The sequence below is a fragment of the Streptomyces sp. NPDC001781 genome (genome assembly GCF_053596035.1).
Genome location: NZ_JBSFFI010000003.1, coordinates 224,773 through 280,232, shown reverse-complemented (window position 1 = coordinate 280,232; position 55,460 = coordinate 224,773). Strand labels below are relative to the sequence as shown.

Below are 55,460 nucleotides of genomic sequence, written 5' to 3'. Positions count from 1 at the left end.
CGGGGGCGGTGTTCACGGCGGACCAGGTGTGGTGGCTGGACCGGATGGTGGACGTGATCGCCATGGGTGCAGCGATCGAGCCTGCGGATTTGAAGGACGTACCCTTCATTGAGCGTGGCGGTGTGGATGGGTTCCTTCGGGACTTTGGGGCCGATCGCGGGGCTGAGATTTTGAGTGAGCTGGGACGGGAGTTGGGCGCGTGAGCGAGGGCGGTATTCCTTCGGAGGTTCCGAAGGGGTGGGTCCGGGTTCGGCTCGGCGACATTCTCGCTCGCGTCGAGGCGGGTAAGTCTTACAAGTGTGAGCCGCGTCCGGCTTCAGCTGATGAGTGGGGCGTAATCAAGGTCAGCGCTATGACATGGGGCGGCTTCGATGAAGCCGAGAACAAGGCTGTACCTGCAGGGTTTCCTTACAATCCTGCTTACGAGATCCGGCCAGGGGACATTCTGCTGAGCCGAGCGAACACGGCAGCGTATGTGGGAGCGTCCGTGCTTGTGCGTAGCTGCCGCCCGCAGCTCCTTCTCAGCGACAAGAGCCTTCGCCTTGTCCCGGTCGAGGGGATCGACCGAGAGTGGCTGTCCTATGTACTTTCCTCACCGAGAATCCGGGGGCAGATCTCTGAGCGCGCCACCGGTACGAAGGACTCGATGCGAAACATTTCGCAGGGGGCACTCGCGGACATCGAGTTTCTGCTGCCGCCGGTAGAGGAGCAGAGGCGCGTTGTTGCTGCACTCGAAGAGCAACTGTCGCGCCTCGATGCGGCAACCCGTAACGCAGCTAAGGCCGTGCAGGCGGCAGACGCGTTGATCAATTCTATTAGGGCGCAAGCGGTACGTGATCTGTCAGAGCGATTCTCGGTTACCGTGCTTGGTGAAGAGCTAGCAGAGCCGTTGCGTAACGGGCACTCCACGAGGGCTGCTGTTGACGGTACGGTTCGAACGTTGACCCTCACGGCTGTGACCAAGGGGTTGTTCAATGATGCTCACACAAAGCTGACCGCTCCTGACTTGGCGCGCGTTTCCAAGCTTTGGCTGAAGTCGGGGGACATCTTCATTCAGCGTTCCAATACGCCTGACCTCGTCGGTACATCCGCTCTCTATGAGGGATTGGATGACTGGGCAATTTTCCCTGACTTGTTGATTCGGGTCAGGCCCTCTGAGCGGCTTGACCCTCGATTTTTGCATCTCGTGCTGAGCGCGCCCCAAACGCGCCATTACTACCGTTCTCAGGCCAAGGGGCTGGCCGGATCGATGCCGAAGATCGATCAGGAGACGATTCTCAACACCCGTCTTCCGCTACCTGATCTGGAGGTTCAGCGAGAGACGGTCCAGAATGTTGGCCGAGCGGTTGAGCGCGCAAGGCGCGCTGCCGCTACCGCTGAGGCATACCGCGCGAAGTCCGCAGCTCTTCGTCGCTCCCTGCTCGCCGAGGCTTTCGCTGGTCGCCTAGTCCACCAGGAGTCTACTGACGAGCCTGCCGAGGTGCTCCTCGCGCGTATCCGCGCCGAGCGTGAGGCGGCGGGGCGGCACACCACTCGCCGCGCTCCTGCGCGGCGCAAGCGTCAGTCGACAACAGCCTCGACGCCTGCCGCGCCCCCTCTGCCCTCGGCCGACGCCTCCGCTCTGGCGACCGCCACCCAGCCCACCCTCGACCTGGAGATCCCCTCGTGACCACGACCGAGGCCCGTCGGCTTGTCGACAAGCTCTGGAGTTACTGCCACGTCCTGCGCGACGACGGCGTCTCCACCATCGACTACGTCGAGCAGTTGACGCTTCTCGTGTTCCTGAAGATGGCGCACGAGGCGCAGACCCGCCCTCCGATGTTCCGCGAGCAGATCATGCCCGAGGGGTCGATGTGGGAGAACCGGGGCTGGCAGGAGCTGCTGAAGTACGACGGTGCCGCGCTCGAAACCGCATACACCCAGCTCCTGGAAGATCTCGGAAACCAGCTCAAGGGCACCACGTTCCACCTGATCTTCAACGGGGCCCGTAACCGCATCCACGACCCCGCCAAGCTCAAGCGCCTGGTCAAGGACCTGATCGACAAAGAGAACTGGTCGGGTCAGAAGACCGACATCAAGGGCGACGCCTACGAGGAACTGCTTGCCCGTGGTGCGGAGGACGTCAAGTCGGGCGCGGGGCAGTACTTCACGCCCCGCCCTCTGATCCAGGCCATCGTCGACTGCGTTCACCCGACCCCGGACGACACGATCACCGACCCCGCCTGCGGCACCGGCGGCTTCCTGCTCGCCGCTGCAGAACACCTCCTCCACGAATACGGCAACCAGCTCACCCCCGAGCAGCGCGAGCGCCTCAGCAACGGCGGTATCTGGGGTACCGAGCTGGTCAGGAACACCGCACGCCTCGCCGCGATGAACCTCTTCCTTCACGGCATCGGGCAGCCGCTCGGAAACGCGCTGGTGCACACCACCGACGCCCTCGCCGCGCCGCCCGCCAAGCGCGCGAGCCTGGTCCTGGCCAACCCGCCCTTCGGCAAGAAGTCGTCCATCACCGTCTACGGCGACGACGGTTCCGCCGCCCGAGAGGCGATCGCCTACGAGCGGCGCGACTTCTGGGTCACCACGACCAACAAGCAGCTCAACTTCATGCAGCACATCGCCTCGCTGCTGGAGATCCACGGCCGAGCAGCAGTCGTCGTACCCGACAACGTGCTCTTCGAGGGCGGTGCGGGCGAGACCATCCGTCGGCGCCTGCTCAAGGAGTACGACGTCCACACCATGCTGCGGCTGCCCACCGGCATCTTCTACGCGGGCGGCGTCAAGGCCAACGTCCTGTTCTTCGAGCGCAAGCCGGCCCGGCCCAACCAGCCCTGGACCGAGAAGCTTTGGGTCTACGACTTCCGGACGGCCCAGCACTTCACCCTCAAGCAGAACCCGCTCACCCGAGCCTCTCTTGAGGACTTCGTGCAGTGCTACCGCCCGGACGAGGACCGTTCCAAGCGCGTCGAGACGGAGCGCTTCAAGGCGTTCACGTACGAGGAGCTGGTCGCCCGCGACAAGGCGAACCTCGACATCACCTGGCTCCGTGACCCGAGCCTCGACGACGCGGACAACCTGCCCGCACCCGAGGTGCTGGCCGCCGAGATTGTCGAGGATCTCCAGGCCGCGCTGGAGGAGTTCGCCGCGATCGCTGAGACGCTTCAGCAGGCTCGCGAGCAGAGCACCGATGCGGAGGAAGTCTCTGACGAGGACTGACAAACACGCCTCAGGGCCGCGCCAGTGGACTCGGGCGCGGCCCTTTAGGCGTTCCCCGTGTCAGCGTGGGGAGATGTGCGGCAGGAAGGTGGCCCACGCCGCGGGGGTGAGGGCAAGGCGGGGGCCGTCCGGGTTCTTGGAGTCGCGGACGTGGATGGTGGCGGGAGCGGCTGCGATCTCCACGCAGTCGGGGCCGTCCGCAGTGCTGTAGCTGCTCTTTATCCACCGCGCTTCGGTGTCGGGCATCTCGATGAGGGTCACGTCTCTCCCAGCGCTTTCTCGATGAACGTCATCGACTCCTGCGGGCTGAGGGCCTGCGCCCGGATGACTCCGTAGCGGATGTCGAGGACCGTCGTTTCTTTGGGGTCGGTCATCACTCGGCTGCTGAGAGGCGCTTCGCTGAAGGCCACCGTAGTGCCGTTTTTCAGCTTGAGGAGGCGGAACGAACCATCCGTTCCCGAGTTCTCCTCACGGCCCAGGGGCAGGATCTGGAGGTCCACGTTGCGCCTCCTCCCCGTCTCCAGCAGGTGTTCGAGCTGGTGTCGCATCACCATCTTGCCTCCGATGGGCCTGCGAAGTGTCGACTCGCATTGGACGAAACTGAAGGCCGGGCAGCCCACTTGGGGGTCCAGGATCTCCTGGCGTGCCAGCCGGGCGGTGACGCGCCGCCCCACTTCGTCCTCGCTGAAAGCGGGCCGACGGCTACTGAACACCGCCCGCGCGTATTCCTCCGTCTGCAACAGCCCTTGAATCACCGAGTTGTTGTACGCGCCTAGCTCGACCGCCTCCGCCTCCAGGCGTTTCAAGTCCCGTACCTTCTTCGGGTACCGGGCCTCCGCCACGTCCCGCTGCATGGCGGCGATGCGGCCATCCGCTTCTAGTACTCGGTCGGCCGCGTCCAGGTACTCCGGGCGCGGAATTCGCCGTCCCTGCTCCACGGAGGAGACGAGGTCCTCGCCGTAACCGATGGCCGTGGCGAAGTCGGCCCGGGTGAAGCCGGCTGCCTCGCGCCACAGCTTCAACTGGCGGCCGACCGCCCGGATGACCGCACCGGACTCGTCGTCCTCCAGCTCCGCGTCCCAGTTCCTCACGCTCGCCGTCCCTTCGTGCACTCCCTGTGCCCAACGGGGCTTTTTCACAAGGTACGCAGGGGTGAACACGCTGGGTGACGTGATTCGGTGAAATCGCCTCAGCCGTCGGCCCACCGACGCCAGGGAGTCCGTAGGGCGGTCGAGTGGGAGCCGGGGCCGCGGGACGTAAAAAGACCAAAGAACCCGGGGAAAGAACCTACCTACCGAGCCAAACCCCGAGTCGATCACTCGGCCGGGTGAAATGGCGTGAACGGGCTGGCGTGGCGCAGCCGTTGGGGTGCACTCTCAACCCGAGGCGTTGACGCGCCTGAACAACCCCACACATGCTTCGGCCCCCGCCGGGACGGCAATCCCAGTGCGAGGGCCTGACCAACGAGGAAGAAGAGACCTTCCCTATGGCTGAGGACAAGCCTAACTCTGCCCCGCCCCGGATTCACGAGGTTCGGCACACCGACACCCCGTCCGGTGTCATCCACGTACGGGCCCACCAGCCGGACCGGTTCACGGTCGTCGGAAACCACCTGGTCCAGCACCCCGTGCTGTCGCTGACCGCCATCGGGCTGGCCGCGCACATCCTGTCGCTGCCCGAGGGCGCCCCCGTCGACATCCGCAGCCTCGCCGAGCGGTTCCCCGAGGGGCGTGACCGGATCGCCTTCGCCCTGCGGGAGCTGGAGACGCACGGGTACCTCCGGCGGGTGCGGGAGCGTACGGAGAGCGGGCGGATCGGCACCCGCACCTACGCTCACCACCTTCCGGTCCACGTGCCCGCCGTGCCCGGTCCTGCCGCCGCGCCCCGAGCCCGCAGGCAGGTACCCCGGCCGTCGCGGGACGTCCAGGCCCCGTCGCAGGAGGACGACCGGGGCGCGGGCCGGGCGGAACCGGCGCCCCCGGAGACGACCACTGTTCCCTCGGCGCCCACAACACCCGGGGCACCCGTCGTGGCAGCCACGCCAACCGCTTCCCCAGCGGCAGCGGACCGACTCGACCCACCCGGCGCCGACGCCACACCGCGCTCCCGCCACGACAAGGCCGTCGCCCTTCTCGCGGGCCTGCGCCGCACCGACGCCCGGCTCACCCTGTCCCGCCGGGACGTGCACCGGCTCGCGCCCGCCGTCACCGCCTGGTTCGACGTCGGCGCGGGCGCGTCCACCGTGATCCACACGCTGACGGCGGGTCTGCCCGCGGTCCTGGAGAGTCCGGCGGCGCTGATCGCCTACCGTCTGCGGAACCAGCTCCCGCCGCCCCTGCCGGCGCTCACCGTGCCGCCCGCCCGGTCCGCCACGGCCGCTCACCCCATGCGGAACTGCGACGGCTGCGACCGCGGGTTCCGCGCGCCGGAACCCGGGCGTTGCCGGGACTGCCGGGCCGCTCCCGTGACGATGTACGCGGCCTGAAGCCGCCCCGGGGGCCGACTGCGCGTCGGTAAAGGCACGACGGGAGCGGGCGTAGCGTAGAAGGCATGTCGAAGTACGGTTCCTTTCCCGGTGCGCGGCCGCGGCGGCTGCGGACCTCGCCCGTCATGCGTCGGATGGTCGCGGAGACGCGGCTGCATCCGGCCGACTTCATCCTCCCGGCCTTCGTCCGGGAGGGCGTGAGCGAGCCGGTGCCGATCGCGGCGATGCCCGGCGTGGTGCAGCACACCCGCGACAGCCTGAAGAAGGCCGCGCTGGAGGCCGCCGAGGCGGGTGTCTCCGGGATCATGCTCTTCGGGGTGCCGGAGGAGTCGAAGAAGGACGGGCTCGGCACGCCGGGCACCGACCCGGACGGCATCCTCCAGGTCGCCCTGCGCGACGTGCGCGCCGAGGTCGGCGACGACCTCCTGGTCATGGCCGACCTGTGCCTGGACGAGTTCACCGACCACGGCCACTGCGGGGTGCTGGACGCCGAGGGCCGTGTCGACAACGACGCCACGCTGGAGCGGTACGCCGAGATGGCGCAGGTCCAGGCCGACGCGGGCGCCCATGTGGTCGGCCCGAGCGGCATGATGGACGGCCAGATCGGGGTCGTCCGGGACGCGCTGGACCAGATCGGCCGGGAGGACGTGGCGATCCTCGCGTACACCGCGAAGTACGCCTCCGCCTTCTTCGGGCCCTTCCGCGAGGCCGTGGGTTCCTCCCTGCAGGGTGACCGCAAGACCTACCAGCAGGACCCGGCGAACCTGCGCGAGTCGCTGCGCGAGCTGGAGCTGGACCTCGCCGAGGGCGCGGACATGGTCATGGTCAAGCCGGCCGGGCCGTACCTGGACATCCTGGCGCGGGTCGCCGACGCGGTGGACGTGCCGGTGGCCGCCTACCAGGTGTCCGGCGAGTACTCGATGATCGAGGCCGCCGCCGCGAAGGGCTGGATCGACCGCGACCGGGCCGTCCTGGAGTCCCTGACGGGGATCAAGCGGGCCGGGGCGCGGAACATCCTCACCTACTGGGCCACCGAGGTGGCGCGGAAGCTGCGCTAGCGGGTCGCCGGTCACCGCGTCCGAGGGGGCGCGGTGACCGGGGCCGGCTACTTCGGCCCGTCGCCCTCCTGCGTGCGCGGGCCCTGGATCTCCAGGCGGCCGTTGCTCTGCTGGGGGTTGCCGGACGGCGGGTTGCCGTTCTGGCCGCTGAGGTTGTTGCGCACCGAGTCCAGGATCGTCAGGCCCTGGGCGACCAGGCCGGCCGCTATCTCACCTAGGCCGTCCGCGCCGTTCAGGACGTTGACGTTGGCCCCCTTGAGGCCGCCCGCGGCCTCCTTCACGATCTGCGGGAGCTGGTCGATCAGCATCCGGTCCAGGGCGACCCGGTCGTGCGAGGCCGCCGCCTCCGCCTGGATCTTCATCCGCTCGGCGTCCGCGATGGCCAGCACCCGGACCCGCTCCGCCTCCGCCTCCGCGGGCTTCACGATCTCCGCGACCAGTTCCTGCTGACGCAGCTTCGCCTTGCGCAGCGCCAGTTCGGTCTGCGCGGCGAGCACCTCCTGCTGTGCGTGCGCCTGCGCCAGCGGACCGGCCTGGGCTGCCTCCGCCTGGGCGCGGTCCACCTGCGCCGAGTACTCCGCCTGGACCACCGCGGTCTGCCGGGCGTACTCCGCCTGCTTGCGGGCCGCGACCTGCTCCGCCTCGGCGGCGGCCTGGTTCGCCTGGGCCTGGGCTATCTGGGCCTGCCGCCGGATGGCCGCCTTGTGCGGGGCGGACATCGCGTCGATGTACCCGGTGTTGCCGTCGTCGATCGACTGGATCTGGAGCGAGTCCACGATCAGACCGATCTTCGCCATCTCCGTCTTCGAGGTGTCCAGCACCTCGGCCGCGAGCTTCTGCCGCTCGGTGACGATCTCCTCGACCGTCATGGAACCGATGATCGCGCGCAGGTGGCCCGCGAAGATCCGCCCGGTCAGCACCGACATCTGCTCCTGGTCGGAGAGGAAGCGCTGGCCGGCGTTGATGATGCTCTCCGGGTCGTTGCCGACCTTGAAGGCGATCACGGCGCGGACGTGCAGGGCGATGCCCTGCCTGGTCACACAGGTCTCGGTGACCTCGGCCTCGCACATCGACAGCGTGAGGAAGCGGACCTTGCGGAACACGGGGAGCACGAACTTCCCGTGCCCCGTCACCACCCGGAACGGCGCGCCCCCCAGTCCCCGCCTGCCACCCGAGATCAGCATCGCCTCGTCGGGAGCGGGAACGCGGTAACCGAACATACTGCTCGTCTCCTCAGTCGACGCCGGCGGACAGCCCGCCCAGCGTGTCCAATGGATCGCCCCACGCGATGACATCGACCTCACGCAGCCCCCGAGACTCGATCACGAGTACGGTCGCCCCGCGCGGCAGCGGCTCCTGCGACCAGGCGAGGAAGGTCTCGGAGCTGCCTCTGACCCGCACGAGGATCTCGCCGGGACCGGCGGGACCGCGCGTGCCGATGAGCAGTTCCCCCGTGCAGCCGATCACGGCTTCGTCCTGTGCCATCGCCCGGCTGCCTCCCGTCGTTTCTGGTCCTCGGATCCGACGATAGACCCGCCCCCGAGTGGCGTACACCAATATTCTCCCTGGCTTTCGAAGGGCCCCGGCACGGCGAAACGGCCCGGTCCGCGCAGAGGCGGGCCGGGCCGTTCGGGCCGTGCGGTCAGAGCTTGCCGGGCGTCCGGATGCCCAGCAGCGCCATGCCCTCGTGCAGGGTGCGCGCGGTCAGGTCGACCAGGAAGAGGCGGTTGGCCACCTGTGCGGGGGAGTCGGCCTTCAGCACCGGGCACTGGTCGTAGAACGACGTCAGCAGCGAGGCCAGCTGGTAGAGGTAGGCGGCCATCTTGTGCGGCTCGCGGGCCGCGGCCACCTCCAGGACCGTCTCCGCGAACTGGTCCAGGTGCAGGCCCAGCGCGCGCTCCGCCGGCGCCAGCGCCAGCTCCGGGTGGGCGACGGGGCGGGCCTCGCCGGCCTTGCGGAGGATGGACTGGACACGGGCGTAGGCGTACTGCAGGTACACCGAGGTGTCGCCGTTGAGCGAGACCATCTGGTCCAGGTCGAACTTGTAGTCCCGCACGGCCGAGGTGGAGAGGTCGGCGTACTTCACGGCGCCCACGCCGACGTACCGGCCGTTCTCGACGATCTCGTCCTCGGTCAGGCCCACCTTCTCGGCCTTCTCCCGCACCACTGCGGTGGCCCGCTCGACGGCCTCGTCCAGCAGGCCCTCCAGCTTGACCGTCTCGCCCTCACGGGTCTTGAACGGCTTGCCGTCCTTGCCGAGGACGGTGCCGAAGGCCAGCTGGACGGCGGCCACGTCGTCGTTCAGCCAGCCCGCCCGGCGCGCGGTCTCGAAGACCATCCGGAAGTGCAGGGCCTGCCGGGCGTCGACCACGTACAGCAGGGTGGTCGCCTTGAGGTTGAAGACGCGGTCGCGGATCGCGGAGAGGTCGGTGGCCGCGTAGCCGTAGCCGCCGTCGGACTTCTGGACGATCAGCGGGACCGGGTTGCCCTCCGGGCCCTTGATGTCGTCGAAGAACACGCACAGCGCGCCCTCGGAGCGGACCGCGACGCCGGACTCCTCCAGCATGCGGCAGGTCTCCGCGAGCATGTCGTTGTACCCGGACTCGCCGACGATGTCGGGGTCGCGGACCTCCATGTCCAGCTTGTCGAAGACGGAGAAGAAGTAGATCTTCGACTCGTCCACGAACTTCTGCCAGGTGGCGAGGGTCTTCGGGTCGCCCGCCTGGAGGTCGACCACCCGGCGCCGGGCACGGGTCTTGAACTCCTCGTCGGAGTCGAACAGCCTGCGCGCGGTCTTGTAGAGGCGGTCCAGGTTGGACATCGCCTCCTCGCCCGACACCTCGGACTCCTTGTGGTCCAGCTCGTGCGGGTGCTCGTCCAGGTACTGGATGAGCATGCCGAACTGGGTGCCCCAGTCGCCGATGTGGTGCCGGCGGACCACGTTCTCGCCGGTGAACTCCAGCAGCCGCACCATCGCGTCGCCGATGACCGCCGAGCGCAGGTGGCCGACGTGCATCTCCTTGGCCACGTTCGGCTGCGCGTAGTCGATCACCGTGGTGCCGGGGTGCGCGGCGTACGGCACTCCGAGGCGGCCGGTGTCGTCCGCGTACCGGGCGGCCAGGTTCTCGGTGATCGCCCGATCCGCGACGGTGATGTTGAGGAAGCCGGGGCCGGAGACCTCGACGTCCGCGATCACCTCGCCGGTGACGATTCCCGCGACGACCTGCGTGGCCAGTTCGCGGGGGTTGGCCTTGGCCTTCTTGGCGAGCGCGAGGATGCCGTTGGCCTGGTAGTCGGCCCGGTCGCTTCGTCGCAGCAGCGGGTCCGCACCGGCGGCGTCCGGCAGGGCGGCCGAGAGCGCGGAGGCGAGGTGCTGCTGGACGGAGTCGCTGAGGGACGTGACCGAGGCCATAGGTAAGGGTGCCGTTCTCCTCGTGGGAATGGATGGTCCCGGCCAGTATCCCACGGGGGGTAAAGCGGTTTTTTCGCGCGCGGGGGTGTCTGGGATTATGGGAGGAGGCCGGCGGGGAGCAACCGCCGGACCGGTACCCCGAACCGAAGGAGCACCGATCGTGGCTCAGAGCCCCGACACCGCCGACTGGGTCTCCCGTTTCGCGGACGACGTCATCCAGGAGTCGGAGCGTCGGGCTCCGGGCAAACCGGTCGTCGTCGCCTCCGGGCTGTCCCCGTCCGGCCCGATCCACCTGGGCAACCTGCGCGAGGTCATGACCCCGCACCTGGTCGCCGACGAGATCCGCCGGCGCGGGCACCAGGTCAGGCACCTGATCTCCTGGGACGACTACGACCGCTACCGCAAGGTCCCGGCCGGGATCGCGGGCGTCGACGAGTCCTGGGCCGAGCACATCGGCAGGCCGCTGACCTCGGTCCCGGCGCCGGCGGGCTCCGCGTACCCGAACTGGGCCGAGCACTTCAAGGCCGCCATGACCGAGGCGCTCGCCGAGCTGGGCGTGGAGTTCGACGGGATCAGCCAGACCGCGCAGTACACCTCCGGCGTGTACCGCGAGCAGATCCTGCACGCGATGAAGCACCGCGGGGACATCGACGCGATCCTCGCCCAGTACCGCACCAAGAAGGCGCCGGGGAAGAAGCCGCAGCAGAAGGCGGTCGACGAGGCCGAGCTGGAGGCCGAGGAGGGCTCCGGCGCGGCCGCCGAGGACGACGGCAGCTCCGGCTCCGCCGGGTACTTCCCGTACAAGCCGTACTGCGGCGGCTGCGGCAAGGACCTCACCACCGTCACCTCCTACGACGACGACACCACCGAGCTGGCCTACACCTGCACCGCCTGCGGCTTCGGTGAGACGGTCCGGCTGAGCGAGTTCAACCGGGGCAAGCTGGTCTGGAAGGTCGACTGGCCGATGCGCTGGGCCTTCGAGGGTGTGATCTTCGAGCCCTCCGGCGTCGACCACTCCTCGCCGGGCTCCTCCTTCCAGGTCGGCGGCCAGATCGTCGGGATCTTCGAGGGCGAGCAGCCCATCGGCCCGATGTACGCCTTCGTCGGCATCTCCGGCATGGCCAAGATGTCGTCCTCGCGCGGCGGGGTGCCCACCCCGGCCGACGCGCTGAAGATCATGGAGCCCCAGCTCCTGCGCTGGCTGTACGCCCGCCGCCGCCCCAACCAGTCCTTCAAGATCGCCTTCGACCAGGAGATCCAGCGCCTCTACGACGAGTGGGACAAGCTCGCCGGAAAGGTCGCCGAGGGCTCCGCGCTCCCCGGTGACGTCGCCGCGTACACCCGCGCCGTCGGCACCGCCGCCGGTGAGCTGCCGAAGACCGCGCACCCGCTGCCGTACCGCACGCTGGCCTCGGTCGCGGACATCACCGCCGGCCACGAGGACCAGGCACTGCGCATCCTGTCCGAGCTGGACCCCGCGAACCCGATCACCGATCTCGCCGACGCCCGCCCCCGGTACGACAGGGCCGAGGCGTGGATCAACACCCACGTCCCCGCCGACCAGCGCACCATCGTGCGCGAGGAGCCGGACGCCGAGCTGCTGAAGTCGCTGGACGACGAGGCCCGCCAGTCGCTGCGCCTGCTGCTCGACGGGCTCGCGGACAACTGGTCGCTGGACGGCCTGACCCACCTCGTCTACGGCGTCCCGAAGGTGCGCGCCGGCTTCTCCGCCGACGCCACGCCCAAGGAGCTGCCGCCGGAGATCAAGACGGCCCAGCGGACGTTCTTCGCCCTGCTGTACCACCTGCTCGTCGGCCGGGACACCGGCCCGCGCCTGCCCACGCTGCTGCTGGCGGTCGGTCAGGACCGGGTGCGGACCCTGCTCGGGGAGTAGGGCCGCACACACGAGGAGGGGGCGCCCGGTGTCATCACCGGGCGCCCCCTCCTTCGCGTGTCACGCGATGTGGTCCTCCTCCAGCTCCGCCATGTGGCGCTGCTGGAAGCGCTCCACCAGGGCCTTCAGCCGGCCGGGCTCCGGTGAACTGCCGTAGGTGGCCTCGATGTTGTCGCCGAGCACCAGCGGGGTCGGGTAACTGCCGTCTATCGAGCGGCGGAAGACCTGGTACAGATCCTCCTCGTCCGGCTCCGCCGGCCCCCCGCCCTCGCCCAGCTCGCGCGTGCGACGGGGGCCGACGGGTATCGGGAAGCTGCCGGTCTCCTCAGGGGAGGGCTGCTGGAATCGCTCCGGGGGCTGGTCCTCGTACCAGTCCCCGTACTGCTCCTCGGGGAAGTACTGGGGGTCCGGGCCGGGGTCGAAGGCCGGGTCGTAGCCGCCGTGGTAGTCGATGTCACGCGGGGGCGTGTGGAACCACGGGCTGCTCTCGTCCTCGGTCTCCGGGGGCGGCGGCTGCTCGGCCGGGGCCGGCTGGACCGGGGCGGGCGCGGCCTGGAGCGCGGCCGGGGCCGGCTGGGGGAGTCCGGGCGTCGGCTGCGGCGCCGGGGGCAGCAGGACAGGCTCGATGCCCGCCGCCGCGAGACCCGCCGGCGCGGTCTCCGCGAGCGGGACGCCGTAGCGGGCCAGGCGCAGGGGCATCAGGGACTCCACCGGCGCCTTGCGGCGCCAGGCACGGCCGTAGCGGGAGCGCAGCCGGGCCTGGTAGACGAGACGTTCCTGCTCCAGCTTGATGACCTGCTCGTAGGAGCGCAGCTCCCACAGCTTCATCCGCCGCCACAGCAGGAAGGTGGGCAGCGGGGAGAGCATCCAGCGGGTGAGGCGGACGCCTTCCATGTGCTTGTCGGCGGTGATGTCCGCGATCCGGCCGACGGCGTGCCGGGCCGCCTCCACCGCGACCACGAACAGGATCGGGATCACCGCGTGCATGCCCGTGCCCAGCGGGTCGGGCCAGGCCGCGGCGCCGTTGAAGGCGATCGTCGCTGCCGTGAGCAGCCAGGCCGTCTGGCGCAGCATCGGGAAGGGGATGCGCATCCAGGTCAGCAGCAGGTCGAGCGAGAGCAGAACGCAGATGCCCGCGTCGATGCCGACCGGGAACACGTACGAGAAGTTCCCGAAACCCTTCCGCAGGGCCAGCTCCCGGACGGCCGCGTACGAACCGGCGAAGCCGATACCGGCGATGACCAGCGCGCCGGTGACGACCACGCCGATCAGAACGCGGTGCATCCGAGTCAACTGCATTGGCGCGGCCACTCGTACTCCCCTCCCTTGCATGTTGTTGCGCGCAACAGAGTGGCACAGGTGTGCGCCGAACGTGGTGTCGGTCAGTCCTTCTTGGGGGTGGCCGAGGACGCCGAGCCCTTGGGAGCGGGGGACTTGGAGGCACCCTTGGACGGGCTGGCCGACGGCGAACCGCCCTCCGTGTCACGGCCGTTGGCCTTGGCCACGGCCGCGACCGCCTCCTTGGCCGCCTTCTTGGCGTCCGCCGTGAGGTCGTCCGCGTCCGGGGTCTTGTCGCCCGCGAGACCGGCGCCGTTGTAGTCGAGGGTGATCACGACGTTCTCCACGCGCGCGACGACCGTCTGCTGCTTGAAGGCGCCTTCCTTCTTCTTCAGGTCGTAGTGCACCGCGGTCGCCTCGTCGCCGGTGCCGCCGAGCGCCTCCGTCCTGGTGTTCTTCGCCCCCGAGGCGGCCTTCGCGTCCTGGACCTGGCGCGAGTAGTACGTGTGCGCCTGGTCGTTGCCGCTGCCGCGCGAGGTGTCGGAGTCGAAGCGCAGCAGGGAGACGTTCAGCCAGCGGAACTGCGAGCCCTTGACGCCGTTGTTGTCGAGGCTGGTCCAGGAGCAGGAGGTGCGGTTCGCGGCGTCGTCGCCGGAGCCCTTCCTGCCGTCCGTGTCCGCCTCCGGGACCAGGTCGCCCAGGGTCTTCTCGGGCAGCACCTCGCACGGCTCGGGCAGCTTGCGGAACACCGACGCCTGCACGGTCGGGGAGGGCTTGGCCGAGGGCCGCCCGGAGCCGCCGCCGGCGGACGGCTTGGCGGAGGTGCCCGCCTTGCCCGGCGCATCGCCGGAGTCCGAGGAACAGGCCGCGGTGATCAGTACCGCGGGAACGGCTGCCGCGCACACCAGGGCACGGCTCAGACGCGTGGCACGCGGTCCACGCTGGGCACGGTCGTCTCGCTGGGCTGCTCGCTGCATGGTTCCTTCACTCGTGACGCTCGGTGTTCGTGCGGGTTCCTGCGGGGCCACCGTACGCGGTGCGCCCGGCACGCGGTCGCCGCTCGAGCGTCTTCGGGGAGGTGGCCGGCGGCGGGCGAGGAGGCGTCAGCCGTCCAGCGCGTCGGCCAGTTGAGAGGCCAGATCGCGTGCCCTGTCCTGCATTTCCTTGCTGTCGGGGACCGTGCCGACGGCCATCGGCTGCTCCTCGTAGTCGATGGTGACGACCACGTTGGACGTGCGGAACACCACAGTCACCGTCCGGGGCCCGGCGGCCGAACCGGACGAGCCGAGCTGGTCGTCCAGGTACGCCTCGTCACCGAGGTCGGACAGCACGCGGGGCCTGAGGTCGTCGGGCGCGGCGCTGCCGGAGCCGCCCGCCGCCGGGCCGGTGGAGGCGTCCGGGGAGGAGCTGCCGGAGGGGTCGGCGGACGGCGAGGGGCCGGCGCTCGGGCCGGTGCCGGCGGACGCGGGCGCGGAGAGCGAGGGCACGGGGAGGCCGGCGGCCCTGGCCATGCCCTGGAAGAGCTTCTGCGCCTGCGCGTCGTCGCTGACCGCGCCGTCGTACGACACCACGCGCTCGAAGTCGACCGAGAGGCGGTCGGTGGCGAGGGCGGACTCCACCTTCCAACGGCAGCCCACCTTGCGGTCGGTGTCGTAGGTCAGCGCGGGCACGCCCCGGTACGCCTTGTCGCGCTGGCCGGGGTCCGTGAGCTGCTGGACGCCGGGGAGCAGGGTGTCGAGGGTGTCGTGGCCGACGGCGCCGCAGGGCTCGGGCAGGGTGCGGTACCGGCCGGGCTCCGCGGCGGCCGGGGCGGAGGCGGCGTCGCCGGGGTTGGCGTCGTCGGTGGGGGTGCCGCCGCCGGAGCCCGAGCTGCAGCCTGCCAGCAGGGCCGCGAGGAGGGCGGCGGTGCCGGTGATGTACGCCTTCCGCTGCACGGTCGGGCTCCTTATGACGGTGTGCGACCCGACGGCGGTGCCCGGTCGATGCTCCAGTGTCCCCGCCGGTTAATCGCTTGCCGCGACGGGGCGTCTGCTGGACACAATGTGTATCGCACGCACCGCGGTGGTCGCCGGTCCCCTGTCCCATTTCACCGGCCCTGGCGCCGCTTTTGCGTTCTGCCGGTTCGGGTGACCTCCGTGAGCAATGACCCTTGCCTGGCGTATGAGTTGTCATGCCACCTTTGGGGGATTGATCGGTTATGTCGTACGTGGAGATACCGGGCGCCCGCGTCCCGGTGCGGATGTGGACCGACCCGGCCACCGTGGAGGACGGCGCCCTGCGCCAGCTCCAGAACGTGGCCACGCTGCCCTGGATCGAGGGGCTCGCCGTGATGCCGGACGTGCACTACGGCAAGGGTGCGACGGTCGGCTCGGTCATCGCCATGCGCGACGCGGTCTGTCCGGCGGCGGTGGGCGTCGACATCGGCTGCGGCATGTCCGCGGTGAAGACCTCCCTCACGGCCAACGACCTCCCCGGCGACCTCACCCGCCTCCGCTCCCGCATCGAGCAGGCCATCCCGGTCGGCCGGGGCATGCACACCACCGCCCTGGACCCCTCCCGCTTCCACGCCCTCCCCACCGCGGGCTGGGACAGCTTCTGGTCCCGCTTCGACACGGTGGCCGGACCGGTCCACTTCCGCCGGGAGCGGGCGGCGCTGCAGATGGGGACGCTGGGCGGGGGCAATCACTACATCGAGCTCCTGCTCGACACCGACGACGCGGTCTGGCTGACCCTGCACTCCGGTTCCCGGAACATCGGCAAGGAACTGGCCGAGCACCACATCGGGGTGGCGCAGAAGCTCCCGCACAACCAGGGCCTGGTCGACCGCGACCTCGCCGTCTTCGTCGCGGACACCCCGCAGATGGCGGCCTACCGCAACGACCTGTTCTGGGCGCAGGAGTACGCCAGGTACAACCGCACCCTGATGATGGCGCTGCTGAAGGACGTCGTCCGCAAGGAGTTCAAGAAGGCCCGGCCGGTCTTCGAGCCGGAGATCTCCTGCCACCACAACTACGTGGCGGAGGAGCGGTACGACGGCAAGGACCTGCTGGTGACCCGAAAGGGCGCGATCCGCGCGGGCACCGGTGAGTACGGGATCATCCCCGGCTCCATGGGGACGAGTTCGTACATCGTGAAGGGCCTCGGCAACAGTGCCGCCTTCAACTCCGCCTCTCACGGCGCCGGCCGGCGCATGAGCCGCAGCGCGGCCAAGCGCCGGTTCGGCACGCGGGACCTGGAGGAGCAGACGCGGGGCGTGGAGTGCCGCAAGGACGCCGGGGTGGTGGACGAGATCCCCGGTGCCTACAAGAACATCGACCAGGTGATGGAGCAGCAGCGCGACCTGGTGGAAGTGGTGGCCAAGCTCAAGCAGTTCGTCTGCGTGAAGGGCTGAGGGCCCTCACAGCTCCCGGTGGATCTTGGTGTTGCTGGCCTGGGCGCGGGGGCGGAGGACCATGAGGTCGACGTTGACGTGGCTGGGGCGGGTCACGGCCCAGGTGATGGAGTCGGCGACGTCGTCCGCGGTCAGGGGGGCCGCCACGCCCTCGTAGACCTTGGCGGCCTTCTCCCTGTCGCCGGCGAAGCGGGTGAGGGCGAACTCGTCGGTCTTGACCATGCCGGGGGCGATCTCGAGGACCCGGACCGGCTTGCCGACGATCTCCAGGCGGAGGGTCTCGGCGAGGACGTGTTCGGCGTGCTTGGCGGCGACGTAGCCCGCGCCGCCCTCGTAGGTGGAGAGAGCGGCGGTGGAGGAGACGACGACCACCGTGCCGTCGCCGCTCGCCTCCAGCTTGGGCAGCAGGGCCTGGGTGAGGTTGAGGGTGCCGAGGACGTTCGTCTCGTACATCGTGCGCCACTGCTCCGGGTCGGCGTCGGCCACCGAGTCGGCGCCGAGCGCGCCACCCGCGTTGTTGACGAGGACGCCGATGGTGCGGAACGCGCCGGCGAACTCGTCCACCGCCGCCCGGTCCGTCACGTCCAGCGGGTAGGCGGTGGCCGAGTGGCCCGCCCCGGTCAGTTCCTTCGCCAGCGCCTCGACGCGGTCGGCCCGGCGCGCGGTGAGCACCACCCGGTACCCGGCCTCCGCGAGCCGCCGCGCGGTGGCCGCGCCGATTCCGCTGCTCGCGCCCGTGACGACGGCGATACGGGACGCGGCGGAGGGGGCGCTGGCCATGGGCTGCTCCTCGAAGAGGTGTCGGAGAGATCGGCGTCCAGCCTAAGGGCTGTCCCGTGATCCCCGGCGGGCGCGCGACGACGGCCACGGCGCCTCGCCGCGTTGCCGGATCGCCCGCCTGCGCCCGGTACGAGGGCGACCCTCCGCCTTGCGGCGCCCGCATCCGCCGCCGCGCGCTGATCCACCGGGGATCACGGGACAGCCCTCGGGCGAGCCTCAGCCGCCGTTCCTCGGGGCCCACATGATCACGGCCATGCCCGCCAGGCAGATCAGCGCGCCGGTCAGGTCGAAGCGGTCCGGACGGTAGCCGTCGGCGACCACGCCCCACAGGATCGACCCCGCCACGAAGATGCCGCCGTAGGCCGCGAGGATGCGGCCGAAATGGGCGTCCGGCTGGAAGGTGGCGACGAACCCGTACGCGCCGAGCGCCAGCACGCCGCCGGTCACCCACAGCCAGCCCCGGTGTTCGCGCACACCCTGCCAGACCAGCCACGCGCCGCCGATCTCGAAGAGGGCGGCGACGGCGAACAGGGCGGCGGAGCGCAGGATCAGCATGGGGGAAGCCTGGCACGTGCCCCGTGTTCACCTGTTGGAGGGCGCCTGCGCCCCGGCACGCGTGGCATACATCGGGTGGGCGGAACCGGTGACGGAACGGGAGCGGCGGCGTGCGCGTACGGACGAGGGCGTGGCCGCTGCCGGCCGGCAGCGCGGGCGCGCTCCTGTGGGCCGGGGGTCCGGCCCGTGCTGCGGCAGGGCCCGGCTCCGCCTCCCCGGCGGCCGGTGCCGTCCCGGCCTCCGCTCCGTGCGCCGATCTCGCCTTCCCCGGCCACGCCGTGATCGACGGCGACCGGATGGAGGTGCGGCTCACCCCGCGCGACCACGGCCCGGCCGCCGTGTCCCAGGCGAGTGTGCGGGTGCGGTGGTCGGCGGGGCCCGCCGACCACGGTGACGCTGTCGCCGGGCTGCGCGCGGACCGGGGAGCGGACGGTGGTGTGCGGGACCGGCGCGCTCGTCGCGGGCCGGGCGGGGGAGGAGATCCGGCCGGCGGTCCGGCTGCGGGTGCCCGCGCCGGAGGTGACCCTGGAAGTGGAGACCGCGTGGAACGGCGGGGTCACCGACCCCGACCGCACCAACGACCGGCTGCGCGTGCCGGTCCTGCCCACCGGTGACGAGTACTCGTTCTGACCCGCGGACGCGAGGAGGGCGCCATGGCCGGCAACGACGGCGCGCGGCCGGGGCTGCTCGCGGAGCTGGACGCGGTGTCCCGCCGCTACATCGCCTCCTACGCCCTGTTCAACCAGGCCGTGGCCGACCGCATCGGCCTGCACCCCACCGACCTCCAGTGCCTGAACCTCCTCGCCCTGGAGCCCGAGCCCGTCACCACCGGCCGCGTCGCCGCGCTGACCGGCCTCACCACCGGCTCCGCGACCCGCCTGGTGGACCGTCTGGAGCGCGCCGGCTACGTCGTGCGGCGCCGGGACGCGGGTGACCGGCGCCGGGTGCTGGTCGTACCCGTACCGGAGCGGATCGCCGAGTTCCGGCACGTGTGGGAGGAGCTGTCCGGGGACTGGTCGCGCATCTTCGGGGAGCTGGACGACACCGAACTCGCCGTGATCATCGGGCACATGCGGCGCACGGTGGAGTTCACCGGGGAGCGGATCGCCCGGCTGCGCGCGGCCCGGGACGCCGAGCCGGGGCGTGAGCGCCGGTGAGAGCCGGGTAAAAAGGGCGCCCCCGGGCCCCCGGCCCCGGCCGGAGTGCCGCCGCCCTTGGCAGACTGGGGGCGTGCCCCACACCGTGCCCCACACCACGCCCCCCACCGTGCTCCTCGCCGAGGACGACCGTGCCATCCGCCACGCCCTGGAGCGGGCCCTGACCCTGGAGGGCTACGCGGTGACGGCGGTCGCCGACGGCGTCGAGGCGCTGGCGCAGGCCCACCGCACCCCGCCGGACGTGCTGCTGCTGGACGTGATGATGCCCGGCATCGACGGCCTCCAGGTCTGCCGGGTGCTGCGCGCCGAGGGCGACCGCACCCCGATCCTGATGCTCACCGCGCTGGTGGAGACCGCCGACCGGATCGCGGGCCTGGACGCGGGCGCCGACGACTACGTGGTGAAGCCCTTCGACGTCGAGGAGGTCTTCGCCCGCCTGCGCGCCCTGCTGCGCCGCACGAGCCCCGTCCCGGCGGGCGAGCCCGGTCCGGCGCGGGACACGCAGCTCTCCGACCGGCAGATCGAGGGCGCGGGCATCCGCATGGACCTCCAGGCCCGCCGCTCCTGGCGCGCGGGACGCGAACTGGAGCTGACCCGCACCGAGTTCGAGCTGCTGGAGCTGCTGGTGCGCAACGCGGGCATCGTGCTCGACCACGCCACCATCTACGACCGCATCTGGGGTTACGACTTCGGTCCCGGCTCGAAGAACCTCGCCGTCTACGTCGGCTACCTGCGCCGCAAGCTGGACGCCCCCGGCGCCCCGCAGCTCATCCACACCGTGCGCGGTGTGGGGTACGTGCTGCGGGAGGAGTAGTGGGCCGCACCTGGCGGCTGCCGGGCGGCTCCCGTACCGGGCTGCGCTCGCTGCGCACCACGTTCGCCGTGTCGTTCGCGGCCGTCACCGCCGCCGTCACGATCCTGGTCGGCATCCTGTCCTACGGCTCGGCCGCGCGGCTGGTCCGGGTGGACCAGCAGTCGGTGTTCACGCAGGTCGTGGGGGACGTGCGGGCCGAGGTGCGGCAGCATCCGATGACCCCGGACGACTTCTCCTCCGCCCGGCCCGGCCACGACCTGGTGCGGCCCGCCCGTACGGACGTCCAGGTGCTCGGGCCGGGCGGCGAGGTCGTGGACCACGGTTCTCCCGGCCTGCCCGTCACCGCCCGCGACCGCGAGGTGGCGGGCGCGCCCCGGGCGGGAAGGCTCGCCGAGCACAAGGACGTGCGGGTCGGCGAGGACCTCTTCCGGGTGGCCACCGTCTCCCTCGGCGGGGGCCGGGGCGCGGTGCAGGTGGCGCAGGAGTTCAGCGACACCGAGGACCTGCTGCGCGCCCTCCAGCGGCGCACGCTGATCCTGATGGCGGCCGTGGTGGTGGGCGCGGGGCTGTTCGGCTGGTGGCTGGCCCGCCGCATCACCCGGCGGCTGGTGCTGCTGACCTCCGCCGCCGAGGACGTGGCCCGCACCCGCCGTCTGGGGATCCAGGTGCCGGTCGCCGGGCCGGACGAGGTGGGACGGCTGGGTCGCGCCTTCGACCGGATGCTGGGCCGGCTCGCCCAGTCCGAGGAGGACCAGCGGCGGCTGGTGCAGGACGCGGGCCACGAGCTGCGCACCCCGCTGACCTCGCTGCGGACGAACATCTCGCTGCTGCGCCGGATCGACGAGCTGCCGCCGGAGAGCCGCGAGGACCTGGTGGCCGACCTCACGCTGGAGGCGCGGGAGCTGACCGACCTGGTCAACGAACTGGTGGACCTGGCCGCCGGGCAGTCGGACTCCGAGCCGCCGCAGCGGGTCGACGTCGCGGACATCGCGGAGGACGTGGTGGGGCTGGCCGGGCGCCGTACCGGGCGGCGGATCGTGCTGGCGGTGAGCGGGGACACCTGCGCGCAGGGCCGGCCCGGGCTGCTCCAGCGGGCGCTGTCGAACCTGGTGGAGAACGCGGCCAAGTTCGACCGGGAGGGGACGGAGCCCATCGAGGTGCGGGTGGCCGGTGCGGCGGCGGGGACGGTCCGGGTGGAGGTGCTGGACCGGGGGCCCGGTATCGCCGAGGGCGACCTCCTGCGCATCTTCGACCGCTTCTACCGGGCCGCGGACGCGCGCTCCCAGCCCGGCTCGGGGCTCGGGCTGTCCATCGTCCGGGAGATCGCGATGTCCCACGGCGGGGCGCCGTTCGCCTACCGCAGGGAGGGCGGCGGCGCGGTGATCGGATTCACGGTGGGCGGGGGTGCGGGCCCGCTCTAGGGCCGCTCCTCCTCGGGGCCCCGGCGGGCCGCGGACAGGGTCCAGGCCAGGTTGCCGACCGCCGCTCCGGCCGCGACCGCGGCGACGATCACCCCGCCGGTGGTCAGGCCGTCGCTGAACAGGTGCGGGCGCTGGTCGAGGCTGTGCAGGCCGAAGCCGCACAGTTCGTAGACGCCGACGGCCGCGAAGGCGAGGCTGACGAAGAGCAGGGTCAGGGTGGGTTTCAGGTCCCGCACATCGACGACCGGCGTCGACGCGGTTCGCGCCGGTTCGGTCTCGGATCGTGTCTGGTGCATGTCTCCCCGATGAACTGGCTTGTGGCTGGGGGCGGTTGAATACCTACGATACGTAGGCCCGGCCCGGTGCGGGCGGGATCGCCGCGCGGTTGCTCCCTGGGTGCGGAGAACGACGGCCGGCCCCTCCGGGCGACGGCTGTGGCGTCCGGACTGGCGAGCGAGGCCGCGTGCACGGCCCCCTCCATCATGGCCGACGGCTCAGTGCCGCAGCGCAGTCCCCACATCGGCCCGTATGTCGCCGGACAGCTCCCGGTGGCTGCGGGCGGTGGCCCTGCCGGTCGCGCCGGCCGCGACGCCGTCGACGTCCACGATCACCGCGTCCTCCAGATCGCCCTTGGCATCACGGAAGTTGACCTGCACGGTGAATGACTTCCGCTCGCCGGCGGTGTTCTTCGCGGACACCTCGGCCGCGGTCACGCCGTCCTTGCCGGTGGTGACCTTTCCCACCGAGACGTCCTTCCCGGCGTCCACCCCGCCCTTGACCTGATCCAGTTTCCGCTTGGCCTCCGCCGTGGCCGAGGCCACCGCGCCGGAGGCGCGTGAGGCGAGGGAGGAAGCGGCGGAGGCGGCCTTGCTGGCCTGCCCGGAGGGGCTGCTGCCGTCCGAGCAGCCGGTCACCGCGACCCCGAGCGCCACCACCAGGGCTGTCCCGACCGCCCGCCGTGTCCCGCACCCAGCCATGCCAGCCTCCCGAGTTCGGCTCCGCTGCCCCCAGTGAAGGGGCGCTCCCCGGTCGCCGCACGCCGGGTGCGGCAGGCGTGCGGCGCGGACACCTGAACGGCCCCTCGCCGCTCGCGCCCGCACGCGGTTCGCGATGTGCTGCTGACACGGCGGGCAGTGCTGGGCGTGGACGGAGGTGGACCGGCATGGCGGATCGGGAGTCGGGCGACGACGAGATGGCCCGGCTGCGTCAGCGCGTGGACGCGCTGGAATCCCGCCCTGCCCCGGTCCGGCACCGGGCGCGCTCGGCGTGCGCGGCCGTACTGATCGTCCTCGGCTGCCTGCTCGCGCCGCTGGCCCTGGTGGCCACCTGGACGGCCGACCTGGTGGACGACACCGACCAGTACGTCGCCACGGTCGCGCCCCTCGCGCAGGATCCCGCCGTGCAGGACGCCGCCGCCGCCCGGATCACCGACGAGCTGATGCGGTACCTGGACCTGAGCGATCTGCTGAAGGAGGCGGCCCCGGCCGACCGGCCCGGGCTGGAGAAGGCCCTCGGCGCGCTCGGGGGCACGCTCGACGACGCGATCTCCGGGTTCGTCCAGGACAAGGCGCGCGAGGTCGTCGCGTCCGACACCTTCGCCCGCTTCTGGACCGACGCCAACCGCCGGCTGCACACCACCGTCGACAAGGCGCTGACCGGCAGCGGCGGTGGAGCGGTGCAGATCAAGGGCGACGCGGTGACCGTCGATCTGGCGCCGGTCATCCAGGAGGTCAAGACCCACCTGGTTGACGCGGGTCTGAAGGCCGCGGCGAACATCCCGGACGTGCACACCGACTTCACGGTCCTGCGGACGGAGAAGGTCGCCGACCTCCAGACGTACTTCCGGCTGCTGCAACTGGCCGGGGTGTGGCTGCCCGTCGTCGCCGCGCTGCTGCTCGCCGGCGGGGTGCTGCTCGCGGTGCGCCGCCGCCGGGCGCTGGTCGCGGCGGCCCTCGGCTTCGCCGTCACCGCCCTCCTGCTGGGCGTGGGGCTGACGGTCTTCCGCGCCTTCTACCTGGACGCGCTGCCCGCCTCGGTGTCCCAGCCCGCCGCCGGGGCGGTCTACGACACCATGACCCGCTTCCTGCGCACGGCGGTACGGGCGGTGATCGCGCTGGGTGTGATCCTCGCCCTGTCGGCCTGGCTCAGCGGCCCCGGCCGCCACGCCCGCACCGTCCGCCAGATCTGGCACGCGGGCATCGGCGCCGCCCGTGCGCAGACCGACCGCCTCGGCTTCCGCACCGGCCCGGTGGGCCCCTTCGTCCACCGCTACCGCGTCTGGATCGGCTGGCTGCTGGTGGCGGGGGCGGTGGTCGCGTTCGTGCTGTGGCCGCACCCCACCGGCTGGGTGGTGGTGGGCATCGCCCTGGTCCTGCTGTTCGTGCTGGCTGTGATGGACTTCGTGGGGGAGGAGCGGACGGCGTGAGCCGTCAGGCGGCGGTGCGTCCGCCGTCCGTACCGGGAGTGGCTCCCGGCACCGGCGGGGGGACAGGCGATGCCGTGCCGCGGGCCGTCCGGCCTGGGCTCAGGGCCACACCAGGCAGTAGGGCTGGTGCCCCGCCTCGTGCAACCGGTGGCTGAAGTCCTGCCACTCGTGCAGAAGCCGGTAGACGTTGAAGGCGTCACGGGGGCCGCCGCGGTCCGGGACCGTGGACCAGATGAAGGCGGCCGCGCCGACCGCTTCCTCGCCGATGTCGCGAAGGGGGTCGACGACGGTCATGGGGAGCTTGACGACGGCGTAGTCCGGGTGGAGGACGACGAGTTCGAGGGGCGGGACCTTGTGCAGGGGGACGCCCTCGATGCCGGTCAGCACCATCGCGGCCATCGTCTCGGGCTTGATCTTGGTGAACATGCCATTCATGCCCAGTTCGTCGCCGCCGAGTTCCTCGGGACGCATCGAGATGGGGACGCGGGCGGCGGTCGCGCCGTCCGGCGCACCGAAGTATTTGTACGTCACCCCCACCCGACCACCATTTCTGTTCCCCGCCCCGAGGCCGGCGGTCCGCTCGGGCCCACTCGGTGGACCCTGTGCCTGATGCGTGTCGGCCTGACGTGTTTCGGTCGCTTCCTCCGCCTCGCGTCGGTGCCTTCCCCGCCGGGCTCGCCGAGGACCCAGGTCGTCAGTCCCCTCGCCCAGTCCGCCACCGCGATGCATATCTCCACCCGAGTGCTTTTCTAGGACGCGTGGCCCCCGCCGCGCAACCCGATCATCGTGTCAGTGACCTCCCCCACGGCCGCCCGCCGAAACGTGCGGTCAAACCGAAGTCCGCAGGATCTTCCCGGTCTCGGATCACTACGTGCCGCGGAGGCGTGTGTATCAGGTGTCAGTCTCGCAGATCGTGAAAGACCGGCCAGGAAGGTCGGCCGGATCGGCCCGCGAGAGCGACGGGAGGAGCCCCGGACCCCGCCCCGACGGGGCACGACGCCGCCGCCGGACCGCTCCGCCTACCCTGAGGGGGTCACCACCCCACCGGAGTCCGAGAAGTCGGAGAAGCCGCACGTCATGAGCGAAACGCCCTACCCCTACGAAGCGCCCGCCTCGCAGGCGCTCTTCGACCGCGCCTCCGAGGTCACGCCGGGTGGCGTGAACTCGCCGGTGCGTGCCTTCCGCGCGGTCGGCGGCACGCCCCGGTTCATGGTCTCCGGCAGCGGGCCGTACCTGACCGACGCCGACGGGCGGGAGTACGTCGACCTGGTGTGCTCCTGGGGTCCGATGATCCTGGGCCACTCGCACCCCGAGGTCATCGCCGCCGTCCAGGAAGCGGTCGCGCGCGGCACGTCCTTCGGCACGCCCGGCGAGGGCGAGGTCGCGCTCGCCGAGGAGATCGTCGCCCGCGTCGAGCCGGTCGAGCAGGTCCGCCTCGTCAGCAGCGGCACCGAGGCCACCATGTCGGCGATCCGGCTGGCCCGCGGCTTCACCCGGCGGTCCAAGGTGATCAAGTTCGCCGGCTGCTACCACGGTCACGTCGACTCCCTGCTGGCCTCCGCCGGCTCGGGCCTCGCCACCTTCGCGCTGCCGGACACCCCCGGTGTCACCGGGGCGCAGGCGGGCGACACCATCGTGCTGCCGTACAACGACCTCGAGGCCGTGCAGGAGGCGTTCCACCGGCATCCCGGCGAGATCGCCTGCGTGATCACCGAGGCGTCGCCGGGCAACATGGGCGTCGTCCCGCCGGACCCCGGCTTCAACCAGGGCCTGAAGGACGCCTGCGCCAAGAACGGCGCGCTGTACATCTCCGACGAGGTGATGACGGGCTTCCGCACCTCCCGCGCCGGCTGGTACGGCGTCGACGGGGTGAAGCCCGACCTGATGACCTTCGGCAAGGTGATGGGCGGCGGCTTCCCCGCGGCCGCGTTCGGCGGGCGCGCCGACGTCATGGCGCACCTCGCCCCGGCCGGCCCGGTGTACCAGGCGGGAACCCTCTCCGGTAACCCGGTCGCCACCGCCGCCGGCCTCGCCCAGCTCCGGCTGCTGGACGAGGCGGCGTACGACAAGGTCGACGCGGTGTCCGCGCAGATCCAGTCGCTGGTCACCGAGGCGCTCACCAAGGAGGGCGTGGCGCACCGGCTGCAGCACGCCTCCAACATGTTCTCGGTGTTCTTCACCGACCGGCGGGTGCGCACCTACGAGGACGCCAAGCGGCAGGAGTCGTTCCGCTTCACCGCGTTCTTCCACTCGCTGCTGGCGAACGGCGTGTACCTGCCGCCGTCGTCCTTCGAGTCCTGGTTCGTGTCCACGGCCCATGACGAGCGGGCCATCCAGAAGATCGCCGACGCCCTCCCGGCGGCGGCCCGAGCCGCCGCGGAGGCGACCGCGTGACCAGCCCCGAGCATCCCGAGACCCCGGCCGGTGAGAAGGACGTCACCGTCGTCCACCTGATGCGCCACGGCGAGGTGCACAACCCCGGCGGCCTGCTGTACGGGCGGCTGCCCGGCTACCACCTCTCCGAGCTGGGCCGGCAAATGGCCGAGCGGGTGGCCGAGCACCTGGCCCCGCGCGACATCACCCGTGTCGTCGCCTCCCCGCTGGAGCGGGCGCAGGAGACGGCCGCCCCGATCGCCAAGGCGCACGGTCTCGACCTCGCCACCGACGCCCGGCTCATCGAGGCCGACAACGTCTTCCAGGGCAAGACCTTCGGGGTCGGGGACGGCGCCCTGCGCAACCCGGACAACTGGAAGCACCTGGTCAACCCGTTCAGGCCGTCCTGGGGCGAGCCGTACGTCGACCAGGTGGTGCGGATGATGGGCGCGCTGAACGCGGCCAAGGACGCGGCGCGCGGGCACGAGGCGGTGCTGGTGAGTCATCAGCTCCCGATCTGGATCGTGCGCTCCTACGTCGAGCGGCGCCGGCTCTGGCACGACCCGCGCAAGCGGCAGTGCACGCTGGCCTCGCTGACGTCCTTCACCTACCTCGGTGACAAGATCGTCTCCGTCGGCTACAGCGAGCCCGCGATCGACCTGGTCCCGGCGCATCTGCGTGCGGGGGCCAAGCCGCGGAAGGGCTCCGAGGTGCAGGGCAAGGCCTTCGGCGCCTGAACCCGCCGATCGAGGAACCTCCCCGTTCGTCACATCATCTGACTGGGTGAAAACCAGTGAGCGTGACGAATCGGGGAGCTCCATGCAGACCATGACCCGGCGGGGGATACTCGGCCTCGGCGCGGGGGCGGCGGCGGCCGGACTCGCCGGCTGCGGTACCTCCGCCTCCGTGGACGGAGGCAGGCACCCGAGCGGTTCGGGCAGGCCCTCGCCGGGCCGCACCCCGGCCAAGGTCCGCCCCATCGGAGACGGCTCCACCGCCTTCACCGGCAGGCAGCCCCACCAGCCCGCCCGTCCCCAGCCGCTGGAGCCCGGTCAGACCCCGCCCCAGTTCGTGGTCTTCTCCTGGGACGGCGCCGGCGAGGTCGGCAACGGCCTCTTCCCGCGCTTCCTGGACCTGGCCAAGGAGCACGGCGCGAGCATGACCTTCTTCCTCTCCGGGCTGTACCTGCTGCCCGAGTCGAAGAAGCGCCTCTACGACCCGCCGAACAACCCGCGCGGCGCCTCCGACATCGGCTACCTCACCGACGAGCACGTCAAGGCCACGCTGACCAACGTGCGCCGGGCCTGGCTCGAGGGCCACGAGATCGGCACCCACTTCAACGGGCACTTCTGCGGCGGCTCCGGCACGGTGGGCCACTGGACGCCCGCCCAGTGGCGCAGCGAGATCGACCAGGCCAGGAAGTTCGTCAAGGAGTGGCGCACCAACACCGGCTGGACCGACCTGCCGGCGCTGCCCTTCGACTACGACAAGGAACTGGTCGGCGGGCGCACCCCCTGCCTGCTCGGCCAGGACAACCTGCTGCCCACCGCCCGCGAGCTGGGCTGGCGCTACGACGCCTCCTCGCCCGGCGGCCGCCAGATGTGGCCGGTCAAGCGCCAGGGCGTCTGGGACCTCCCGCTCCAGCAGGTGCCGTTCCCCGGACGCTCCTTCGAGGTGCTGTCCATGGACTACAACATGCTGGCCAACCAGTCGGTCAACTCGACCAAGGCCCCGTCCTACAACTACCCGGGCTGGCGCAAGCAGTCGGCGCAGGCGTACATCAGCGGCTTCCAGCGCGCCTACGAGACCAACCGGGCGCCGTTCTTCATCGGCAACCACTTCGAGGAGTGGAACGGCGGGATCTACATGGACTCCGTCGAGGAGGCGTTCAAGCACGTCGCGCGCGAGCGGGAGAAGGGCGCCGACGTGCGGCTGGTCTCCTTCCGGCAGTTCACCGACTGGCTGGACGTGCAGCGGCCGGAGGTGCTGGAGAAGCTTCGCACCCTGGAGGTCGGGCAGAAGCCGGCTGGGGGCTGGAAGACGTTCCTGGCCGATGGACCGAGCGGCACCGGCGGTACGGGCGACAAGAGCGCCAGCCCCGACACCGCTTGATGACATGTCTGTTATGTCCGGTGTAAATGCCCCCTGAAATGGACATTTCGGCTCGACAGGGGGGTGGGCGAAACCGTCGGAACCGCCATGCGAAACTTTTCACATGAGTACCCGTAGCCGCGCCGCCCTGCTCGGTGCCGTGGCCGCCGCCGCGGCCCTGACCCTGTCCGCGTGCGGCAGCGGCGGGACCTCCGGCGGTGGCGGCGACACCAACTTCGTCACCGGCCACAACGGCATAGACACCGCGTCCCGGAGTGAGCGCGCCAAGGCGCCGGAGCTGTCGGGCAGGACGATCGACGGCAAGACCCTCGACGTCGCCGACTACAAGGGCAAGGTCGTCGTCCTCAACGTCTGGGGCTCCTGGTGCGGGCCCTGCCGGGAGGAGGCCAAGTACTTCTCCAAGGTCTCCAAGGCTTACGCCGGCAAGGGGGTGCAGTTCGTCGGGATCAACACCCGCGACACCAGCACCACCCCGGCCCTCGCCTTCGAGAAGGCCAACGGGATCTCGTACCCGAGCCTGTACGACCCGACCGGCAAGCTGATGCTCCGGTTCCCCAAGGGCACGCTCAATCCGCAGCTCATCCCCTCCACGCTGATCCTGGACCGGGACGGGAAGGCCGCCGCGCGGGCGCTGGAGGCGCTCGACGACACGGCCCTGCTGAAGATGCTCAAGCCGGTCCTCGCGGAGAAGTGACGTGAGCGCTCTGCTGACGCTCGCCGCCGTGACGAGCCGGAACGAGACCGTGCTCAACGGCGCCCTGCTGCTCGCCCTGCCCGTCGCGGTGCTGGGCGGGCTGGTCTCCTTCTTCTCGCCCTGCGTGCTCCCGCTGGTTCCCGGCTACCTCTCCTACGTGACCGGCGTCACGGGCACCGACCTCGCCGACGCCCGGCGCGGCCGGATGACCGCCGGCGCCAGCCTCTTCGTCCTCGGCTTCACCGTGGTGTTCGTCTCCGGCGGCGCCCTGTTCGGGTACTTCGGGCAGACGCTCCAGGGCTACAAGGGCGTGCTCACGCACGTCCTCGGCGTCCTGATGATCCTGCTCGGCATCTTCTTCATGGGCCTGATGCCCTGGCTGACCCAGCGCGAGTTCCGCTTCCACAAGCGCCCCGCGACCGGCCTGATCGGCGCGCCGGTGCTCGGCGCGCTCTTCGGGATCGGCTGGACGCCCTGCATCGGCCCGACCCTCGCCTCCGTGGTCGCCCTCTCCTCCCAGCAGGCGAGCGCGGGCCGGGGCGCGATACTGACCGTCGCGTACTGCCTCGGGCTCGGCGTGCCCTTCGTGCTCACCGCGATCGCCTTCCGCAAGGCGCTCGGCGCCTTCGGCTGGGTCAAACGCCACTATGTCTGGGTGATGCGCGCCGGCGGCACGATGATGATCGTGACCGGCGTGCTGCTGCTGACCGGTGCCTGGGACAGCCTGGTGCAGGAGATGCAGACCTGGTCCGACGGCTTCTCTGTGGGGATCTGAACGATGAGCGACACCGAAACCGAGCGAAGCCAGGACCAGGAGGGTCTCGGCGCGGCCGGACAGCAGCTCTCCACCGCGCCCCAGGAGGACACCGGCACCCTGCCGGGCCTCGGCGTCGTGGGCTGGGCCCGCTGGTTCTGGCGGCAGCTCACCTCCATGCGGGTCGCGCTGCTGCTGCTCCTGCTGCTCTCCCTCGGCGCGATCCCCGGCTCGCTGATCCCGCAGACCGGTGCCGACGCGAGCAAGGTCGAGGCGTTCCGGGCGGCGCACACCACGCTGGCGCCCGTCTACGACAGGCTCGGGCTGTTCCACGTGTACAGCTCGGTGTGGTTCTCCGCGATCTACATCCTGCTGTTCGTCTCCCTCATCGGCTGCATCGTCCCGCGCACCTGGCAGTTCATCGGCCAGCTCCGCGGACGCCCGCCGGCCGCCCCCCGGCGCCTGGACCGGCTGCCCGCGTACACCACCTGGCGCACCACCGCCGACCCCGGGCAGGTACGCGCGGACGCGCTCGCCCTGCTGAAGAAGCGCCGCTTCCGCGCCCACACCGCCGGTGACGCGGTCGCCGCCGAGAAGGGCTACCTGCGCGAGCTGGGCAACCTGGCCTTCCACATCGCGCTGATCGTGCTGCTGATCGCCTTCGCCTCGGGCCAGTTGTTCAAGTCCGACGGCACCAAGCTGGTGGTCGAGGGCGACGGCTTCTCCAACGCGCTGCCGATGTACGACGACTTCAAGTCCGGCAGCCTGTTCCGCAACGACGACCTGGTGCCGTTCAGCTTCGACCTCAAGGACTTCAAGGGCACCTACGAGCTGTCCGGCCCCAGCCGCGGCACCCCGCGCACCTTCGAGGCGAAGATCGACTACAGCGTGGGCGCGGACGGCAGGACCCGCTCCAAGACGGTCCAGGTCAACCAGCCGCTGAAGATCGACGACTCCAAGGTCTACCTGGTGAGTCACGGCTACGCGCCCGTCATCACCGTCCGCGACGGCAAGGGCGAGGTGGTCTACCGGGACGCCGTGCCGCTGCTCCCGCTGGACGGCAACGTCACCTCGCAGGGCGTCATCAAGGTCATGGACGGCTACCACGACGCCGAGGGCCGCTACGACCAGCTCGGCATCCGGGCCTTCTTCCTGCCGACCTACGGCGGTGGCGCCAACGTCCTCTCGCAGTTCCCCGCGCTGCTCAACCCGGTGCTCAACCTGGAGCCGTACCACGGCGACCTCGGAGTGAACTCGGGTCTGCCGCAGAGCGTGTACCAGCTCGACAAGAAGCACATGAAGGGCTTCGAGGACGCGCGGGGCAAGCAGCTCCGGGCCAACCTCAAGCCCGGGCAGACCATGAAGCTGCCCGGTGGTGCCGGCACCGTCACGTTCGAGAAGGACGTCAAGGAATGGGCCGGCTTCCAGATCGTCCAGGAGCCGGGCGGCGCCTGGGCACTGGGCGGTGCGATCACCGCCATCCTGGGCCTCGCCGCGTCCCTCTTCATCCAGCGCCGCCGGATCTGGGTGCGCGCCGTGCGCGGCGCCGACGGGGTCACGGTGGTCGAGATGGCCGGGCTCGGCCGCAGCGAGTCCGCCAAGGTGCCCGAGGAGCTGGGCGACCTCGCCGGAACCCTTTACGACCGCGCGCCGGGCGCCCCCGACGCCGACCAAGACGCATCCCACGCCGTACCTGCCGAAGGGACTGAGCAGTGACCCTCGCCGCCGCAACCGACCTCGCCGCCGCGACCAACGAGCATCTGGCGAGCATCAGCAACACGCTCATCTACTCCTCGATGGCCGTGTACACGCTGGCCTTCTTCGCCTACATCGCCGAGTGGCTGTTCGGCAGCCGCAGCAAGGTCGGCCGAACGGCCGCCGCGCTCACCGCCGACAGCAAGCCGGCCAGGGCCGCCGGGACCGCCCCCGCGGTCACCGTGAAGCAGGCGGGCGGCACCACCGTGCTGGAGCGCCCGCAGGTCGTCGTACGCTCGGCCGCCGGTGCCCGGGACGTGCCGGACGGGCCCGGTGCCCACGGCGGCGACGTCCAGGGCGACATGTACGGCCGGATCGCGGTCTCCCTCACCGTGCTCGCCTTCCTGGTGGAGCTGGCCGGTGTGGTCGCCCGCGCGGCCTCCGTGCAGCGCGCCCCCTGGGGCAACATGTACGAGTTCAACCTGACCTTCTCCACGGTCGCGGTCGGCGTGTACCTGGGCCTGCTCGCCTGCAAGAAGAACGTGCGCTGGCTCGGCCTGTTCCTGATCACCACCGTCCTGCTGGACCTCGGCCTCGCCGTCACCGTGCTCTACACCGCCAGCGACCAGCTCGTCCCGGCGCTGCACTCGTACTGGCTGTACATCCACGTCTCCACCGCCATCTTCTGCGGCGCGGTGTTCTACGTGGGGGCGGTCGCCACGATCCTGTACCTGTTCAAGGACTCCTACGAGAACAAGCTGGAGAGCGGCGGCACGCCGGGCACCTTCGCCCGCTCGGTGCTGGAGCGGCTGCCCGCCTCGGCCTCGCTCGACAAGTTCGCCTACCGGGTCAACGCGGCCGTCTTCCCGCTGTGGACGTTCACGATCATCGCGGGCGCGATCTGGGCGGGCGACGCCTGGGGCAGGTACTGGAACTGGGACCCCAAGGAGACCTGGTCCTTCATCACCTGGGTCGCCTACGCCTGCTACCTGCACGCCCGGGCCACGGCCGGCTGGAAGGGCCGCAAGGCCGCCTACCTGGCGATGATCGCCTTCGGCTGCTGGCTGTTCAACTACTACGGCGTCAACATCTTCGTCACCGGCAAGCACTCGTACGCGGGCGTCTGAGCGCGGGGTCGTAGACACTGGTGGCATGCACGGTTCCATCGAACAGGGCATGAGCCAGACGCACGGCAACACGCACATCCGGCACTTCCTGGTGCGGCTGCCGACGACCATGGAGGAGGTCTGGCCCGCGGTGGCCGACGCCGAGGGCCTGTCCACCTGGTGCACCCCGGTCGACGTGCTCGAACCCCGCCTCGACGGCACGGTCGCGCTGCGTGACCTGGGCGCCGGGCGGATCACCGCCTGGGACGTGGACCGGGTCGCGGAGTACACCGTCGAGGGCGGCGGCCGCCTCCGCTTCCACCTCGAACGCGACGGTGAACAGGGCAGCACCCTCCGCTTCACCCACGAGTACCAGGGCGAGGGCCCCTCGGAGGCGGAGTGGCGCACCCGCTTCGAACGCCTGATCGAGAAGATCGACCGGCCGGACAGCCCTTAGGCCGGCGGCGCCGACATCAGGTCCCGCAGGCGCTCCACGTACAGGCCCATGTTCTTCGCCGCCACGTCCGTGTCGGGGTGGCGGCTCGCCAGCCAGAGACCGTCGTGGGCGCGGTTGACCCAGACGCAGACCTGGTCGCCGTAGGAGACCCGGAGCAGGGCGTGGGCGTTCTGCTCCGCCCACCGGGCGGCGCCGGGGATGCCCCGGGTGTCGACGAAGGACACGATCGAGTACAGGTCCGGGGACGTGGGCCGGAAGTCCGCGCCGAGCAGGCTCAGCACCCGGGCCAGCGGCATCCGGGCCAGTGTGCGGTTGGCCTGGAGCTGGGCCCGCACCGCGCGCAGGGTGGCGGTCAGGTCGGGGGCGCGGTCCAGCGGCACCTCGATGGGAGCGCCGCCGACGAACCAGCCGACCGAGTCGCTCCACTGCGACTTCACCCGCGTGTGGAACGGCACCACCGTCCGGTACACCGACGGCTCGCCCAGCTCCTGCACGATCAGCGCGGTCGCCGCCAGCAGCCCGACCAGGCTGCCCCCGAAGGGCCGGCAGTACGCCTCGAACGCGGCCGCCGCCTCCGCGTCCACCAGCGGCTCGCAGATCATCCGCTGCGGCGGCAGCGACTCACCCGGCTCCACGCCCAGCTCCACCGGGAACGAGGGCAGCGTGCCGTCGCAGCGGCGGATGAACTCCCGCCAGCGGGCCACCGTCTCGTGCTCGCCGTCCAGCCGGTCGGCGTCCGCCCGCTCGATCTCGCAGAAGTCCACGTAACTCGCGGCCGGGGTCCGCACCACCGGTCCGCGCCCCTGAAGGCCCGCCGTGTACAGCTCCTCGATCTCCGCCGGGATGCCGTGCAGCGAGTAGGCGTCCACATTGCTGTGGTCGAAGGCGAGGAAGACGGTGGCCGAGTCCTCCCGGACCACGGCCGCGTAGATCAGGTTGGGCCAGCGCAGCGCGTCCGCGACCGTGTCGAAGCGGGACTGGAGATGCGCGGTCAGCGCGGCCGCGTCCCGGAACTCGCCCCCCGCCTCCCGGCGCAGGGTGACGTCCTCGGCGTCCAGGGTGAAGCGACGCAGCTCCTGCCCGTCCTCGCCGGCCCAGCGGAAGCCGCTGCGCAGCGTCTCGTGCCGGACCGTCCAGGCCCGCAGGGACTCCTCCAGGACATCGAGGTCGACCGGTCCGGCCAGGTCGAAGCAGGTGCCGAGCCAGGTCGGCACGAACAGGCCGTCCTCCCGGACGTGCCGGGCCGTACGGATGTGGGACTCCTGGATGTACGCGGGCGGGCGGGAGTCCTCCGGCAGGCCGTGCGCCGTGGCGACGGTCGCCGGACTCAGCGTCCACTCGACGAGCCGTCCCGGCCGGACCTCGCAGCGCTGGATGTCAGTGATTCGCACGCGTCTCCGATCGCAGAAGGGGACCCCGGTGGGGTGGGACCCCCGTCAAGGGAATGCCGTCGCACGCGGTGGGGACATGCCCGCGCGGGGCTTTTCAGCGGAACGGATGGCGGGCCGAACGCGTGACCGTGCGCGCCCCTCAGTCCTCCGCGAACCCGATGTCCTCGTTCCACAACTCGGGGTTCTCGGCCGCGAACTCCCGCATCAGCGCGCCGCATCCGGGGTCGTCCAGCAGCACGACCTCCACCCCCTGCGCGGCCAGCCACTCGTGCCCGCCGCTGAAGTTCCCCGCCTCGCCGACCACGACCCGCGGGATGCCGAACTGCCGCACCAGCCCGGAGCAGTACCAGCACGGCGACAGCGTGGTCACCATCGTCGTCCCCCGGTACGACCGCCGCCGCCCCGCGTCCCGGAACGCCGCCGTCTCCGCGTGCGTCGCCGGGTCCCCGTCCTGCACCCGCCGGTTGCGCCCCCGTCCGAGCAGCTCGCCGTCGGGGCCGTACAGCGCGGCCCCGATCGGAATGCCACCCTCCGCCCGTCCTGCCCGCGCCTCTTCGACGGCGGCACGCAGCCAGTCCCGCGCCAGTTCCAGATCCATGGGGGCACTGTCCCCCGACTCACGGGCGGGGGAAACGCGACCTCACTCCGTCCCCGGCTCGTCCTTCTTCAGGGAGCGCAGGAAGTCCGGGTTGTCGTCGGGGGCCACCCAGGTCCGGGCGGGACCGGCCGCCTGGCGGACCTTGCCGGTGATCAGCCAGGCCAGCGGGCCGACCAGCACCTCGCCGAAGAGCAGCACGATGAACACCCAGGCCACCTTCGGCAGGTGGCGGACCTCGTCCTCGGGGGTGTTCAGACAGTCCACGAACGCGTAGATCCACAGAGCCAGGACCAGCAGGAACGGCAGATACCTGAGCATGGTCGCGCGATCTCCTGAACGGTGTGGACGGCCCCGGTGACCGGGCCAGCGTAGCCGGTGGCCGATACTGGAACACATGGCTTACGACGATCTTCGCTCCCTGCTGCGGGCGCTGGAGCGCGAGGGAGACCTCAAGCGCATCAAGGCCGAGGTCGACCCATACCTGGAGGTCGGCGAGATCGTCGACCGTGTGCAGAAGGCCGGCGGACCGGCGCTGCTCTTCGAGAACGTCAAGGGCTCCGCGATGCCCCTGGCGATGAACGTCTTCGGCACCGACCGCCGCCTGCTCAAGGCACTCGGGCTGAAGTCGTACGCGGAGATCTCCGACAAGATCGGCGGACTGCTGCGGCCCGAGCTGCCGCACGGCTTCGTCGGCGTCCGTGAGGCGTTCGGCAAGCTCGGCGCGATGGCGCACGTACCGCCGAAGAAGGTCAAGGGCGGCCACGCGCCCGTCCAGGAGGTCGTCCTCACCGGTGACGACGTGGACCTGGACATGCTCCCGGCCCTGTTCACCTGGCCCCAGGACGGCGGGTCCTTCTTCAACCTCGGGCTCACCCACACCAAGGACCCCGACACCGGCGTCCGCAACCTCGGTCTGTACCGGCTCCAGCGGCACGACAAGCGCACCATCGGCATGCACTGGCAGATCCACAAGGACAGCCGGAACCACTACGCGGTCGCCGCGCGCCGCGGGGAGCGGCTGCCGGTCGCGATCGCCTTCGGCTGCCCGCCCGCCGTCACCTACGCCTCCACCGCGCCCCTGCCCGGCGACATCGACGAGTACCTGTTCGCCGGGTTCATCGCGGGCAAGCGGATCGAGATGGTCGACTGCAAGACCGTCCCGCTCCAGGTGCCGGCCAGCGCCGAGGTCGTCATCGAGGGGTGGCTGGAGCCGGGCGAGATGCTGCCCGAGGGGCCCTTCGGCGACCACACCGGCTTCTACACCCCGCAGGAACCGTTCCCCGCGCTGAGGATCGACTGCGTGACGATGCGGAAGCGGCCGCTGCTGCAGTCCATCGTGGTCGGCCGCCCCCCGACCGAGGACGGGCCGCTCGGCCGGGCCACGGAGCGGTTCTTCCTGCCGCTGCTGAAGATCATCATCCCGGACATCGTGGACTACCACCTCCCCGAGGCGGGCGGCTTCCACAACTGCGCGATCGTCTCGATCGACAAGAAGTACCCGAAGCACGCGCAGAAGGTGATGTCCGCGATCTGGGGCGCGCACATGATGTCCCTGACCAAGCTGATCGTGGTCGTCGACTCCGACTGCGACGTGCACGACCTGCACGAGGTCGCCTGGCGGGCGCTGGGCAACACCGACTACGCCCGTGACCTGGTGGTCGCCGAGGGCCCCGTCGACCATCTGGACCACGCCTCCTACCAGCAGTTCTGGGGCGGCAAGGCGGGCATCGACGCGACGAAGAAGCTGCCCGAGGAGGGCTACACGAGGGACGGGGGCTGGCCGGAGATGGTCCTGTCGGACCCGGAGACGGCCGACCGGGTGACCCGGCGCTGGAAGGAATACGGACTGTGAAGGACATCGGAATGACGGCGTCGAGCAGAGCGAGGTCGGGGTCTCCCCGACGGCGCGGGGACGATCCGGAGTACGGGCTGTGAGTACCGCCGCCGCCGTCCCGCAGCCGGGGCGCACCAAGGCGTTCCTGCGCCTGGTGATGATCGAGCACTCGGTCTTCGCGCTGCCCTTCGCCTACATCGCCTCGCTCACCGCCATGTACCAGTGGGACAGGAACATCCACTGGGCGCGGCTGCTGCTGGTCACCGTCTGCATGGTCGGCCTGCGCACCTTCGCCATGGCGGTGAACCGGATCATCGACCGCGAGATCGACGCCCGCAACCCGCGCACCGCCCACCGCGAGCTGGTCACCGGCGCGATGTCGGTACGGCACGCGTGGACCGGCGCGCTGGTCGCGCTGGTGGTGTTCCTCGGCGCGGCCGCCCTGCTGAACCCGCTGTGCCTGGCGCTCGCGCCGATCGCGGTGATCCCGATGGTGGTCTATCCGTACGGCAAGCGGTTCACCGACTTCCCGCAGGCCATCCTCGGCCTCGCGCAGGCGATGGGCCCGGTCGGCGGCTGGCTGGCGATCTCCGGCACCTGGTCCTGGGACGCGGTGATCCTCGGCCTCGCCGTGGGCATCTGGATCGGCGGCTTCGACCTGATCTACGCCTGCCAGGACGTGGAGACCGACCGCGAGATCGGCGTGAAGTCGGTCCCGGCCCGCTTCGGCATCCCGGCCGCGATCTGGGGCGCGCGGGTCTGCCACGCGATCACGATGGCTCTGTTCGCCTGGTACGCCGTCCTCACCCACGCGGGCCCGTTCTTCTGGCTGGGCCTGGTCATCGTGGGCTCGGCCTTCGTCTACGAGCACCGCATCGTGCGCCCCCACGACCTGTCCCGCCTGGACCGGGCGTTCTTCCAAGTCAACGGCTTCATCGGGATCGCCCTGTTCGTCTGTGCGCTGCTCGATCTGCTCGTACGGGGGCTGACGGTCTGACCCGGGCCCACCCGGCCTGAGCACGGTCCGTCGCGCCGGTACTCTCAAGGTGTGAACGAAGGACAAACGCAGCGCGTGCCTTGGATCGTGGGGGTTTCCGGAGCTTCCGGGACGCCGTACGCGGCAGCGGTGCTGCGGGCGCTGCTGGACGCCGGGGAGGACGTCGACCTGGTGGTCAGCCGGGCCTCGCGGCTGACGCTGCTGGACGAGACGGGGATCTCGTTCCGGGACGCCCACTGGCGCGAGGACCTCGTGGACTGGCTGGCGCGCGGCGCCGACGGCAAGCCGGACACCTACCGGCCGGACCTCGGCCGGGTGCGGTACTGGAACGCGGGCGACCTCGCGGCGGGACCGTCCTCGGGGTCCTACCCGGTCAAGGGCATGCTGATCGTGCCGGCTTCGACCGCGTGCGTCGCCGGGGTGGCCCTCGGCCTGTCCAAGGACCTTTTGCAGCGGGCGGCGAGCGTGACGCTGAAGGAGCGCAGGCCGCTCGTGGTGGCGGTGCGCGAGACCCCGCTGAACGGGCAGACCCTGCGCCAGCTCGTCGCGCTGGACGACGCGGGGGCGAGCGTGGTCCCCGCCTCGCCGGCCTTCTACGCGGGCGCCACCCACATCCAGGACCTGGTGGACTTCGTCGCCGGCCGGGTGCTGGACGCGGCGGGCGTGGAGCACGGCCTGTACCGGCGCTGGAAGGGCGAGCTGGGCGGCGCGCGGGACGCGTAGGCGTGCAGGGCAAGTAGCGGTACCTCATATCTCTACGGCGAATTTCACACCGGAAGGCTTCGATCGCATGGACGCGGTGGACAGACAGCTCATCCAGGCCCTGAGGGAGAACGGCCGGGCCTCGTACGCGGAGCTGGGGCGCCTCGTCGGCCTGTCGGGACCCAGCGTCACCGACCGCATCAACCGGCTGGAGGCGGCCGGCGTCATCACCGGTTACCGCGCCACGGTGGACGCGGCCTCGCTGGGCCTGGGCGTCACCGCGCTGATCGGCATCTCGCTGTCCGACGCGGCCGACCACGAGGACGTGGCCCGCAGGCTGAAGGACCTCACCGAGATCGAGGACTGCTGGTTCATCGCCGGCGACGACTCCTTCATGCTCAAGGTCCGCTCCTCCGACGTGGACGGGCTGGAGAAGACGATCCGCCGGCTGAGCGGCACCAAGGGCGTCTCCCGCACCCGCACCACCATCGTGCTCTCCACCAAGTGGGAGAACCGGGTCGGGGAGCTGCCGGAAGAGGTGTAGCCGCGGGGGAACGCGGGTTCGGAGGAGTACGGTTGGCCAGGTTGTCGTGGAAAGGTTTTGGTATGGACGTCGGACTCAAGCGCGAGCTGGAGGACAAGGTCCGCTCCGGTGAGCGGCTGACCCGTGAGGACGGCGTCGCGCTCTACGAGTCGGACGACCTGGCGTGGCTCGGCGGCCTCGCCCACGAGGTGCGCACGCGCAAGAACGGTGACGTGGTCCACTTCAACGTCAACCGTCACCTCAACATGACCAACGTGTGCACGGCGTCCTGCGCCTACTGCTCGTTCCAGCGCAAGCCGGGCGAGAAGGACGCGTACACGATGCGCATCGAGGAGGCCGTGAAGCTGGCCAAGGCGATGGAGTCGGAGAACCTCACCGAGCTGCACATCGTCAACGGCCTGCACCCCAACCTGCCGTGGCGCTACTACCCGCGCTCGCTGCGGGAACTGAAGGCCGCGCTGCCGCACGTCTCGCTGAAGGCGTTCACGGCCACCGAGATCCACCACTTCGAGACGATCTCCGGGCTGAGCGCGAGCGAGATCCTCGACGAACTGATCGACGCCGGGCTGGAGTCGCTGACCGGCGGTGGCGCCGAGATCTTCGACTGGGAGGTCCGGCAGCACATCGTGGACCACCGCACGCACTGGGAGGACTGGTCCCGTATCCACCGCCTGGCGCACGAGAAGGGTCTGAAGACCCCGTGCACCATGCTGTACGGGCACATCGAGGAGCCCCGGCACCGGGTGGACCACGTGCTGCGGCTGCGCGAACTCCAGGACGAGACCGGCGGTTTCCAGGTCTTCATCCCGCTGCGCTACCAGCACGACTTCGTGGACATGAAGGACGGTAAGGTCCGCAACCGCCTCCAGGCGCGCACCCAGATGGCGACCGGCGCGGAGGCGCTGAAGACGTTCGCCGTGTCCCGGCTGCTGTTCGACAACGTGCCGCACGTGAAGGTGTTCTGGGTGATGCACGGCGTGCAGACCGCCCAGCTCGCCCTCCAGCACGGCGCGGACGACATGGACGGCTCGGTCGTCGAGTACAAGATCACGCACGACGCGGACAACTACGGCACGCCGAACAAGCTGACCCGTGAGGACCTGCTCGACCTGATCCGCGACGCGGGCTTCCGCCCGGTGGAGCGGAACACCCGGTACGAGATCATCCGCGAGTACGAGGGCCCGGACCCGCTGCGCCGGGAGACCCCGCAGGCGATGCGCGTCTGACGTCGCGGACGCTGGTTGAGCCGGGGCCGAGGTAAGGACTACCTTGGCCCCGTGCCTCTTACCTTCACGCTGGACCCGTCCGTCACCCCCGAGCTGCGCGACGGTCTGCTCGACCTGTGGGCGGACGTCACCGACGCGGGCGGCGCCGTCGGCTTCGTGGCACCCGCCGCCCGGGAGGACATACGCCTCGAGCTGGTCCGCTCGCTGGCCCGGCTCGCCCAGGGGCACAGCAGGCTGCTGATCGGGCGCGACGACGAGGACGGAGCGGGGCGCGTCGTCGCGACCGCGTTCCTCACCTTCAACACCCACCGGCTGATGGACCACTGGCTCTGGCTGTACACGGTGATGGTCCACCCCAAGCACCAGGGCCGGGGCCACGGTCGCGACCTGCTGGCGGCCGCCGCCGACGCCGCCCGCGGGATCGACGGCATCGACGCGATACGGCTGGGCTGCCGGGGCGGGCTGGGTCTGGAGCACTTCTACGCCTCCTGCGGCTACCGCGAGGTGGGCCGGGTGCCGGACGCCATCCGGGTGGGGCCCGGTGAGTACCGCGACGACGTCACCATGCTGCTGACCCTGCGCTGAGCCCGCCCACCCCGCGCCAAGATCGGGCAGGGGACATGCTTCACTGGACGGTGCACGCCTTTGGGGCCGAAACGACACGGAAGAGTGGATTGAGATGCTCCGCTACACGCTGATGCGCCTCGGCGTCTTCGCCGGCTGCCTCGTGGTCGCCTGGGGAGCCGTCTACTCCGGGATCTTCCCGCGCGGGTTCGGTGCCTCCAACCTCTTCTGGATCGTGCTGCTCGCCATGATCCTCTCGGCGCCCATCAGCTGGGTGGTGCTGCGCAAGGAGCGCGAGCGGGCCTCGGTCCAGGTGGCCGGCCGGGTGGAGCGGATGAAGGCCAACCTGGACGCCAACCGCAGCCAGGAGGACGCGGCGGAGACGGCCGGCCGGGCCTCCTGACCCCGGCCGGGCCTCCTGAACCGGCCCCGCTTCCCCGCTCCGGCCGCGAAGCGGAACATCCCTCACGAAAACTCCGGGACTGCACACATCCGGCGCCGGACCACCGCCCCATGCGCACAGGGTCACCACAGGCGCCTCGTACGATCGCCAGCCTGACGGCGGCGCACCGGAGCGACGGACGGCCGCCCTGAACGCCCCGGTGCGCGGGGCGCGTATGTCATGCAGCAAGCAGTACGCCGCTGCACGTCCCAGGAGCCGCCCGTGACCGCCCCGTACCCCAACGCCCCCGTCTCGCCCGCCCCGCACGTCTCGGCCCTCGACTACGACGGCCGCCCGGTGCTGGTGGAACCTGAGATCCGGCGCCTGGACGGGGCCGTACGGGAAGTGGCGGTTCCGCCCTTCGCGCCCCCGGTCACCCACGGGTCGCTGGCCGACCTGCCCTTCGACAACGCCGAGGCGGCGCCCGGCGCGGTGGTGCTCGGCCGGAGGAACGCCTCCGGCGAGTGGGAGGACGTGACGGCCGGGCAGTTCGCCGCCGAGGTGCTGGCGGTGGCGCGCGGGCTGGTCTCGGAGGGGCTGATGCCCGGCGAGCGGATCGCCGTCATGGCCCGCACCCGGTACGAGTGGACCCTGCTGGACTTCGCCGCCTGGGCGGCCGGCCTGGTCACCGTCCCCGTGTACCCGACCTCCTCGGTCTTCCAGACCCGCTGGATACTCCAGGACTCCGGCGCCGTCGCCCTGATCACCGAGACCACCGCCCAGGGCGCCGCCATCGCGCCCGAACTGGCCCTGCTGCCCGACCTGCGGCACGTCTGGGTCGTCGACGAGGGACACGTGGAGCTGCTCGCCGAGGCGGGCGCGGGCACCCCGGACGGCGAGGTGTCCGTGCGCCGGGGCATGCTGGGCCCCGACACCCTCGCCACCCTGATCTACACCTCGGGCACCACCGGCCGCCCGAAGGGCTGCGCCCTCTCGCACGGCAACTTCTTCGCCGAGGTCGACAACGCCATCGAACTCCTGCACCCGGTGTTCAAGGCGACGACCGGTGAGGAGGCGTCGGTGCTGCTGTTCCTGCCGATGTCCCACGTCTTCGGCCGCATGGTCGCCATCGCCTGCGTCCGGGCCCGGGTGCGCCTCGGCCACGCCCCCAGCCTCAAGCCCGAACATCTGCTGCCGGACCTGGCCGCCTTCCGGCCGACCTGCCTGCTGACCATCCCGTACATGCTGGAGAAGGTGTACAACACCGCCCGCGCGAAGGCCGAGTCGAGCGGCAAGGCCGCCGCCTTCGACCGTGCCGCAGCCACGGCCGTGCGCTACGGCGAGGCGCTGGAGGCCCGCCAGACCGGCACCGGCAACGGCCCCGGCGCGGCCCTGAAGGCCGGCCGCTCCTTCTACGACCCGCTCGTCTACCGCAAGCTGCGAGCCGCCATGGGCGGCAAGGTCCGCTACGCCATCTGCGGCGGCTCTCCCCTCGGCCGCCGCCTGGCCGCCTTCTTCGCGGGCGCGGGCATCGAGATCTTCGAGGGGTACGGACTCACCGAGTCCACCGGTGCCACCACGGTCACCCCGCCGCTGCGGCCCCGCCTCGGCACCGTCGGCCGGCCGCTGCCCGGCACCCGGGTCCGGATCGCGGCCGACGGCGAGATCCTGATCTCCGGCGACCACGTGCTGCGTGGTTACTGGGACCAGCAGGCGGGCGGTGTCGTCCCCGCCACCCGCGACGGATGGCTCGCCACCGGGGACCTGGGCGAGCTGGACGACGACGGCTACCTGACCATCACCGGCCGCAAGAAGGAACTGCTGATCACGGCGGGCGGCAAGTCGGTCGCCCCGGCCCCGCTGGAGAACTGGCTGCGCCAGCACCCCCTGATCTCCCACTGCCTCCTCGTCGGCGACGGCCGCCCCTACGTCGGCGCCCTCATCACCCTGGACCCGGAAGGCGTCCACCACTGGCGCCAGATGAACGGCAAGCACCCGGTGCCGCCGGAACTCCTCGTCGGCGACCCGGATCTGAACGCCGTGCTGTGGGACGCGATCGAGCAGGCCAACCGGCTCGTCTCCCGCCCCGAGTCCATCCGGCGCTTCACCGTCCTGCCGGGTGACTTCGACGAGCACACCGGGCACCTCACCCCGTCCATGAAACTCCGCCGCGCCCGCATCCTGCGCGACTTCGCGGACGCGGTGGAGGGCCTGTACAAGGGTTCGGGTCAGGTCACCGGGCCCTGATCCGGGCTCCGCCGGGCCAGCAGGCAGGCCTGCGGGACGGGTTCCGAGGGGCCCGGCGCGCGCACCGTGCGGGACATGACGGCGAAGCCTGCCTCCTCCAGCAGCGCGGCCATGCGGTCCGGGTCACGGCGCAGGAAGTCCAGGCTGACCGGATGGCCCCAGGGCCGGTCGTGGCGCCGGGGCTCCTCACCCGCCTGGAAGGCCAGCAGTAGATGCCCGCCCGGCGCCAGCACGCGGCGGAACCCGGCGAACAGCGCGGGCAGCCGTTCGGCCGGGGTGTGGATGCTGGAGTACCAGGACACGACACCGGCAAGCCCCCCGTCGGGGAGGTCCAGCTCCAGCATGGAGCCCTGCTCGAAGCGCAGGCCGGGGTTCTCGCGGCGGGCGACCGCCAGCATGGCGGGGGAGAGGTCGAGCCCGAACACGTCGAGCCCCTCGGCGGCCAGGAACCCGGTGACCCGGCCCGGCCCGCATCCCAGGTCGGCCACGGCCGCGCCCGGTCCCACCAGCTCCGCGAACACCTTCAGCAGGGCCCGGTCGAAGGGCTCGGCGAGATGCGCCGCGCGGAAATGATCGGAGTAGTCCTCGGCGATCGCGTCGTAGAACGCGCGGGTCGCGGCGAGGAAGTCGGGAGAGGCGGGCGTGTCGGTCATGGGAGCGACCCTAAGGGCTGTTCCCGGAGACTTCCCGGCGGCCGTTCGGGTGAGAACTCGGCTGCCGGAAAAGCGCGGCCCCGGGTCAGCGATGCCCGGCGGGCGGGGTGCGGAATTCGCCCGGAATTCATCGGGACGTCACGGCGAAAGGCAGGAGCCCCGTCGCCGGAAGGCGCGGGGCTCCTTGGGTACTGCACTCAGGTTCTGCGATCAGGCAGTGATCAGACGGGGGTGACGTTCTCCGCCTGCGGACCCTTCGGGCCCTGGGTCACGTCGAAGTTCACCTGCTGGTTCTCCTCGAGGGAGCGGAAGCCGGTGGCGTTGATCGCGGAGTAGTGAACGAAGACGTCGGGGCCGCCGCCCTCCTGGGCGATGAAGCCAAAGCCCTTTTCGGCGTTGAACCACTTAACGGTTCCGGTAGCCATAAGCCCTCCTTGGGCCCAAAAGGGTTGCCCTGCTCCAGAACCTGCAAGTGCGAACGGTGCTGCACAACTGCATTCATCTGAAAACGACGAGAGCCCGCGGTCACATGCTCCGCAGGCTCTGTACTGCAAGGGAAACCAAACTGCAACTTGCGGCGAGCCTAGCACGCGGGCACCGGAAAGCAATAGAGGTCAAGATCACGTCACCCGAATGTTTGAACCCTCTGCCGGGCGCCCCGACCACGGCCCGGTCGGGGCCTCGTGACGCAAGGGGTCTAGTCTCGCGATGTGGACAATTCTCGCACCCGGCCGCGCGTCGGCCACATCCAGTTCCTCAACTGCCTGCCCCTCTACTGGGGGCTCGCGAGAACCGGCACGCTCCTCGACTTCGAGCTGACCAAGGACACCCCGGAGAAGCTCAGCGAGCAGCTCGTGCGCGGTGATCTCGACATCGGCCCCATCACGCTCGTGGAATTCCTGCGCAACGCCGGTGACCTGGTCGCCTTCCCCGACATCGCGGTGGGCTGCGACGGCCCGGTGATGTCCTGCGTGATCGTCTCGCAAGTGCCCCTGGACCAGCTCGACGGCGCGCGCGTCGCCCTCGGCTCGACCTCGCGGACCTCGGTCCGCCTGGCCCAGTTGCTGCTGGCCGAGCGGTACGGGGTCCGCCCGGAGTACTACACCTGCCCGCCCGACCTCAGCCTGATGATGCAGGAGGCGGACGCCGCCGTCCTCATCGGCGACGCTGCCCTGCGCGCCAACCTGGTCGACGCGCCGCGGTACGGCCTTCAGGTGCACGACCTGGGCGCGCTGTGGAAGGAGTGGACGGGCCTGCCGTTCGTCTTCGCCGTGTGGGCCGCGCGGCGCGATTACGCCGAACGCGAGCCGGAGATCACCCGCAAGGTGCACGAGGCGTTCCTCGCCTCCCGGAACGTGTCCCTCGAGGAGGTCGGCAAGGTCGCCGAGCAGGCGGCCCGCTGGGAGGCCTTCGACGAGGCGACCCTGGAGCAGTACTTCACCACCCTCGACTTCTCCTTCGGGCCCCCGCAGCTGGAGGCGGTGACGGAGTTCGCCCGCCGCGTCGGCCCCACGACCGGCTTCCCGGCCGACGTGAAGGTGGATCTGCTCGGGGCGTAGTCACTACGCTGCCGGGGCGAGGCTTTACGGGGGAGCCCGCGGGGGAGGGATCGCCATGCAGCCGCTCGGAGCTGACGAACCGGCCGCCGTCGGCCCGTACCGGCTGCTCGGCCGGCTCGGCTCCGGTGGCATGGGCCGTGTCTACCTGGGCCGCAGCGCGGGCGGCCGGACCGTCGCCGTGAAGATCGTCCACCCGCAGTACGCGCTGGACGAGGAGTTCCGGGCCCGCTTCCGCCGCGAGGTGGCGGCCGCGCGCCGGGTGGGCGGTGCCTGGACCGCGCCCGTGCTCGACGCCGACCCGGACGCCCCGGTCCCCTGGGCCGCCACGGAGTACGTGGCCGGTCCCTCCCTCGCCCAGGCCGTCACCACCCACGGCCCGCTGCCCCGACACACCGTTCGGGCGCTGGGCGCCGGCCTCGCCGAGGCGCTGACCACCGTGCACGCGCTGGACCTCGTCCACCGGGACGTGAAGCCCTCCAACGTGCTCCTCACCCTGGACGGCCCGCTGCTGATCGACTTCGGCATCGCCCGCGCGACCTCCGGCACCGCCTCCCTCACCGCGACCGGCGCCTCGGTCGGTTCACCCGGCTACATGGCCCCCGAACAGATCCTCGGCGGCCGGATCACCGGGGCGGCGGACGTCTTCTCCCTGGGTGCGGTCCTCGCCTACGCCGCGACAGGCGCCCCGCCCTTCCCCGGCGACTCCTCGGCCGCCCTGCTCTACAAGGTGGTCCACGAGGAACCGGAACTCGGTTCACTGGACAGCGGGTTGCGCGAGATCACGGCCGCCTGCCTGGCCAAGGACCCCGCCGGCCGCCCCGCCCCCGCCGGCCTCGCCCGCCGCCTCGCCCCGCAGGGCGCGGCAGACCTGATCACCGGCGGCTGGCTCCCCGGCCCCCTGGTCGAGCAGGTCAGCCGGAGCGCGGTCCGGATCCTCAACCTGGAGACGTCCGCCGACGCGTCCTCGGGTCCGGTGGACTTCAGCAGCCCCGCGGTGCCGGGGCGGTTCGGCCCGGCACCGGTGATGAACCCGGCCACGCGGGCGGCACCCGGCAAGGTGAGCGTCAGCCTGGCGGCGACCTCGGCACTTGGGGAGCGGGGGCGCGGGCGCCGGATGAGCTGCACGGTGGCCCTCGCGGTGGCGGGCGCGCTGGCGGCGGTCTCCCTGGGTGTCACCACCTGGCTGCACCCCGGCTCCGGCGACGGCGACCACACGGCGGGCAGCGCCCCGACCCACTCGGCCCCGGCCGGCCGCGGCGGCGGGGTCCCGGTCCGCTACCTGGGTACCTGGGAGGGCAAGGCCACCGCGCTGGACGGCGCGTTGCCCATCGGCACCTTCCGCGTCAAGGTCCACCGGGCGGCGGTGGGCAAGGAACTGGGCAGTCTGCGTCAGACGGACCAGCTGGGCGGGATCTGCGAGGACGTGCTCACGCTGAAGCAGGCCGACTCCACCCGCCTGCTGGCCACGGCGACCGGTGCGAAGAGCAACCACAAGGGCTGCGACCCCGCCCCGCACGAGATCCGGCTGACCCCCACCGGGGACGACGACCTCACCTACACCTCCACCGCCGCGGCGGAGGGCAACCCCGAGGCCCGCCTGTCCAAGGTGTCCCCCGATGAATGACCTGCTGCCCGCCGCCCTCGCCGCCCTGTGGGGCGCCGTGACGGGCGCCCTGCTCCCGAGGGCCGCGTACCGCTTCACGACCCCGCAGGGCACCCCGTGGCGCACGACGTGCGAGGCGGGCCACCCGCTGACCGGCTGGCTGGGCACGACCCCGTGCCGCGGGTGCCCGCGCAGGACGGCGGTCGCCCTCCCCTTGCTCACGGCCGCGGTCTGCGCCCTCCTCGCCCTGGCGACCGGCCCCCGCCCGGAACTGCCGGCCTGGCTGACCCTGGCCCCGGTGGCGATCCTGCTGACCGCGGTGGACCTGCGGGTGCAGCGACTCCCGGACCCCCTGACCCTCCCCCTGACCCCGGCGCTCCTGCTCCTCCTGGCCCTGGCGGCCCGGCTCCCCGACCACACCGGCACCTACCGCACCGCCCTCTACGGAGCCCTGACCCTGGCCGCCGCCTATCTGGCCCTCCACCTCCTCAACCCCTCCGGCATGGGCTTCGGAGACGTCAAACTGGCCCCGGCCGTGGGCGCGGCCCTCGGCTGGTACGGCTGGCCCACCCTGATGCTCGGCACGTTCGCCACCTTCACCACGGGCGCGCTGTACGGCCTGGTCCTCCTCCTGACCCGCAGAGCCACCCGCAAGTCGGCCATCCCCTTCGGCCCTTTCCTGCTGACCGGCACGCTGCTGGGCGTACTGCTGGGCGCGTACGCGTCCTGAGCGCCCGTACGGCCTGAAGTCGGGTGATCAGAGACGCTGGCGTAGGCTGACTGGGTCCGCCCACCCGTCTCCCGCCCCCACCTTGTTCCGAGCGCCACGCGCACTCTCCTTGATCAACCCTTGACGAAAGGGACGCCCGGTGACCGAGAAGGCCGAACTCGCCTCTTTGGATGTCGCAGCCGTGCTGGACCGAGCCGCGGCGGGCGGACGCATCACGCCCGAGGAAGCGCTCGTCCTCTACCGCGACGCCCCCCTGCACGCGCTCGGCGCGGCCGCCGACGCCGTGCGCCGCCGCAAGTACGCGGGCACCGAGCACATCGCCACGTACATCATCGAGCGCAACATCAACTACACGAACGTGTGCGTCACGGCGTGCAAGTTCTGCGCCTTCTACGCGGCCCCGAAGGACACCAAGAAGGGCTGGAGCCGCGACCTGGACGACATCCTGCGCCGTTGCGCGGAGACGGTCGAACTGGGCGGCACCCAGATCATGTTCCAGGGCGGCCACCACCCGGACTACGGCGTCGAGTACTACGAGTCGCACTTCAAGGCGATCAAGGACGCGTTCCCGCAGCTGGTCATCCACTCCCTCGGCGCGTCCGAGGTCGAGCACATGGCCCGGATCTCCAAGGTCTCGGTGGAGGAGGCGATCACCCGCATCCACCAGGCGGGGCTGGACTCCTTCGCGGGCGCCGGCGCGGAGCTGCTCCCGGCCCGCCCCCGCAAGGCGATCGCCCCGCTGAAGGAGAGCGGCGAGCGCTGGCTGGAGATCATGGAGACGGCGCACAACCTGGGCGTGGAGTCGACGTCCACGATGCTGATGGGCACGGGCGAGACGAACGCCGAGCGCATCGAGCACCTGCGCATGATCCGGGACGTGCAGGACCGTACGGGCGGCTTCCGGGCCTTCATCCCGTACACCTACCAGCCGGAGAACAACCACCTGAAGGGCCGCACGCAGGCGACGCTCTTCGAGTACCTGCGCATGATCGCGATCGCCCGCCTGTTCATGGACAACGTCCAGCACATCCAGGGCTCGTGGCTGACCACGGGCAAGGAAGTGGGCCAGCTCTCGCTGCACTACGGCGCGGACGACCTGGGCTCCATCATGCTGGAGGAGAACGTGGTCTCCTCGGCCGGGGCCAAGCACCGCAGCAACCGCCTGGAGATCATCGACCTGATCCGCAAGGCGGGCCGTACCCCCGCGCAGCGGGCGACCACCTACGAGCACCTGGTGGTCCACGACGACCCGGCGAACGACCCGGTCGACGACAGGGTGGTCTCCCACATCTCCTCGACCGCGATCGAGGGCGGCACCGCCCACCCCGAACTGAAGCTGATCGCCTCCAACTAGACGCCAAGTGCTGACACTTCACGTAGCCGAGAACTCCCCGGAGACGGCGGTCCTGGTGGACGGGGCGACGGTGGCAGCCGTGGCCCCGTACGACACCCTGACGGCAGCCGCCCCCGGGGCCAGGGTCCGCCGCTGGCCCGGCATCCTCCTGCCGGGCCTGCTGAACCCGTACGCCCCGGAGCTCCTGGAGTCGACCTACCACCCGGACCCGCGGGAGGCGGACGTGCTGGGCACGGAGCCCGTCACGGGCGAGCGGGCGGCGGAGATCTTCCGCAAGGACCCGGCGTCCCTCGGCGCGAGCGCGCGCCGAGGCGTACAACGCATGCTGGCCCACGGCACGGTGGCAGTGGCGGGCGAGCTGCGAACCCGCACGGTGGCGGACGTGGTACGCCGGGCGGCCCTGGCGGTGGGCCGGCGCCCACCCGGCCTGCCGGGCCCCCCCTCGCTCTCCCCCCGCCCTCTGATCCTCCTGCCACCACTGGCCCGGGGCGGTGCGGCCCGCTTCGCGGTGTTCGACGTCGAGTCGCGCGAGGACCTGGTGACCCGAGGCGCAGGCACCTGCGTGGCGACGGTGATCGAGGGCCGCATCGTCCACAGAAGCCGCTGACCGGGACGGCGCGAGAGCCGGCGACGGCGGTGAGGGGACGTGCCGGGGGTGTCCGCCCGCAGCGGCCGGCGAGAAGGCAAGTTCAGCGCATCGTGGAAACGTGAGCCGCCGGACCGAGGACGCACACCCCCCCCGGCACGGCCCCGCCCACGACCCACCGCCCCCGTCCCGAGCCGAAGTCGACCGGCCTGCCACAATGACAGCGTGACCCGCGCTTCCTTGAACAAGCAGCCCCACGAAGTCGCCGAGATGTTCGACGGCGTGGCGGAACGGTACGACCTCACCAACGACGTGCTGTCGCTGGGCCAGGACCGCCGCTGGCGCAAGGAGGTGGCGAAGGCGGTGGACGCCCGCCCCGCGCAGAAGGTCCTGGACCTCGCGGCGGGCACGGCGACATCGTCCCTCCCCTTCGCGAGGGCGGGCGCCTACGTGGTCCCCTGCGACTTCTCCCTGGGCATGCTCCAGGTGGGCAAGAAGAAGCACCCGTGGCTCCCGGTCACGGCGGGCGACGCGACGAGGCTCCCGTTCAAGGACGACACCTTCGACGCCGTGACGATCTCCTTCGGCCTGCGCAACGTCCAGGACACGGACGCCGCGCTGAGGGAGCTGTACCGGGTGACGAAGCCGGGCGGCAGAGTGGTGATCTGCGAGTTCTCGCACCCCACATGGGCCCCGTTCCGCACGGTGTACACGGAGTACCTGATGCGGGCGCTCCCTGCGGTGGCACGGTCGGTGTCGTCGAACCCGGACGCGTACGTGTACCTGGCGGAGTCCATCCGCGCCTGGCCGGACCAGCCGGCCCTGGCGGAGAGGCTGCGGAAGGCGGGCTGGCAGAACGTGGCCTGGCGCAACCTGACGGGCGGAGTGGTGGCCCTGCACCGGGGCTTCAAGAAGTAGCCGCCCCCGCAAGCCTCCGGCGAGGGCCTCCTCACCGGGCGGTCATCTCGAACGCGTCCCCGGGCTCCCCGAGTTCACGCTGAAGCCCTCCGGAGGGCGGCGCGGGCAACCGGGGTTCCCGCACGCCCCCGCCTCCCTCGCCCTCCTGGAAGTCGAACCACACGTAGACCACGGAGTCCGGCGGGACCTCCGCACCGGGCGCGGGGAACTGCCGTACGACGTAGTCCACGACGACCCCGGCGAACTCGGGCCGGTCCGGTGCGTTGAGGAGCAGGCCCCGGACCCGGGCGGCCGCGCGGGCGTCCACGGCCATGAGCCCGACGAACCGGGGCACGCGCACCTCGGGCGTTTTGGGTGGTATTGGCACTGATGTCACCCCCAGCGGTACTGGCAGGGTAACTCCGGGACGGGAGCGCCCGGAACGACATCTGTCTTTCTGTGACAATCGACTACCCGGAGTCACAACTCGAGGGAGTAGCAGAGCCCTTGCCGCTCGGAGGAGGGGGTGACGAACCGCTCGGAGAGCCGCATCCCCAGCCGCTGCGTGACGGCGACGGACCGCTCGTTCTCGGCGTCGACCATGGCGACCACCCGCCGGACCCCGGCGGCACGGACCCGGTCGAGACAGTCCCGGGCGGCGACGGACGCGTACCCGAGACCCCAGTGCGCCCGCCCCAGCCGCCACCCGATCTCGATCTCCCCGGCGGGCCCCCACGCGTGCGGCCAGGGCTGGGCCCCGGTGAACCCGACCACGTCGCCGGAGCCGTCGAGCACGGACCACAGGCAGAACCCCAGCTCGGCGTCGTGCCGCCGCTGCCGGGCGGTGAGTTCCTCGTACACGGACAGCTCGGCCGCCCGGCCCCCGTGGAACCGCATGACCTCGGGATCGGCGAAGGCCCGGTGCCAGGCGAAGGCGTCCTCGTCGGTGGGCACACGCAGCCGTACCACTGGGTGAGTTCGGTTCACGGGGCAGCCCTTCAGCCGGTTGATCAATTCTGCTGAATAGACTGCCCATGTCCAGTGCCCGTCGGCACGAAGATTCACAACCTTGGGGAGAACCCGCCGTGACTGAGCCCCTCTCCGACAACACCGCAGACGTGATCGTCGTGGGCGCCGGGCCGGCCGGCTCCACCACCGCCTACCACCTCGCCAAGGCCGGACTCGACGTCCTGCTGCTGGAGAAGACCGAGTTCCCCAGGGAGAAGGTCTGCGGTGACGGTCTGACCCCGCGCGCGGTCAAGCAGCTCGTGGCCATGGGTATCGACATCTCCGAGGAGGCGGGCTGGCTGCGCAACAAGGGCCTGCGCATCATCGGCGGCGGGTCCCGGCTCCAGCTGGACTGGCCCGATCTCGCCTCCTACCCGAACTTCGGTCTGGTGCGCAAGCGGGACGACTTCGACGAGCAGCTGGCCCGGCAGGCGCAGAAGGCGGGCGCCCGGCTGTTCGAGCTGTGCAACGTGAGCGGGCCGATCGTCGACGACCGTACGGGCCGGATCACCGGCGTGACGGCGAAGCTGGGCGACGACAAGCGCCCGGTGACCTTCCACGCACCGCTCGTGGTCGCCGCCGACGGCAACTCCACCCGGCTCTCGCTGGCCATGGGCCTGCACCGCCGGGAGGACCGCCCGATGGGCGTCGCGGTGCGCACGTACTTCGAGTCGCCGCGTCACGACGACGACTACCTGGAGTCCTGGCTGGAGCTGTGGGACCGCCGCGGCGCCCAGGACCGCCTGCTGCCCGGCTACGGCTGGATCTTCGGCATGGGCGACGGCACGTCCAACGTGGGTCTCGGCGTGCTGAACACCTCGGAGTCCTTCAAGGAACTGGACTGGCGCGAGGTGCTCAAGGCGTGGTGCGCCTCGATGCCGGAGGAGTGGGGCTACACCCCGGAGCACATGACGGGCCCGATCCGGGGCGCCGCCCTGCCGATGGCGTTCAACCGCCAGCCGCACTACACCAGGGGCCTGCTGCTGGTCGGTGACGCCGGCGGCATGGTGAACCCCTTCAACGGCGAGGGCATCGCCTACGCCATGGAGTCCGGTCAGCTCGCCGCGGACGTCATCGTCCAGGCCCACGCCCGCCCCACCCCGGCCACCCGGGAGATCGCCCTCCAGCGCTACCCCCGCGTCCTCAAGGACACCTACGGCGGCTACTACACGCTCGGCCGCGCCTTCGTGAAGCTCATCGGCAACCCCAAGGTCATGCAGATCGGCGCCCAGCGCGGCCTCACGCACCCCCTGCTGATGAGGTTCGTCCTCAAGCTCCTCGCCAACCTGACGGACCCCACGGGCGGCGACGCCATGGACCGTGTGATCAACGGCCTGACGAAGATGGCCCCCAAGGCGTGAACCCGGACCGAGGGCGCCTCGTCCCACCGGACCGGGGCGCCCGGTCCGCCCGACGACCGACAAGGCCGCTGCCCCCCGAGGGCAGCGGCCTTGTCGTGCGGATGGCTGGAGGGGGTCAGAGGACCCGGACCGCGCCGGTGGGCTGGTCGTAGGAGAGGGGACGCTCCACGACGCCCGTGGAGGGGTTCTGGGCGCCGACGAACATGCCGTCGCCGACGTAGACGCCCACGTGGTAAGCGCTGCCCGCGCTGCCCCAGTAGAGGATGTCGCCGGGCTGCAGGCTGTCCAGGGAGACCTGGGTGCCGGCCGTGGACTGGTCCTGGGAGACGCGCGGCAGGCTGATGCCGACCTGCTTGAACGCCGTCTGGACCAGGCCGGAGCAGTCGTAGGCGGACGGACCGGTGGCGCCGGAGACGTACGCCTTGCCGACCTGGGCCTTCACGAACGACACGATGGACGCGGCCGAGCCGGTCGCGCTGGACGAGCCGGTGACCGCGGAGCTGCCCGCGTCGGTGCTCGCGGACGCGGAGAGCACGGTGCGCTCGGCGTTGCGGGTGGCACGGGCGGCGGCCTCCTTACGGGCCTTCTCCTGTGCCTTCTTCTTCGCCTCGGCCTTCTGCTTGGCCTCGGCGAGGTCCGCCTTGGCCTGCTTCGCGGCACTGGCGGCGGCCGCGTCACGCTCGGCCTGCAGCTCGTAGTTCGCGGCCGCCTGCTGGGTGGCGTCCGCGGACTGCGCGACCTGGGTGGCCACGTCGGCGGTGAGGGTGGGGAGTTCGAGCGTCTGCGTCACGGGCTCGGCCTCGGCCGCGTTCGCGTAACCGGCCGCTCCGGCGACCGCCAGGGTGCTGAGGACGCCGCCGGCGACACCGGACCGCACGACGATGGACGACGCGCTGCGGCGGGGCTTCCGGTGGCTGCGTATGTGAGCGGTGTGGGACATGGGAACAACCGGTACCAGGGGCTCCTTCATATCTTCAACAAACGTGTGCTGCGCCACAATTGTTCAATCGGATCTCCGAAACCCGCTCGCGTCCCTCTTTATTGACGCCGTAACGGACATAGCGGACGGGGATCATTGGGTCGTTGATCACGGTCTTTGATCATTACGTCCGAATTGCCCCGCGCCTACCATCGGTTGGGGTCGATGGCCAAGCCCGGCTCCGGAACGCCCGCCACCGGTGTGGCGGAGGTCACGGAACGGTATCCGGAGGAGTCGCGTCCGCGACGATCGGCCGCGCGCGGCGACTTCGTGAACGCGCGCACGTGCTCCGGCGGCGTCCACACCGCGCCCCGGATCTCCCTCCGAGGTGTGAACGCCCTCCACTAGCAGCCGCATGCGTCCAGCGCCAATTTGCATGCACCGGAACCATCTTGATATTGAGCCAACCCCCCGCTCCCCTTCTGACGTGCGCGGACGAGCGGGATTGTCACTTCTGGTGATCAACTGAACGCTTCGGGTGTGAAGATCACCCATCCTCCGGCTTCATGATCCTTCGTCAGGTGGTGGAGATCACAAAGCTTGTGCAATACCCCGTGTCGCAGATCACAGAGCGGCGGGCATAGGATGCGGAGCAGTTGGGCTTGTGACCTGCTTCACATGTTCTCGATCTTCGCCGGGACGGGTGGGGTCGGTGGGACGGAAGAAGCGGCTGTGAGCCCGTGATCCGCCACCAGTCAATGCCGACTGAAGGGAGCGAGGAGCGGTGAACGCGTACGCGCCCATCCTCGTACTGGGAGCCCTCGGGGCAGGCTTTGCGATCTTCTCCGTGGTCATGGCCGCGCTGATCGGTCCGAAGCGCTACAACCGCGCGAAGCTCGAAGCCTACGAATGCGGCATCGAGCCGACCCCCACGCCGGCCGGCGGCGGGCGCTTCCCCATCAAGTACTACCTGACGGCGATGCTCTTCATCGTCTTCGACATCGAGATCGTCTTCCTCTACCCCTGGGCCGTCACCTTCGACGCGCTCGGGGTCTTCGGGCTCGTGGAGATGCTGCTCTTCGTGCTCACCGTCTTCGTCGCGTACGCGTACGTATGGCGGCGCGGCGGCCTGGAATGGGACTGAGGGGCCTTTAAGTCATGGGACTCGAAGAAAAGCTGCCGAGCGGCTTTCTGCTGACCACCGTCGAGCAGGCCGCGGGCTGGGTGCGCA

At 71.0% G+C, this 55,460-nt stretch carries 58 protein-coding genes (2 of these 58 only partly in view); 37 read left to right on the top strand and 21 right to left on the bottom strand.

The genetic code is table 11. From position 1 onward, the window contains the following. The 3 genes in view from ACWCV3_RS04505 to ACWCV3_RS04495 are tightly spaced (each overlapping or abutting the next) and all read left to right on the top strand, a layout consistent with a single transcriptional unit that may run on beyond the window. A protein-coding gene (locus ACWCV3_RS04505) for a DEAD/DEAH box helicase family protein (RefSeq protein ID WP_451218173.1) crosses the window boundary here: on the top strand, positions 1 to 203 show its end. It extends 3,331 nt beyond the left edge of the window; only the last 203 of its 3,534 coding nucleotides appear in the window; its start codon lies off the left edge, out of view; it ends in the stop codon at positions 201 to 203. Then, positions 200 to 1,669: a hypothetical protein gene (locus ACWCV3_RS04500; RefSeq protein ID WP_451218170.1), complete on the top strand. Its 1,470-nt coding sequence runs from the start codon at positions 200 to 202 to the stop codon at positions 1,667 to 1,669. Before ACWCV3_RS04505 ends, ACWCV3_RS04500 begins: the two co-directional genes overlap by 4 nt. Beyond that, on the top strand, positions 1,666 to 3,213 hold the full coding sequence (locus tag ACWCV3_RS04495) for an N-6 DNA methylase (RefSeq protein WP_451218167.1): 1,548 nt from the start codon (positions 1,666 to 1,668) through the stop codon (positions 3,211 to 3,213). The genes ACWCV3_RS04500 and ACWCV3_RS04495 overlap by 4 nt, the downstream gene beginning before the upstream one ends. A 60-nt stretch (positions 3,214 to 3,273) precedes the next feature. Here ACWCV3_RS04495 and ACWCV3_RS04490 read toward each other — a convergent pair whose 3' ends face one another. Continuing rightward, complete coding sequence (locus tag ACWCV3_RS04490; protein WP_391239484.1) at positions 3,274 to 3,459, bottom strand: DUF397 domain-containing protein; 186 nt, start codon at positions 3,457 to 3,459, stop codon at positions 3,274 to 3,276. 11 nt (positions 3,460 to 3,470) lie between these two features. Then, positions 3,471 to 4,304, bottom strand: coding sequence for a helix-turn-helix domain-containing protein (locus ACWCV3_RS04485; protein ID WP_451218163.1), 834 nt, complete (start codon positions 4,302 to 4,304; stop codon positions 3,471 to 3,473). Between the two features lie 395 nt (positions 4,305 to 4,699). On the opposite strand from ACWCV3_RS04485, the gene ACWCV3_RS04480 reads away from it, so the two are divergent. Continuing rightward, entirely contained in the window at positions 4,700 to 5,698 is a 999-nt protein-coding gene (locus ACWCV3_RS04480) for a helix-turn-helix domain-containing protein (protein ID WP_451218160.1), read from the top strand. A 65-nt stretch (positions 5,699 to 5,763) separates the two neighbouring features. Beyond that, positions 5,764 to 6,756: a porphobilinogen synthase gene (gene hemB, locus ACWCV3_RS04475; protein ID WP_451218157.1), complete on the top strand. Its 993-nt coding sequence runs from the start codon at positions 5,764 to 5,766 to the stop codon at positions 6,754 to 6,756. Between the two features lie 47 nt (positions 6,757 to 6,803). On the opposite strand, the gene ACWCV3_RS04470 is transcribed toward hemB, so the two are convergent. From ACWCV3_RS04470 to argS, 3 genes are all read right to left on the bottom strand, one after another. Continuing rightward, positions 6,804 to 7,976, bottom strand: coding sequence for a flotillin family protein (locus ACWCV3_RS04470; protein ID WP_451218154.1), 1,173 nt, complete (start codon positions 7,974 to 7,976; stop codon positions 6,804 to 6,806). 13 nt (positions 7,977 to 7,989) lie between these two features. After that, positions 7,990 to 8,241, bottom strand: coding sequence for a hypothetical protein (locus ACWCV3_RS04465; protein WP_451218151.1), 252 nt, complete (start codon positions 8,239 to 8,241; stop codon positions 7,990 to 7,992). 157 nt (positions 8,242 to 8,398) lie between these two features. Continuing rightward, positions 8,399 to 10,168, bottom strand: coding sequence for an arginine--tRNA ligase (gene argS / locus ACWCV3_RS04460; protein ID WP_451218148.1), 1,770 nt, complete (start codon positions 10,166 to 10,168; stop codon positions 8,399 to 8,401). Positions 10,169 to 10,265: 97 nt separating this feature from the next. Here argS and lysS point away from each other — a divergent pair, with 97 nt between their 5' ends. Continuing rightward, a complete protein-coding gene (gene lysS / locus ACWCV3_RS04455; protein ID WP_451218145.1) occupies positions 10,266 to 12,062 on the top strand; it encodes a lysine--tRNA ligase in 1,797 nt (598 codons plus the stop codon). Between the two features lie 60 nt (positions 12,063 to 12,122). Here lysS and ACWCV3_RS04450 read toward each other — a convergent pair whose 3' ends face one another. From ACWCV3_RS04450 to ACWCV3_RS04440, 3 genes are all read right to left on the bottom strand, one after another. After that, complete coding sequence (locus ACWCV3_RS04450; RefSeq protein ID WP_451218143.1) at positions 12,123 to 13,346, bottom strand: DUF2637 domain-containing protein; 1,224 nt, start codon at positions 13,344 to 13,346, stop codon at positions 12,123 to 12,125. 98 nt (positions 13,347 to 13,444) lie between these two features. Next, positions 13,445 to 14,317: a DUF3558 domain-containing protein gene (locus ACWCV3_RS04445; protein WP_451218141.1), complete on the bottom strand. Its 873-nt coding sequence runs from the start codon at positions 14,315 to 14,317 to the stop codon at positions 13,445 to 13,447. A gap of 126 nt (positions 14,318 to 14,443) precedes the next feature. Next, the gene (locus tag ACWCV3_RS04440) at positions 14,444 to 15,274 is read right to left on the bottom strand and encodes a DUF3558 domain-containing protein (RefSeq protein WP_451218139.1); all 831 of its coding nucleotides are present in this window, start codon (positions 15,272 to 15,274) and stop codon (positions 14,444 to 14,446) included. A gap of 263 nt (positions 15,275 to 15,537) precedes the next feature. Between ACWCV3_RS04440 and ACWCV3_RS04435 the strand changes: the two genes are divergently transcribed. Beyond that, positions 15,538 to 16,731: an RtcB family protein gene (locus ACWCV3_RS04435; RefSeq protein ID WP_451218136.1), complete on the top strand. Its 1,194-nt coding sequence runs from the start codon at positions 15,538 to 15,540 to the stop codon at positions 16,729 to 16,731. A gap of 6 nt (positions 16,732 to 16,737) precedes the next feature. Here ACWCV3_RS04435 and ACWCV3_RS04430 read toward each other — a convergent pair whose 3' ends face one another. Continuing rightward, entirely contained in the window at positions 16,738 to 17,511 is a 774-nt protein-coding gene (locus tag ACWCV3_RS04430; RefSeq protein WP_451218133.1) for an SDR family NAD(P)-dependent oxidoreductase, read from the bottom strand. Between the two features lie 216 nt (positions 17,512 to 17,727). Further along, positions 17,728 to 18,066: a YnfA family protein gene (locus ACWCV3_RS04425; RefSeq protein WP_451218130.1), complete on the bottom strand. Its 339-nt coding sequence runs from the start codon at positions 18,064 to 18,066 to the stop codon at positions 17,728 to 17,730. Between the two features lie 432 nt (positions 18,067 to 18,498). Between ACWCV3_RS04425 and ACWCV3_RS04420 the strand changes: the two genes are divergently transcribed. From ACWCV3_RS04420 to ACWCV3_RS04405, 4 genes are all read left to right on the top strand, one after another. Beyond that, entirely contained in the window at positions 18,499 to 18,696 is a 198-nt protein-coding gene (locus tag ACWCV3_RS04420; RefSeq protein ID WP_451218127.1) for a hypothetical protein, read from the top strand. Between the two features lie 23 nt (positions 18,697 to 18,719). Continuing rightward, complete coding sequence (locus ACWCV3_RS04415) at positions 18,720 to 19,223, top strand: MarR family winged helix-turn-helix transcriptional regulator (RefSeq protein ID WP_451218124.1); 504 nt, start codon at positions 18,720 to 18,722, stop codon at positions 19,221 to 19,223. A 109-nt stretch (positions 19,224 to 19,332) separates the two neighbouring features. Next, the gene (locus tag ACWCV3_RS04410; RefSeq protein WP_451218253.1) at positions 19,333 to 20,037 is read left to right on the top strand and encodes a response regulator transcription factor; all 705 of its coding nucleotides are present in this window, start codon (positions 19,333 to 19,335) and stop codon (positions 20,035 to 20,037) included. Beyond that, positions 20,037 to 21,458, top strand: a complete 1,422-nt coding sequence (locus ACWCV3_RS04405) for a HAMP domain-containing sensor histidine kinase (protein WP_451218121.1) — start codon at positions 20,037 to 20,039, stop codon at positions 21,456 to 21,458. The genes ACWCV3_RS04410 and ACWCV3_RS04405 overlap by 1 nt, the downstream gene beginning before the upstream one ends. Here the strand turns inward: ACWCV3_RS04405 and ACWCV3_RS04400 are convergent. Both ACWCV3_RS04400 and ACWCV3_RS04395 read right to left on the bottom strand, forming a co-directional pair. Beyond that, complete coding sequence (locus tag ACWCV3_RS04400) at positions 21,455 to 21,754, bottom strand: hypothetical protein (RefSeq protein ID WP_451218118.1); 300 nt, start codon at positions 21,752 to 21,754, stop codon at positions 21,455 to 21,457. The two genes, ACWCV3_RS04405 and ACWCV3_RS04400, sit on opposite strands and share 4 nt — an antisense overlap. 198 nt (positions 21,755 to 21,952) lie before the next feature. After that, complete coding sequence (locus ACWCV3_RS04395) at positions 21,953 to 22,435, bottom strand: hypothetical protein (protein WP_451218115.1); 483 nt, start codon at positions 22,433 to 22,435, stop codon at positions 21,953 to 21,955. A 185-nt stretch (positions 22,436 to 22,620) separates the two neighbouring features. On the opposite strand from ACWCV3_RS04395, the gene ACWCV3_RS04390 reads away from it, so the two are divergent. Then, entirely contained in the window at positions 22,621 to 23,883 is a 1,263-nt protein-coding gene (locus ACWCV3_RS04390) for a hypothetical protein (RefSeq protein WP_451218112.1), read from the top strand. 99 nt (positions 23,884 to 23,982) lie between these two features. Here ACWCV3_RS04390 and ACWCV3_RS04385 read toward each other — a convergent pair whose 3' ends face one another. Then, a complete protein-coding gene (locus ACWCV3_RS04385; RefSeq protein ID WP_451218109.1) occupies positions 23,983 to 24,612 on the bottom strand; it encodes a hypothetical protein in 630 nt (209 codons plus the stop codon). Positions 24,613 to 24,960: 348 nt separating this feature from the next. Between ACWCV3_RS04385 and hemL the strand changes: the two genes are divergently transcribed. The 8 genes from hemL to ACWCV3_RS04345 all read left to right on the top strand — a co-directional run bounded on the left by hemL (position 24,961) and on the right by ACWCV3_RS04345 (position 33,074). Further along, entirely contained in the window at positions 24,961 to 26,277 is a 1,317-nt protein-coding gene (gene hemL, locus ACWCV3_RS04380) for a glutamate-1-semialdehyde 2,1-aminomutase (RefSeq protein ID WP_451218106.1), read from the top strand. A gap of 59 nt (positions 26,278 to 26,336) precedes the next feature. Further along, on the top strand, positions 26,337 to 26,993 hold the full coding sequence (locus ACWCV3_RS04375) for a histidine phosphatase family protein (protein WP_451218250.1): 657 nt from the start codon (positions 26,337 to 26,339) through the stop codon (positions 26,991 to 26,993). 82 nt (positions 26,994 to 27,075) lie between these two features. Continuing rightward, positions 27,076 to 28,368, top strand: coding sequence for a hypothetical protein (locus ACWCV3_RS04370; RefSeq protein WP_451218103.1), 1,293 nt, complete (start codon positions 27,076 to 27,078; stop codon positions 28,366 to 28,368). A 103-nt stretch (positions 28,369 to 28,471) separates the two neighbouring features. Beyond that, positions 28,472 to 29,062 (top strand): TlpA family protein disulfide reductase, encoded by a 591-nt coding sequence (locus ACWCV3_RS04365; RefSeq protein WP_451218100.1) that lies wholly within the window; start codon positions 28,472 to 28,474, stop codon positions 29,060 to 29,062. Between the two features lies 1 nt (position 29,063). Continuing rightward, complete coding sequence (locus ACWCV3_RS04360; RefSeq protein ID WP_451218097.1) at positions 29,064 to 29,837, top strand: cytochrome c biogenesis CcdA family protein; 774 nt, start codon at positions 29,064 to 29,066, stop codon at positions 29,835 to 29,837. 3 nt (positions 29,838 to 29,840) lie between these two features. Continuing rightward, positions 29,841 to 31,532: a cytochrome c biogenesis protein ResB gene (gene resB, locus ACWCV3_RS04355; protein WP_451218094.1), complete on the top strand. Its 1,692-nt coding sequence runs from the start codon at positions 29,841 to 29,843 to the stop codon at positions 31,530 to 31,532. Continuing rightward, positions 31,529 to 32,638: a c-type cytochrome biogenesis protein CcsB gene (gene ccsB, locus ACWCV3_RS04350; protein ID WP_451218091.1), complete on the top strand. Its 1,110-nt coding sequence runs from the start codon at positions 31,529 to 31,531 to the stop codon at positions 32,636 to 32,638. Before resB ends, ccsB begins: the two co-directional genes overlap by 4 nt. Positions 32,639 to 32,663: 25 nt before the next feature. After that, positions 32,664 to 33,074 (top strand): SRPBCC family protein, encoded by a 411-nt coding sequence (locus tag ACWCV3_RS04345; RefSeq protein ID WP_451218088.1) that lies wholly within the window; start codon positions 32,664 to 32,666, stop codon positions 33,072 to 33,074. Here ACWCV3_RS04345 and ACWCV3_RS04340 read toward each other — a convergent pair. From ACWCV3_RS04340 to ACWCV3_RS04330, 3 genes are all read right to left on the bottom strand, one after another. Next, positions 33,071 to 34,465 carry a condensation domain-containing protein gene (locus ACWCV3_RS04340; RefSeq protein ID WP_451218085.1) on the bottom strand — a complete coding sequence of 465 codons (1,395 nt, stop codon included), beginning with the start codon at positions 34,463 to 34,465 and terminating at the stop codon, positions 33,071 to 33,073. The genes ACWCV3_RS04345 and ACWCV3_RS04340 overlap by 4 nt on opposite strands. A 139-nt stretch (positions 34,466 to 34,604) precedes the next feature. Then, complete coding sequence (locus ACWCV3_RS04335) at positions 34,605 to 35,063, bottom strand: nucleoside deaminase (RefSeq protein WP_451218082.1); 459 nt, start codon at positions 35,061 to 35,063, stop codon at positions 34,605 to 34,607. Positions 35,064 to 35,105: 42 nt separating this feature from the next. Further along, positions 35,106 to 35,381, bottom strand: coding sequence for a PLD nuclease N-terminal domain-containing protein (locus ACWCV3_RS04330; RefSeq protein WP_451218079.1), 276 nt, complete (start codon positions 35,379 to 35,381; stop codon positions 35,106 to 35,108). 76 nt (positions 35,382 to 35,457) lie between these two features. Here ACWCV3_RS04330 and ACWCV3_RS04325 point away from each other — a divergent pair, with 76 nt between their 5' ends. From ACWCV3_RS04325 to ACWCV3_RS04290, 8 genes are all read left to right on the top strand, one after another. Continuing rightward, positions 35,458 to 36,915: a menaquinone biosynthesis decarboxylase gene (locus ACWCV3_RS04325; RefSeq protein WP_451218076.1), complete on the top strand. Its 1,458-nt coding sequence runs from the start codon at positions 35,458 to 35,460 to the stop codon at positions 36,913 to 36,915. A 79-nt stretch (positions 36,916 to 36,994) separates the two neighbouring features. Further along, on the top strand, positions 36,995 to 37,894 hold the full coding sequence (mqnP, locus tag ACWCV3_RS04320; RefSeq protein WP_451218073.1) for a menaquinone biosynthesis prenyltransferase MqnP: 900 nt from the start codon (positions 36,995 to 36,997) through the stop codon (positions 37,892 to 37,894). A gap of 75 nt (positions 37,895 to 37,969) precedes the next feature. Beyond that, positions 37,970 to 38,617: a UbiX family flavin prenyltransferase gene (locus ACWCV3_RS04315; protein ID WP_451218247.1), complete on the top strand. Its 648-nt coding sequence runs from the start codon at positions 37,970 to 37,972 to the stop codon at positions 38,615 to 38,617. A 67-nt stretch (positions 38,618 to 38,684) separates the two neighbouring features. Continuing rightward, on the top strand, positions 38,685 to 39,140 hold the full coding sequence (locus tag ACWCV3_RS04310) for an Lrp/AsnC family transcriptional regulator (RefSeq protein WP_018543802.1): 456 nt from the start codon (positions 38,685 to 38,687) through the stop codon (positions 39,138 to 39,140). 62 nt (positions 39,141 to 39,202) lie between these two features. Continuing rightward, complete coding sequence (gene mqnE, locus ACWCV3_RS04305) at positions 39,203 to 40,366, top strand: aminofutalosine synthase MqnE (RefSeq protein WP_451218069.1); 1,164 nt, start codon at positions 39,203 to 39,205, stop codon at positions 40,364 to 40,366. Between the two features lie 51 nt (positions 40,367 to 40,417). Next, positions 40,418 to 40,951 (top strand): N-acetyltransferase family protein, encoded by a 534-nt coding sequence (locus ACWCV3_RS04300; protein WP_451218066.1) that lies wholly within the window; start codon positions 40,418 to 40,420, stop codon positions 40,949 to 40,951. 94 nt (positions 40,952 to 41,045) lie between these two features. Further along, positions 41,046 to 41,333: a DUF4229 domain-containing protein gene (locus ACWCV3_RS04295; RefSeq protein WP_350745740.1), complete on the top strand. Its 288-nt coding sequence runs from the start codon at positions 41,046 to 41,048 to the stop codon at positions 41,331 to 41,333. 336 nt (positions 41,334 to 41,669) lie between these two features. Next, on the top strand, positions 41,670 to 43,559 hold the full coding sequence (locus tag ACWCV3_RS04290; RefSeq protein ID WP_451218244.1) for an AMP-dependent synthetase/ligase: 1,890 nt from the start codon (positions 41,670 to 41,672) through the stop codon (positions 43,557 to 43,559). Here the strand turns inward: ACWCV3_RS04290 and ACWCV3_RS04285 are convergent. Together ACWCV3_RS04285 and ACWCV3_RS04280 are read right to left on the bottom strand one after the other, a co-directional pair. Beyond that, positions 43,541 to 44,212 (bottom strand): class I SAM-dependent DNA methyltransferase, encoded by a 672-nt coding sequence (locus tag ACWCV3_RS04285; RefSeq protein WP_451218063.1) that lies wholly within the window; start codon positions 44,210 to 44,212, stop codon positions 43,541 to 43,543. The genes ACWCV3_RS04290 and ACWCV3_RS04285 overlap by 19 nt on opposite strands. Positions 44,213 to 44,433: 221 nt before the next feature. Next, the gene (locus ACWCV3_RS04280) at positions 44,434 to 44,637 is read right to left on the bottom strand and encodes a cold-shock protein (RefSeq protein ID WP_030813734.1); all 204 of its coding nucleotides are present in this window, start codon (positions 44,635 to 44,637) and stop codon (positions 44,434 to 44,436) included. A 285-nt stretch (positions 44,638 to 44,922) separates the two neighbouring features. On the opposite strand from ACWCV3_RS04280, the gene ACWCV3_RS04275 reads away from it, so the two are divergent. The 6 genes from ACWCV3_RS04275 to ACWCV3_RS04250 all read left to right on the top strand — a co-directional run bounded on the left by ACWCV3_RS04275 (position 44,923) and on the right by ACWCV3_RS04250 (position 50,962). Next, complete coding sequence (locus tag ACWCV3_RS04275; RefSeq protein ID WP_451218059.1) at positions 44,923 to 45,771, top strand: menaquinone biosynthetic enzyme MqnA/MqnD family protein; 849 nt, start codon at positions 44,923 to 44,925, stop codon at positions 45,769 to 45,771. Between the two features lie 55 nt (positions 45,772 to 45,826). Then, on the top strand, positions 45,827 to 47,395 hold the full coding sequence (locus tag ACWCV3_RS04270) for a serine/threonine-protein kinase (protein WP_451218056.1): 1,569 nt from the start codon (positions 45,827 to 45,829) through the stop codon (positions 47,393 to 47,395). After that, positions 47,388 to 48,104 carry a prepilin peptidase gene (locus ACWCV3_RS04265; protein WP_451218053.1) on the top strand — a complete coding sequence of 239 codons (717 nt, stop codon included), beginning with the start codon at positions 47,388 to 47,390 and terminating at the stop codon, positions 48,102 to 48,104. The genes ACWCV3_RS04270 and ACWCV3_RS04265 overlap by 8 nt, the downstream gene beginning before the upstream one ends. 139 nt (positions 48,105 to 48,243) lie before the next feature. Next, positions 48,244 to 49,458 (top strand): cyclic dehypoxanthinyl futalosine synthase, encoded by a 1,215-nt coding sequence (gene mqnC / locus ACWCV3_RS04260; RefSeq protein ID WP_031183145.1) that lies wholly within the window; start codon positions 48,244 to 48,246, stop codon positions 49,456 to 49,458. A gap of 7 nt (positions 49,459 to 49,465) precedes the next feature. Beyond that, entirely contained in the window at positions 49,466 to 50,065 is a 600-nt protein-coding gene (locus tag ACWCV3_RS04255; RefSeq protein WP_451218050.1) for a hypothetical protein, read from the top strand. Positions 50,066 to 50,269: 204 nt separating this feature from the next. Next, positions 50,270 to 50,962, top strand: a complete 693-nt coding sequence (locus ACWCV3_RS04250; RefSeq protein WP_451218047.1) for a demethylmenaquinone methyltransferase — start codon at positions 50,270 to 50,272, stop codon at positions 50,960 to 50,962. A 31-nt stretch (positions 50,963 to 50,993) separates the two neighbouring features. On the opposite strand, the gene ACWCV3_RS04245 is transcribed toward ACWCV3_RS04250, so the two are convergent. Both ACWCV3_RS04245 and ACWCV3_RS04240 read right to left on the bottom strand, forming a co-directional pair. After that, a complete protein-coding gene (locus ACWCV3_RS04245; protein ID WP_451218044.1) occupies positions 50,994 to 51,302 on the bottom strand; it encodes a PASTA domain-containing protein in 309 nt (102 codons plus the stop codon). A 119-nt stretch (positions 51,303 to 51,421) separates the two neighbouring features. After that, complete coding sequence (locus tag ACWCV3_RS04240) at positions 51,422 to 51,928, bottom strand: GNAT family N-acetyltransferase (RefSeq protein ID WP_451218041.1); 507 nt, start codon at positions 51,926 to 51,928, stop codon at positions 51,422 to 51,424. Positions 51,929 to 51,975: 47 nt separating this feature from the next. Here ACWCV3_RS04240 and ACWCV3_RS04235 point away from each other — a divergent pair, with 47 nt between their 5' ends. After that, the gene (locus ACWCV3_RS04235; protein WP_451218038.1) at positions 51,976 to 53,310 is read left to right on the top strand and encodes a geranylgeranyl reductase family protein; all 1,335 of its coding nucleotides are present in this window, start codon (positions 51,976 to 51,978) and stop codon (positions 53,308 to 53,310) included. 115 nt (positions 53,311 to 53,425) lie between these two features. Here the strand turns inward: ACWCV3_RS04235 and ACWCV3_RS04230 are convergent, their stop codons facing one another. Further along, positions 53,426 to 54,250 carry a C40 family peptidase gene (locus ACWCV3_RS04230; protein ID WP_451218035.1) on the bottom strand — a complete coding sequence of 275 codons (825 nt, stop codon included), beginning with the start codon at positions 54,248 to 54,250 and terminating at the stop codon, positions 53,426 to 53,428. A 763-nt stretch (positions 54,251 to 55,013) separates the two neighbouring features. Here ACWCV3_RS04230 and ACWCV3_RS04225 point away from each other — a divergent pair. Together ACWCV3_RS04225 and ACWCV3_RS04220 are read left to right on the top strand one after the other, a co-directional pair. Beyond that, positions 55,014 to 55,373 carry an NADH-quinone oxidoreductase subunit A gene (locus ACWCV3_RS04225; RefSeq protein ID WP_030813697.1) on the top strand — a complete coding sequence of 120 codons (360 nt, stop codon included), beginning with the start codon at positions 55,014 to 55,016 and terminating at the stop codon, positions 55,371 to 55,373. A 14-nt stretch (positions 55,374 to 55,387) separates the two neighbouring features. Continuing rightward, positions 55,388 to 55,460: the 5' portion of a NuoB/complex I 20 kDa subunit family protein gene (locus ACWCV3_RS04220; RefSeq protein WP_364817752.1), read on the top strand. The gene runs 482 nt beyond the window's last position; 73 of the gene's 555 nt are visible here — the first part of the coding sequence; the start codon lies at positions 55,388 to 55,390; the stop codon falls past the right edge of the window.

Coding starts and splice junctions, on each gene's coding strand:
- ACWCV3_RS04490 (WP_391239484.1), bottom strand. CDS start 3,459: ATGCCCGACACCGAAGCGCGGTGGATAAAGAGCAGCTACAGCACTGCG.
- ACWCV3_RS04480 (WP_451218160.1), top strand. CDS start 4,700: ATGGCTGAGGACAAGCCTAACTCTGCCCCGCCCCGGATTCACGAGGTT.
- hemB (WP_451218157.1), top strand. CDS start 5,764: ATGTCGAAGTACGGTTCCTTTCCCGGTGCGCGGCCGCGGCGGCTGCGG.
- ACWCV3_RS04470 (WP_451218154.1), bottom strand. CDS start 7,976: ATGTTCGGTTACCGCGTTCCCGCTCCCGACGAGGCGATGCTGATCTCG.
- ACWCV3_RS04465 (WP_451218151.1), bottom strand. CDS start 8,241: ATGGCACAGGACGAAGCCGTGATCGGCTGCACGGGGGAACTGCTCATC.
- argS (WP_451218148.1), bottom strand. CDS start 10,168: ATGGCCTCGGTCACGTCCCTCAGCGACTCCGTCCAGCAGCACCTCGCC.
- lysS (WP_451218145.1), top strand. CDS start 10,266: ATGGGAGGAGGCCGGCGGGGAGCAACCGCCGGACCGGTACCCCGAACC.
- ACWCV3_RS04450 (WP_451218143.1), bottom strand. CDS start 13,346: ATGCACCGCGTTCTGATCGGCGTGGTCGTCACCGGCGCGCTGGTCATC.
- ACWCV3_RS04445 (WP_451218141.1), bottom strand. CDS start 14,317: ATGCAGCGAGCAGCCCAGCGAGACGACCGTGCCCAGCGTGGACCGCGT.
- ACWCV3_RS04435 (WP_451218136.1), top strand. CDS start 15,538: ATGTCGTACGTGGAGATACCGGGCGCCCGCGTCCCGGTGCGGATGTGG.
- ACWCV3_RS04430 (WP_451218133.1), bottom strand. CDS start 17,511: ATGGCCAGCGCCCCCTCCGCCGCGTCCCGTATCGCCGTCGTCACGGGC.
- ACWCV3_RS04425 (WP_451218130.1), bottom strand. CDS start 18,066: ATGCTGATCCTGCGCTCCGCCGCCCTGTTCGCCGTCGCCGCCCTCTTC.
- ACWCV3_RS04415 (WP_451218124.1), top strand. CDS start 18,720: ATGGCCGGCAACGACGGCGCGCGGCCGGGGCTGCTCGCGGAGCTGGAC.
- ACWCV3_RS04400 (WP_451218118.1), bottom strand. CDS start 21,754: ATGCACCAGACACGATCCGAGACCGAACCGGCGCGAACCGCGTCGACG.
- ACWCV3_RS04395 (WP_451218115.1), bottom strand. CDS start 22,435: ATGGCTGGGTGCGGGACACGGCGGGCGGTCGGGACAGCCCTGGTGGTG.
- ACWCV3_RS04390 (WP_451218112.1), top strand. CDS start 22,621: ATGGCGGATCGGGAGTCGGGCGACGACGAGATGGCCCGGCTGCGTCAG.
- ACWCV3_RS04385 (WP_451218109.1), bottom strand. CDS start 24,612: ATGCATCGCGGTGGCGGACTGGGCGAGGGGACTGACGACCTGGGTCCT.
- hemL (WP_451218106.1), top strand. CDS start 24,961: ATGAGCGAAACGCCCTACCCCTACGAAGCGCCCGCCTCGCAGGCGCTC.
- ACWCV3_RS04375 (WP_451218250.1), top strand. CDS start 26,337: ATGCGCCACGGCGAGGTGCACAACCCCGGCGGCCTGCTGTACGGGCGG.
- ACWCV3_RS04370 (WP_451218103.1), top strand. CDS start 27,076: ATGCAGACCATGACCCGGCGGGGGATACTCGGCCTCGGCGCGGGGGCG.
- ACWCV3_RS04365 (WP_451218100.1), top strand. CDS start 28,472: ATGAGTACCCGTAGCCGCGCCGCCCTGCTCGGTGCCGTGGCCGCCGCC.
- resB (WP_451218094.1), top strand. CDS start 29,841: ATGAGCGACACCGAAACCGAGCGAAGCCAGGACCAGGAGGGTCTCGGC.
- ACWCV3_RS04345 (WP_451218088.1), top strand. CDS start 32,664: ATGCACGGTTCCATCGAACAGGGCATGAGCCAGACGCACGGCAACACG.
- ACWCV3_RS04335 (WP_451218082.1), bottom strand. CDS start 35,063: ATGGATCTGGAACTGGCGCGGGACTGGCTGCGTGCCGCCGTCGAAGAG.
- ACWCV3_RS04330 (WP_451218079.1), bottom strand. CDS start 35,381: ATGCTCAGGTATCTGCCGTTCCTGCTGGTCCTGGCTCTGTGGATCTAC.
- ACWCV3_RS04325 (WP_451218076.1), top strand. CDS start 35,458: ATGGCTTACGACGATCTTCGCTCCCTGCTGCGGGCGCTGGAGCGCGAG.
- ACWCV3_RS04310 (WP_018543802.1), top strand. CDS start 38,685: ATGGACGCGGTGGACAGACAGCTCATCCAGGCCCTGAGGGAGAACGGC.
- mqnE (WP_451218069.1), top strand. CDS start 39,203: ATGGACGTCGGACTCAAGCGCGAGCTGGAGGACAAGGTCCGCTCCGGT.
- ACWCV3_RS04295 (WP_350745740.1), top strand. CDS start 41,046: ATGCTCCGCTACACGCTGATGCGCCTCGGCGTCTTCGCCGGCTGCCTC.
- ACWCV3_RS04285 (WP_451218063.1), bottom strand. CDS start 44,212: ATGACCGACACGCCCGCCTCTCCCGACTTCCTCGCCGCGACCCGCGCG.
- ACWCV3_RS04280 (WP_030813734.1), bottom strand. CDS start 44,637: ATGGCTACCGGAACCGTTAAGTGGTTCAACGCCGAAAAGGGCTTTGGC.
- ACWCV3_RS04270 (WP_451218056.1), top strand. CDS start 45,827: ATGCAGCCGCTCGGAGCTGACGAACCGGCCGCCGTCGGCCCGTACCGG.
- ACWCV3_RS04265 (WP_451218053.1), top strand. CDS start 47,388: ATGAATGACCTGCTGCCCGCCGCCCTCGCCGCCCTGTGGGGCGCCGTG.
- ACWCV3_RS04235 (WP_451218038.1), top strand. CDS start 51,976: ATGTCCAGTGCCCGTCGGCACGAAGATTCACAACCTTGGGGAGAACCC.
- ACWCV3_RS04230 (WP_451218035.1), bottom strand. CDS start 54,250: ATGTCCCACACCGCTCACATACGCAGCCACCGGAAGCCCCGCCGCAGC.